36 protein-coding genes and 1 tRNA gene (1 of these 37 running past the window's edge) are annotated in these 57,671 nt (G+C 46.0%); 20 read left to right on the top strand and 17 right to left on the bottom strand.

Features of this window, described 5'->3' with window-relative positions; translation table 11 throughout:
• Window positions 1–1,615, top strand: part of the annotated coding region (locus RJ60_RS00855) for an Ig-like domain-containing protein (protein WP_180979881.1) (this coding region is incomplete at its 5' end). Its footprint begins 652 nt before the window's first position; 1,615 of its 2,267 annotated nt are in view.
• Between the two features lie 76 nt (window positions 1,616–1,691).
• On the opposite strand, the gene RJ60_RS00850 is transcribed toward RJ60_RS00855, so the two are convergent.
• The 3 genes from RJ60_RS00850 to RJ60_RS00840 form a co-directional block, all read right to left on the bottom strand.
• Window positions 1,692–5,333 carry a hypothetical protein gene (locus tag RJ60_RS00850; RefSeq protein WP_103133823.1) on the bottom strand — a complete coding sequence of 1,214 codons (3,642 nt, stop codon included), beginning with the start codon at window positions 5,331–5,333 and terminating at the stop codon, window positions 1,692–1,694.
• A 179-nt stretch (window positions 5,334–5,512) separates the two neighbouring features.
• Window positions 5,513–6,367: a hypothetical protein gene (locus RJ60_RS00845; RefSeq protein WP_103133822.1), complete on the bottom strand. Its 855-nt coding sequence runs from the start codon at window positions 6,365–6,367 to the stop codon at window positions 5,513–5,515.
• 532 nt (window positions 6,368–6,899) lie between these two features.
• Window positions 6,900–8,390: a nitrous oxide reductase family maturation protein NosD gene (locus RJ60_RS00840; RefSeq protein ID WP_180979880.1), complete on the bottom strand. Its 1,491-nt coding sequence runs from the start codon at window positions 8,388–8,390 to the stop codon at window positions 6,900–6,902.
• A gap of 251 nt (window positions 8,391–8,641) precedes the next feature.
• Between RJ60_RS00840 and RJ60_RS15760 the strand changes: the two genes are divergently transcribed.
• On the top strand, window positions 8,642–13,402 hold the full coding sequence (locus tag RJ60_RS15760; RefSeq protein WP_219725860.1) for a C1 family peptidase: 4,761 nt from the start codon (window positions 8,642–8,644) through the stop codon (window positions 13,400–13,402).
• A gap of 252 nt (window positions 13,403–13,654) precedes the next feature.
• On the opposite strand, the gene RJ60_RS00830 is transcribed toward RJ60_RS15760, so the two are convergent.
• From RJ60_RS00830 to RJ60_RS00820, 3 genes are all read right to left on the bottom strand, one after another.
• Entirely contained in the window at window positions 13,655–15,292 is a 1,638-nt protein-coding gene (locus RJ60_RS00830; RefSeq protein WP_180979879.1) for an Ig-like domain-containing protein, read from the bottom strand.
• Between the two features lie 236 nt (window positions 15,293–15,528).
• A complete protein-coding gene (locus tag RJ60_RS00825) occupies window positions 15,529–20,439 on the bottom strand; it encodes a hypothetical protein (RefSeq protein ID WP_103133819.1) in 4,911 nt (1,636 codons plus the stop codon).
• Window positions 20,440–20,551: 112 nt separating this feature from the next.
• Window positions 20,552–22,582: an InlB B-repeat-containing protein gene (locus RJ60_RS00820; RefSeq protein ID WP_103133818.1), complete on the bottom strand. Its 2,031-nt coding sequence runs from the start codon at window positions 22,580–22,582 to the stop codon at window positions 20,552–20,554.
• Between the two features lie 392 nt (window positions 22,583–22,974).
• Here RJ60_RS00820 and RJ60_RS00815 point away from each other — a divergent pair, with 392 nt between their 5' ends.
• Window positions 22,975–24,132, top strand: a complete 1,158-nt coding sequence (locus RJ60_RS00815) for a cytochrome c biogenesis CcdA family protein (protein WP_103133817.1) — start codon at window positions 22,975–22,977, stop codon at window positions 24,130–24,132.
• 404 nt (window positions 24,133–24,536) lie between these two features.
• On the top strand, window positions 24,537–24,734 hold the full coding sequence (locus RJ60_RS00810) for a hypothetical protein (RefSeq protein ID WP_180979878.1): 198 nt from the start codon (window positions 24,537–24,539) through the stop codon (window positions 24,732–24,734).
• A 170-nt stretch (window positions 24,735–24,904) separates the two neighbouring features.
• Here the strand turns inward: RJ60_RS00810 and RJ60_RS00805 are convergent, their stop codons facing one another.
• The 5 genes from RJ60_RS00805 to RJ60_RS00785 form a co-directional block, all read right to left on the bottom strand.
• Window positions 24,905–25,369, bottom strand: coding sequence for a hypothetical protein (locus RJ60_RS00805; RefSeq protein ID WP_103133816.1), 465 nt, complete (start codon window positions 25,367–25,369; stop codon window positions 24,905–24,907).
• A 22-nt stretch (window positions 25,370–25,391) separates the two neighbouring features.
• Entirely contained in the window at window positions 25,392–26,459 is a 1,068-nt protein-coding gene (locus RJ60_RS00800; protein ID WP_103133815.1) for a hypothetical protein, read from the bottom strand.
• A gap of 11 nt (window positions 26,460–26,470) precedes the next feature.
• On the bottom strand, window positions 26,471–27,253 hold the full coding sequence (locus tag RJ60_RS00795) for a hypothetical protein (RefSeq protein WP_103133814.1): 783 nt from the start codon (window positions 27,251–27,253) through the stop codon (window positions 26,471–26,473).
• A 14-nt stretch (window positions 27,254–27,267) separates the two neighbouring features.
• Entirely contained in the window at window positions 27,268–31,137 is a 3,870-nt protein-coding gene (locus RJ60_RS00790) for an Ig-like domain-containing protein (protein ID WP_103133813.1), read from the bottom strand.
• 110 nt (window positions 31,138–31,247) lie between these two features.
• Window positions 31,248–32,027 carry a trypsin-like peptidase domain-containing protein gene (locus RJ60_RS00785; RefSeq protein WP_103133812.1) on the bottom strand — a complete coding sequence of 260 codons (780 nt, stop codon included), beginning with the start codon at window positions 32,025–32,027 and terminating at the stop codon, window positions 31,248–31,250.
• A gap of 186 nt (window positions 32,028–32,213) precedes the next feature.
• Here RJ60_RS00785 and miaB point away from each other — a divergent pair, with 186 nt between their 5' ends.
• The 3 genes from miaB (at window position 32,214) to priA (ending at window position 38,328) form a co-directional block, all read left to right on the top strand.
• Window positions 32,214–33,524, top strand: a complete 1,311-nt coding sequence (gene miaB, locus RJ60_RS00780; protein WP_103133811.1) for a tRNA (N6-isopentenyl adenosine(37)-C2)-methylthiotransferase MiaB — start codon at window positions 32,214–32,216, stop codon at window positions 33,522–33,524.
• Window positions 33,525–34,764: 1,240 nt separating this feature from the next.
• Window positions 34,765–36,048: a nucleotidyltransferase gene (locus tag RJ60_RS00770; protein WP_103133809.1), complete on the top strand. Its 1,284-nt coding sequence runs from the start codon at window positions 34,765–34,767 to the stop codon at window positions 36,046–36,048.
• 3 nt (window positions 36,049–36,051) lie between these two features.
• Window positions 36,052–38,328 (top strand): primosomal protein N', encoded by a 2,277-nt coding sequence (gene priA, locus RJ60_RS00765; RefSeq protein ID WP_103133808.1) that lies wholly within the window; start codon window positions 36,052–36,054, stop codon window positions 38,326–38,328.
• 1 nt (window position 38,329) lies between these two features.
• On the opposite strand, the gene RJ60_RS00760 is transcribed toward priA, so the two are convergent.
• From RJ60_RS00760 to RJ60_RS00740, 5 genes are all read right to left on the bottom strand, one after another.
• Window positions 38,330–39,529 (bottom strand): ABC transporter ATP-binding protein, encoded by a 1,200-nt coding sequence (locus RJ60_RS00760; RefSeq protein ID WP_103133807.1) that lies wholly within the window; start codon window positions 39,527–39,529, stop codon window positions 38,330–38,332.
• Entirely contained in the window at window positions 39,526–40,542 is a 1,017-nt protein-coding gene (locus tag RJ60_RS00755) for an ABC transporter ATP-binding protein (RefSeq protein WP_103133806.1), read from the bottom strand. The genes RJ60_RS00760 and RJ60_RS00755 overlap by 4 nt, the downstream gene beginning before the upstream one ends.
• Before the next feature lie 13 nt (window positions 40,543–40,555).
• Window positions 40,556–41,437: an ABC transporter permease gene (locus tag RJ60_RS00750; protein WP_099829035.1), complete on the bottom strand. Its 882-nt coding sequence runs from the start codon at window positions 41,435–41,437 to the stop codon at window positions 40,556–40,558.
• Window positions 41,438–41,451: 14 nt separating this feature from the next.
• On the bottom strand, window positions 41,452–42,486 hold the full coding sequence (locus RJ60_RS00745; protein WP_103133805.1) for an ABC transporter permease: 1,035 nt from the start codon (window positions 42,484–42,486) through the stop codon (window positions 41,452–41,454).
• Window positions 42,487–42,599: 113 nt separating this feature from the next.
• Window positions 42,600–44,441: an ABC transporter substrate-binding protein gene (locus tag RJ60_RS00740; protein WP_103133804.1), complete on the bottom strand. Its 1,842-nt coding sequence runs from the start codon at window positions 44,439–44,441 to the stop codon at window positions 42,600–42,602.
• A gap of 172 nt (window positions 44,442–44,613) precedes the next feature.
• Here RJ60_RS00740 and RJ60_RS00735 point away from each other — a divergent pair.
• A tRNA-Val gene (locus tag RJ60_RS00735) sits at window positions 44,614–44,688 on the top strand.
• A gap of 21 nt (window positions 44,689–44,709) precedes the next feature.
• On the opposite strand, the gene RJ60_RS00730 is transcribed toward RJ60_RS00735, so the two are convergent.
• Window positions 44,710–45,558, bottom strand: a complete 849-nt coding sequence (locus RJ60_RS00730) for a purine-nucleoside phosphorylase (RefSeq protein WP_103133803.1) — start codon at window positions 45,556–45,558, stop codon at window positions 44,710–44,712.
• 120 nt (window positions 45,559–45,678) lie between these two features.
• On the opposite strand from RJ60_RS00730, the gene RJ60_RS00725 reads away from it, so the two are divergent.
• The 12 genes from RJ60_RS00725 to RJ60_RS00670 all read left to right on the top strand — a co-directional run bounded on the left by RJ60_RS00725 (window position 45,679) and on the right by RJ60_RS00670 (window position 57,587).
• Complete coding sequence (locus tag RJ60_RS00725) at window positions 45,679–47,421, top strand: proline--tRNA ligase (protein WP_103133802.1); 1,743 nt, start codon at window positions 45,679–45,681, stop codon at window positions 47,419–47,421.
• The gene (ftsY, locus tag RJ60_RS00720) at window positions 47,421–48,332 is read left to right on the top strand and encodes a signal recognition particle-docking protein FtsY (protein ID WP_103133801.1); all 912 of its coding nucleotides are present in this window, start codon (window positions 47,421–47,423) and stop codon (window positions 48,330–48,332) included. Before RJ60_RS00725 ends, ftsY begins: the two co-directional genes overlap by 1 nt.
• A 1-nt stretch (window position 48,333) precedes the next feature.
• Complete coding sequence (locus RJ60_RS00715) at window positions 48,334–48,798, top strand: Rrf2 family transcriptional regulator (RefSeq protein ID WP_103133800.1); 465 nt, start codon at window positions 48,334–48,336, stop codon at window positions 48,796–48,798.
• Window positions 48,799–48,860: 62 nt separating this feature from the next.
• Window positions 48,861–49,337: a pantetheine-phosphate adenylyltransferase gene (gene coaD, locus RJ60_RS00710; RefSeq protein ID WP_099829134.1), complete on the top strand. Its 477-nt coding sequence runs from the start codon at window positions 48,861–48,863 to the stop codon at window positions 49,335–49,337.
• A gap of 78 nt (window positions 49,338–49,415) precedes the next feature.
• Window positions 49,416–50,021: a translation elongation factor Ts gene (tsf, locus tag RJ60_RS00705; protein WP_103133799.1), complete on the top strand. Its 606-nt coding sequence runs from the start codon at window positions 49,416–49,418 to the stop codon at window positions 50,019–50,021.
• 46 nt (window positions 50,022–50,067) lie between these two features.
• Window positions 50,068–50,769 (top strand): uridine monophosphate kinase, encoded by a 702-nt coding sequence (locus RJ60_RS00700; RefSeq protein WP_103133798.1) that lies wholly within the window; start codon window positions 50,068–50,070, stop codon window positions 50,767–50,769.
• 12 nt (window positions 50,770–50,781) lie between these two features.
• Window positions 50,782–52,065: a phosphopyruvate hydratase gene (gene eno, locus RJ60_RS00695; RefSeq protein ID WP_103133797.1), complete on the top strand. Its 1,284-nt coding sequence runs from the start codon at window positions 50,782–50,784 to the stop codon at window positions 52,063–52,065.
• Between the two features lie 59 nt (window positions 52,066–52,124).
• Window positions 52,125–52,793: a serine dehydratase beta chain gene (locus tag RJ60_RS00690; RefSeq protein WP_103133796.1), complete on the top strand. Its 669-nt coding sequence runs from the start codon at window positions 52,125–52,127 to the stop codon at window positions 52,791–52,793.
• Entirely contained in the window at window positions 52,790–53,677 is an 888-nt protein-coding gene (locus RJ60_RS00685) for an L-serine ammonia-lyase, iron-sulfur-dependent, subunit beta (RefSeq protein ID WP_103133795.1), read from the top strand. The genes RJ60_RS00690 and RJ60_RS00685 overlap by 4 nt, the downstream gene beginning before the upstream one ends.
• Window positions 53,678–53,760: 83 nt before the next feature.
• On the top strand, window positions 53,761–54,021 hold the full coding sequence (gene rpsO, locus RJ60_RS00680; protein ID WP_099829023.1) for a 30S ribosomal protein S15: 261 nt from the start codon (window positions 53,761–53,763) through the stop codon (window positions 54,019–54,021).
• A 103-nt stretch (window positions 54,022–54,124) separates the two neighbouring features.
• The gene (locus tag RJ60_RS00675) at window positions 54,125–56,308 is read left to right on the top strand and encodes a polyribonucleotide nucleotidyltransferase (RefSeq protein ID WP_103133794.1); all 2,184 of its coding nucleotides are present in this window, start codon (window positions 54,125–54,127) and stop codon (window positions 56,306–56,308) included.
• A gap of 7 nt (window positions 56,309–56,315) precedes the next feature.
• Window positions 56,316–57,587 carry a pitrilysin family protein gene (locus RJ60_RS00670; protein ID WP_103133793.1) on the top strand — a complete coding sequence of 424 codons (1,272 nt, stop codon included), beginning with the start codon at window positions 56,316–56,318 and terminating at the stop codon, window positions 57,585–57,587.
• The last annotated feature ends 84 nt before the right edge of the window (window positions 57,588–57,671 follow it).

Below are 57,671 nucleotides of genomic sequence, written 5' to 3'. Positions count from 1 at the left end.
TGAAACGGCAGGAGATCTCTGGAACTTCACCACGAAGAGTAATCAGCCGCCCGCGAAGCCTTCAAGTCCAAATCCTGCAAATAACGCCAGCGATGTCGCTGTTTCAATAAATCTCTCATGGAATTGCAGCGACCCGGACGGAGACTCTCTGAAATACGATGTCTACTTCGGCGAGAGCTCGAATCCATCGAAGGTAGCCACTGGAATAACAACGAAATCTTACAACCCCGGCAATCTTCAGAATGGAAAGGATTACTACTGGAAGATAGTAGCGACAGACGCTAAGGGAGCAACTACCCAGGGAGATGTCTGGAAGTTCAGAACAGTAGCCGCCGAAATACCACCCGAAGACGGTATAGACATGAACGGGCCGGTTTACACGGGGAATGTCCTTCTCGTAAGCAATGAATCAGAGAGCGCGAATACCTCAGAGTACACTGGAACGCTCAGTTCTGATTATCTTCCATCAGGGGATATTCTTCCCAAAAATTTGCCGATTGAAGCGTATGCTATAAATCCAGAGATACCTCTCCCAGATGACGTCGATCTATCGATGAAGATGCGACCGGATCTAGTTGAAGCTGGCTTCGAACTCGCAGCCGTAGGCAACACGAGATCCTTCCATGTCCAGAACTTCAAAACGAATTCAAAGTACCAGATAACCGCGACTCTCCAGTATATTGGGGAGACATGCGAAATATGGGTCGAGAATCCTTCGGAAATAACTGTTTTCAAGGCAACGCAGCTGGGTCAGGAGTTCGATAACGTCATCTATCCTCTGGTTAATGAATACTTCTACACTCCATCAGATGTGAACGGAGACGGAAGAGTCGCGATCCTCTGTTTCGATATTCAGGACGATTTCGACAACACTGGAGCTTACGTGGGCGGTTATTTCAGCTCTGGAGATCTCTTCAATACCAGTACTTCAAACAAGATGGAGATCTTCTATATAGACAGCTATCCGACGATGCGCTACCCGGCATCGAACCCGGTAGATGTTTCAAGAGCCTACAGCACTCTGGTTCACGAGTTCCAGCACATGGTCAACTTCAACAGAAACTACTTTGTGGAGAAGGGCAGTTCAATGCCGACGTGGTTAAATGAAGGTTTGTCGATGGCTGCCGAACATATCTACAAGGGGACTCTGACAAGCAGGATAAGTTATTACAATTACGCCACCAGCATAAAAAACGGACAGTCTCTGCTTTACTGGAATGACAACGGCGATGTTCTAGCCAACTACTCGCTCTCCTACCTTTTCTTGCAGTATATCAGAACACAGGGTGGGGGAGATCCGGCTATCTTCAAAGATATACTTCTGGATAGCTGCAACGATCAGAGAGCGGTGACGGCGGCGCTGGCAAAGAGAGGGGTCAATATAGGGTTTGGAGATCTCATGACTGCGTTTAGGATCGCACTCCTTCTCAAGAAACCGACGGGATTGTATGGTTTCAGAGGCGACAGCAGTTTCGACGGCATAACTGTCTCATACTACACAGGCGGTGCAAAAAATCTGAGGGGTGGAAGCGCAGTGTTCAAGACAATAAACCCGAGTTTTACAGATCCGGGCAATTCGGGAAGTTCTATACAGTATGTCGGAATATGCAAGTGATCGAATAACCAATTCTTTCTGGAAATGAAAAGCCCTCCATCAGGAGGGCTTTTGAGTTATAAAGATTAGCGTGCAGCTATTTTAGTACTTCTACATCCAGATGAATCGCAAAGTATCTTGCCGGGCTGACATCAACGACCAGATTAGAACCTTTGTAGGAGAAGTGACCTCCTTCCGGCCTTGTTGACGGTAGCCCGCCTTCGGCATATCCCTGAATCTTCACAGACTCATCAGTATTCTTCAGACGCATGTTAGGTCCGAGAACTATTATCAACTTTCCGTCCTTGTAAGTTACAGAGGCTCCGGCGACTTTTTTATTCTTGCCCGCGTAAATATCCTGAGTGGCGGGACCGTTTGTATCGAAGTAGTACCACCATGCAGATCCACTGCCTTCATAGTTTCCACCCCAGGCGGTCTCTTCCTTCCAGACTTGGGGATCTGTGGGAGTAAGCCTTATCTCAACTACCGCATCGTCCCAGAGTTCATCAGTCTCGGTTACAAGAGTTGCCGTGTTCTCAAGTGTGAACTCCTGCACTTCGCAAGACAATACTGCTTCCAGTATCAGGTTCTGCTTGTTTGAACTCAATGCACTTATGAGAATCACATCACCACAGCCTGGAAGGAAGTCGTCTTCAGCAGTGTCAATAATTGCTTGAACTATTGGTCTGTCTCCATCAGGTACATCAGGACTGAACATAGTCCTCCATGAGCTCCATTTGAGAGAACCTTCCATTATCGCCCAGATAGCAAGCTGAATGTGCCTGTAGTCAACTCCAGGATAATCGCCGTCTCTGAACCTGTTGAGAATGTAGTTGATCTTGGCCATCTGTGTACTTGGCGCGCCACCCTCATAAATGTCCAGTATTGTGTATGGACCACTAATTCCAGAAACATTTACTTGGGTACACCAGCCAGGATATGTTCCTTCCATGTAACCTGAGACTGTTGCACTTATGTAGGCATCCGCGCCCATTTCATAAGTGATTCCGCCTACTCCGTCGAATGAGAACTTTCTCAACGTGATTGAGAATTGAACGATCGCTGAATCAGTTAGCTCCTTACGGAAGGGAAGTGGGTCGGGATCTGTCCCGACTATCTGGAATCCGTCAGGAATATACGTGAATTCATCGTCCAGAGTTGCTGTGGCATTTGTTGTCTCACTCGATGTGATCTGGAGCATCGAACTGTAGAAATCATCGGCGGTGTTTGCCGGTGCATCGGCCGAAGCTACCACTGTTATCTTGTGTTCCGCGGAAACATCAACCGGAGTGAAGACTGAAGGTCCGAAGTTGTGAACGGTAGACGATCCAGATGCCAGATTCCCGAGAGAGACTTGTGGAAGCGTCTCAATAGTGATCCAGTTAGTGCCATTGTAGTATTGGAGTTCTATAAGCAGTTTCACATTCTGAGCTTCACTCAGGCCGCTATTAGTAACCGTTACGGCCCCTTGATAAGAGTGCTCACTAACATCTGATTCAAGTGTCCTCGTTGCCGTTATTGTGTAGTCGATTTCCTTTTCGAATTCATTCACCTGGAAGATTATCAGGGTCGGATTCGCTTTCTTATCGATTTCCCACTCGTAGATATTCTCCCTTATCCAGAAGAACTCGGCTTCAACTTCTGCTTTGAGTTTAACTGTTTCGGTGACTATTATCTTTATCTCTTCATCGTCACTGTCGTATTCTTCATCCGTACCGCTCTTGTATATGGTGACGGTGTTGTACAGATAATAGCCTTCGAGATCCTCTTCGGCTTCCTCGTTTTTCACAGTTATTGTATAACTGGTCTTCCAGGTATTGGAATCTGCCTGTACCCAATCAGTGTGGTTTATTATGTCGTCCCAGCTTCTGTCTGGATCATCTGGATCAACTGAGAATCCATAAGCCTTGAAATCTGAGAAGTTAGTGAACACATCTTCCACATCTGCACTCGGGTTTATATTTTTCTCTTCTGGAGTACCGGGTACGAACTCCTTAGCATTATCGGCAGAGTATGAACCGCTGGTCGCTGTGGCCAGGACCCTGAACTTGCTCTTGCCTGTCGGATCGAAGTTGAATTCGTAATCTTTTTCTTCGCTGTCTCCAACTTCCATATCTCCAAGAGCGAACGGTCCCTTGCTCTCGAGGTCTTTCCATTCTCCGTCATAGTACTGGAGAGTTATGACAAGCGATACACCTTCCGCTTTGAGAGAGCCCGTATTCTCGACTGTCGCCTTGCCGGTGATTGTGGCCAGGGCCGTTGTCTCTTCAACTGATCTGGTGGCGGTCAATGTGTATTCGAAGTCTTCCTCTTCACCTATTGAAAGCTCTGCTGAGGAAGGATCGACACTCTTGTCTATCTCCCAGCCGTATCTCACAGTCTCTTCCCAGCCGAATTCTCCACTTACTTCTACCGTAAGTTCGAGAATATCTTCTGATTCTTGCGGAACGGTTATTATCACCCGTGCATCGTCTGAGTGCTCGGTCTTGCTGTCATATTCGGTCAGTGTTGCCGTGTTATCGAGTATGTAGAAATCCTGTTGTGGATCTTCTATCTTTTCGTTAGTAAGGAGAACCTCATAGACTAGCGAGAAGGTCTGAACTCCATCTCCTGGTTGCTCCAAAACCCAGCTCCCCGTTGTCGGTGGTACATATGCTGCACTAAACCCACCGGGTATTACGCTTTCTATGTCCTTCAACTGGTCAGCTATCGTTGCGGTGGCGTCCGTTGATTCTGCAAGTCCACTCAATGTAAAGGTCGCATCCAGAGTGAAGGGGAAGATATCGTCCGCTGTAATCGAAGCCAGAATTCTATACTCATCAACGCCTTCCTTTGGATCGAAGCCGAAATCATACTTATATGAGCTGGATTCTCCCGGATTCAAAGTGGGAGTTGCCGAAGTATCGAGATTTATCGCGGTGAATCCTTCCAGATCTGTATATTCATCTCCAAGAAGATACTGAAGCATTACGCTGATCTCAATGCTTGAAGCTGGCAATTCGCCGGTGCTGTTGAGGTTAACTGCCCCGAAAAGCGAAAAAGATCCATCTACTGGAGTTCTGGTCGCATTGATAGTATAGGTTATAGTCGCCGATTCTCCGAGTTTCAACTCCACAGATTCGGGATCGACACTCTTCTCGATTTCCCAATCGTAGGTAAAACCTCTGACAAGCGGATCATCTATATCGCCCTCGAGCTTTGGTTTCTTATCTATCACTGGAGTATCGTCGTGATATACGAATGAATTGATACAAACACCATATTTAACTCTGGTTCTCGTGCCAACTTTTCGAAACTCGCTGTAAGTACCGAAATATACTTTTTGACCATCTGATAGCTTTCCAAGAGGAAGAGACAGTGTGTATTCTTTAAGAGGAGTAATATGAACTTCTCCAGAGAACAATGAAGGGTCTGTCTTGCCATCTTTGTTTTTAGGCATTCCAGTTAGTGTTGTTGAGGTTGCTGCACGGCTTTCAAGAAGAAGCCAACCATCAAAAGCTTCAAATCTCAAGAACAAAGTCGAATCATCCTCAATCCAGGCATGCACAGTTGCTAATAACTCACCTTTTACTACTATTTTGTAAGAAGACTTAAGCCCGCTTACCGAAACAAGTTCGAACTGTATCTCGTTTTCTGAAAACTCTTCAATTAACAACTCTTCCTGTTCCTGAGGTCTTAAACAACCTGCCAGAACTAAGAGTATAAGAATCGCTACTACAATAATTAAGCTTCTTTTCATAACACCACCTCCACCTCAATGGGTGCAAAAAATCCTTATCCAGTCGATTGATATGCAACTATGTGCCAAGCCACCCTGAAATATCTCAAGAAGAAATAAAAAGTGCCGAAGTAATCATTATAAGAAGAACAATGGAATTTCAGTATTTATAATACCATAAATCAAACACAAACGTATGCTCAGAAATCACCTTCAAATATACAAACCAGTCGAATGCTATCACTGTTTATCGAGTGAATATCAGCTGTGACTCTTGTTCTACCTTTTATAGGTATCTCATCACTTATATTCAGCGAAGTCCCCGGTGCAATATTCAGTTCGTCTTCAAAGGAAACCAATTTCACTTTCTCAAACTCAAGCCAGGTTCCCTCTTCTTCGATCTCAAAGAGAAGCTCTACAGTAACAAGTGAAGCTACAGTGTTGCCTTCATTTACAAGAAGCAGATCACAATAGACAAAACCATTCCGGTGTTCGACATGGAGCTCGCCGGTAATTATTGCATTCAAATCAATCTGACCTGAGTCTCTGAATATGGTACCGAGATACACAGTCGGAATAGTTGATACCTCAATACCGTCAGCATTTCTCATTTCCAGATAAATTGCGGCGAAGAAACTCGTTGTAAAATCACCGAGAAAATCTAGAGCAACCTCATAAGAAGCGGAATCAACAACATTCTCGAAAGACACATTTGTAGAAAAGGATGCTACATCTAGCTTGCCGCTATCGTCAAGCTTAAACTCACCAAGCGCTTCTTCAGTATCGAAAGCTATTCTACTGAACATCCATCCATCAAGACCCTCAAAATTGAGGCAAAGTGAATCGTTTTTAATCCAAAAAGAGAAGACTCCCACCTTCGTTCCTTCAACCACTATCTCTGCTCTTCTCACTCCAAATGCGTCAAGCGGTAGAATCTGGGGTTCCAGAGAGAGCACGTTTCCCGCAGGTTCGCCGCTTAATTGCGGTGAAAAAAGGCAACTGCTTGTCGCTAAGACCAATATTGCTATTGCAAAACCTATTCCAATTTTCGACATTCTTCTCTCCCCACTTCCCAGTTCAATAACGAATAACCTTTAAACTTATTCTACTCCAAATAAACCTAAAATCATACGAATGATACAGAGAAAACAGTGAACTATAGATTGCATATAACTTGCTTTTGTTTAACCATGGCTATCTATCTCTGGATTTGCGAAGTGATACGGCTTACTGCAGGATGGTGGTATAGATACTGTTAGCATTGGAAAATCGAAATCCTATCTATGTTAAAATAGCGAAAAAGACCTATATGGTTATGACTGCCAAAAGCAGTCATAAAAAATCGTTATATTTAATCGATTGATACATTCGTTTGCTGTAATCCAATTGTTTTTATTGCACTGTCGTTTGCAATGACGGGCTTTTCGTGAGGAAGAGTGCTCCGTGGGCAAACTAACGATTCGGTATCCAAAAGCACAGAACAGGTCTCTTTTCAATCTCCTTCTTTGTAGGAATGCTTAGAAATATAGAAAAACCGGCCCATAAATCCGGCCGGTTCTGAGTGTTTATTATAGTGTTCCGCTTGTTTTAGTGCTTCTTGGATATCTGATCGTCCAGTGTATAGAAGTCTTCGGGCCAACTGAAGTCTCTGGGACAGATGGCGTTCACATCGTCAAAAACGTTTCCGGACCCCAGAACAGTCCCGTTGAAGACAGTACCGCCACAGCCGCAATCGGTACAGCTCCTGAGATAAAGATCGAAACCATGACGAATATTGTCCAAGAATCGGTTGTTTTCGAACTCTACGGTAGAGGTGCTTCTCAGAAGTATCCCATTGTCCATGTTTCTCATAATTAGATTGTCTCGAATTAGTCCGTTAGCCGTTCCTGTTATTGAAATACCTATCGTATTCTGATCGAAGGTTGAATTCAAAACTTTGAAGGTGATCTCATTTGAAAGATATAGGCCAGTGCCGTTTCGTACAAAAACCGAGTCGGCGACTTCAACTTTTCCAGTACCATAAGCGTAAAGCCCTGTCAAACGCTCACCGAGTTTCTCAGGATTGTACTCGCTTTCTAGAGCGGAGAAAGTACAATTGGTAACAGTTATATAAGTACCAGAAGAACCGCTAAAAGACACTCCGAATCTACCACCTTTGATAATGCAGTCATTGATTTCACCGGATGACCTCGAAAACTGGATTGCCGGTCCCAGAGTTTTCAATGTCAGTCCAGAGATCTTGACACCATTACCATTACGAACGTAAATAATAGCCGACGACTCATTACTCGCGCTAATAACAACTTCGTCTCTAGAAGATCCTACAATATGTATGCTTTTTGAAATACTTATATTCTCAGTATAATTGCCAGGAAGGACAAATACCGTATCACCGGTCTTTGCAGCGCTAACTGCTTGCTGTATGGTTTCGTAATCTCCTCCTAGTCCGGCATACAGTGTATTCCCAGAATCCACTACAGATGGTAAAGGAACGACGATTGAAAAATTCGCAAGTGCTGTTGCGCCTTTTGTATCAATAACTTGTACAGAAAACTTGTTCTCTCCATAATCGAGATCTTTTCCGATAACATTGAGCTTATAACCTTCTACAGTTCCTTTTCCCGAACTTAGGATGAATGAAAGTGAATCACCATCTAAATCGCTTGCAATCTTTTTCAAGTCCAGAGTGAGTTCGCCTTCACGTGATAATTCAAGATTATCAATTGAGATTATCGGACTACGGTTCTTGTCTTCTATGATAAGATTAAAAGCCGCCTCCGTTTCCTTGCCTTTGTCAGTCTTTGCAATTATAATTACCTTGCTTGTACCTGCATCTTCGAATGAAGCTGAATACAGGTAATTGTTTCCCTCTATTTTTCCTTTTCCCTCTTTCAGCTCGAAAGAAAGTTTTTCGTTAGTTGAGGCCTCGGCAAAATCCGTTAACAAAAGCCGTAGAACGGAGCCTTCTTCAATTCTTTGATCGGGAATCTTGAATTTTGGTGGTTTGGGTGAACTGCATGCACTAATGAACAACACTAAAAAGACAACGAATATAAAAAACGCATGCTTCTTGCGCATTATAATACCTCCAATCATGAATGAGAGATCGAACAATTATAACACGCAGTGTTGACTTGAAAGGCTCTATTTCAACTGGAAACAACTCTCGCTATCATGTGTTTTATGAAAGTATCTTAGTACATTCGTTTTTGTTAGAAGGGTATTGGAGCGGTCTCTTCTAAAATCATGAAAGACTTTGATATAATGAATTATCAACTATTTTAATCGGTTCAATCTTTGGACTAAATACCTACTGGGGGCTTGATTATATGCGAAATGGAAGAGGAGACTCAACACTTCGGATTCTGTTTAATGGAGTACTGGCAATAGTCATACTAACGCTTTTCTTGCCTGCATGTTTCAAACTTGGCGGAGAACCCTCGATTGATGCCAAATTCACTCTGACCCGCGAGATTTCGCTCATGGGAATCAGCGAATTTGCTTTCAGTGTCGATGTAAAGGGAGTAAAGGATGCGGCGGCTGTCGAGTTCGACAACGGTATGCCTTCCGTAACGCTTAGCGGAGGCAAGGCCGAATCAAGATTCTTCGCGAACACTGGGACAGGCGAAGTGACACTCTCAGTTAGAGACTCTAGGGGTGTGGAGCTTCTAAAGAAGACAGTTGCACTTGAAGAAACAAAGTCAACATTCGACATGGCAGCAGTGGAAGACAGGACGGGTATCTATGTACTCATAGACGACCTTATCTTCTACTCTCTCGAATGCCTCGAGAACATGACATTCGCAGAGAAGGTCGAGCTGCTAGTTGGAGTGCTCTCCGTAAATGATTCTTATGTGATCATAGATACACCCCCATTCGGGGCATGGATCTGGGACTTTGAAACATATCCCGCAAATCCTAAGTACGACCTTACACAGGACACGCTGAACACACTCGGACTTCCGAACTACGCGCTTGCTATCTGTGAAGCTAGTCTCTTCAACGTACTTAATGGTAGGTTCCTTTACGAGCTCGTAGTTTCAATTGAAGGAAATGGTTCGGTAGTTGTTGCTCCTGAAGAGACTATATATGAAGAAGGAACGGAAGTCTCCCTTAGGGCGGAACCGACTGAGGGCTGGTTGTTTGAGAAGTGGACCGGCGATGCCACCGGATCGGACACAGAGATCGTAATCACTATGGATAGCGATAAGTCAATTACGGTCAGTTTCAAGCTCGAGAGATATACGGTTACTTTCTTTGTGAGCGATTTCGAAGGAGCAGTAGAGGGAGCACTAGTTAGTTTTGCCGGAGAGGAAAGAGAGACTGATGCTCAAGGGAAGGTGGAATTCTACGAAATAATTCCAGGAAACAAGGATTACACGATAACCAAGTTGGGATACGAAGAACTAGCAGGAAACGTGATCGTAGATTCCGACAAAACCGTTGACATATTATTGGCTGAGAAAACCTATGAGTTGACGACTCTGGTTTCCGGAGATGGCTCGATCTCGAGGTCGATTGAAAAGGAAAGGTACAGCCATGGGGAGATTATCGAGTTGACGGCTATACCGGCCAGTGGATGGAACTTCAATGGTTGGACCGGAGATCTGGAAGGCTCTCTGAATCCAACGCAAATAACTATGGACACCGACAAGACTGTAACTGCACACTTTTTGGAACACGGGTATTCTGTTGAGGTATATGCCAGTCCAGAAGATGGAGGTGCTGTCTCCGGTGGTGGTGCCTATGGCTACGGTGAAGAGGCCGTGCTTATCGCTGAGTCAAGTGAATGCTATATGTTCTCCGGCTGGTACGAAAATGGCCAGCTTGTCAGTGAAGACCGGGAATACAGATTCACAGTCATTAATGATAGATTGATTGAGGCCAGATTCGTGGCATCTGTATTGTCTAAGGATTTTAAGTTCATTCTGGAGAGCGCATTTTTCGGTTGTAAGTATGAAGTTAGGCTTGAGCTAGACCCGGCGATCACAAAAGTGAGATTCATATATCCGGATATCGATCCCGCGATACAGACCCCGATTCCTGAAGAGGCAATTCCTGACGGAAATGGAGTTGTGGATCTTTCGTCCTTCTGGACTAACAGAGATGAACAGGCCGTGATTATCGTCTGTTATGTAGGGGATGAGATTGTCTCGCAATGCGAAGCGGTTCTTTCGAAGGAAAACCTCGCCGAATTTGAGATTGTATTCAGCGTCAGCAATGACTCTGTTCCGCTTCAGGGAGCAAATGTGAGTTTCAATGGAGAATCTCAACAGACCGATTCCCAGGGTCTGGCCGTCTTTTCGGAAGTTCCGGTCGGGAACAGGGCATACACGGTAAGCAAGACCGGATACGAGAACTCTACCGGAAGTGTTAATGTAGATTCAGACAAGAGCGTGAATATCTCTCTACCAAAAAAGACTTACACGCTTTCGACTAACACGGTCGGGCAGGGTTCGGTCTCGAAAAATCCTGACAAATCGACTTACACTCACGGCGAGATAGTTCAGCTGACGGCGATTCCATCAACGGGCTGGAACTTCACCGGCTGGAGCGAAGACCTTAGTGGTAGTGTAAATCCGGCAAACATAACAATGGATTCAAATAAGGCAGTAACGGCGACCTTCACAATAAAGAAGTACACGATAGCCGCATCGGCCAATCCTCCTGCCGGTGGAAGCGTGAGCGGCGGAGGAAACTACACTCAAGGAGATACTGTAAACCTTGTGGCCACTCCAAGCGAAGGCTATGAATTCATAAACTGGACAGAGAATGGGGTGCAGGCGAGCGCGAATACCACTTACTCGTTCACGGCTACCGCGAACAGGGCACTCGTAGCCAACTTCAGACTTAAGACCTACACGATCACCGCAACGGCTGGAGCGGGGGGTAGTATAAATCCCGCGGGGAATGTGAACGTTACCCACGACTCGAATCAGTCATTCACGATAACTCCGGACACCGGATATGACATAGAAGATGTGAAGGTAGACGGAGTTTCCGTTGGAGCCGTATCCAGCTACACGTTCAACAATGTGACTGCCAATCATACTATCTCCGTCACATTCAAACTCAAGACCTATACACTGACGACAAACGTAGTTGGTCAGGGGACGGTAACCAGAAACCCGGACAAATCCAAGTACAATCACGGTGAGGTTGTTCAATTAACTGGTAATCCTTCTGCCGGCTGGGCTTTCGACACCTGGAGCGGAGATTTGAGCGGCTCTGCAAATCCGGCCAATCTGACTATGAACGGAAACAAAACGGTGACTGCCGATTTCGTCAGAGTATATACGGTAACTTTCAATGTGAGTGATAATCAAGCAGTTCAAGGAGCCAACGTTGCTTTCAACGGAGAGAACAAGAGCACCGACGCGCAGGGAAAGGCAGTCTTCACAAACGTTCAGTCAGGAACAAGATCATACACGATAAGCAAGACGGGATATAACAACGCTACGGGAAGCGTCAATGTCGATGGAGACAAGACGGTAAATGTTACCCTGACAAAAAAGACCTATACAATAAACGTTTCGGCCAATCCTGCGGCCGGTGGAAGTGTGAGCGGCGGAGGGAATTACACTCATGGAGACACTGTAAACCTCTTGGCTACTCCAAACGAAGGCTACGAGTTTGTCAACTGGACGGAGAACGGAGCGCAGGTAAGTGCCAGTTCTACATACTCATTCACGGTGACAGGCAACAGAACGCTAGTTGCGAACTTCTCAATTCAGCAAGAGGTGGGAGGGTTTAAAGTTGCTAACTCCTGGGGTATAGGTGGCTGGGAGAAAGTGCCTGACGGCTTTCTTTTCATTACGTATGAGGCAATGAAGAAGAACGGTGTTTTTTGTTTCATAACAGACCCCAGAGATAACTACGAGCCAAGGGCTATCGCTGTCTTCAAAATTTCTCATGCTGTAAGGGACGATTGCGATATCTATGTTGGTGTTGGGAATCCCTCTTCACCATCCAGAGAGAAGAAATTCGATGATTACTACTACAGAGGCGGTCCGTTCCCATTTCCTGATAACAGAATAGTACTGGATATAACTGAGTTTCTTCCATTTAACAATGAGAATATTTATCTTAAAGTGTATGATAGATCCAAGACATCCATTACAGGCATTATTGAGTTCTTTTCGGTGGAGATATACAATTATATCTCAGAGATTCCATCAGCGGTGTACACATCGTCTCAGACTCCCAGGAACACAGTGAATGGATCGATCGTGAACGTTCAAATACCCAATATCACGGTTTTGAGTAGACCAACTTTCCAGCTCGAGACATTTGGTACCGGTATCTCTTCAGATCTTCTTGAGAGAATGAAAGAGCAAATGGGAGTATATGAAGAAGGAAGGGACTACAATGAAGTGATCAATGGTTATGGAACAGGCTTGCGTCCACCAAGTCTGGAAGAATGGGAGGAAATACAAGAATCCTGGTATGAGATTATTCCTTTCTCACCGCAAGATACGCTTCCTGCGTTTGTAGATCACTCCAGCTCGATCTACTTTCCTCCAATCGGGAATCAGGGCAACAAAGGTTCGTGTGTGGCTTTCTCAATAGGTTATTATATATCCACCTTCTATGAAGCCAGGGATCGCCAATGGGATCTAAGTTCAGCTGATTGGGTTGGAGGATACTACGGAGCTCCAAGTACGAACTTTCAGGATAGGATATTCAGTCCCGATTTCATATATCATCAGATAAACAGAGGGATAGATGGCGGTTCAGCTTATCAGGATGCCCTCAAGGTGATATCTAACGTCGGCGTCAGCACCTGGAAAGAAATGCCATACAACACCAGCAATTGTACTGAGTGGCCCTCAGAGGTTGCCTGGAGGGAGGCTTCGCGATACAGAAGCTACTCGAACGTGATGGCTGTAATGCAAGTGACCAGCGATCAGCATATTCAGACCCTGAAATCTTACGTTGACAGCGGCTATCTTGTAGCAATCTCAATAGACGCCAACAAGTATTCAAAGTTGACACAAAACGATGTATGGAACAGCACCAATTACACCAATCCTAACACGAACCATGCGAACACAATCGTTGGCTACGATGACAATATGAGCAGTCAGTAATAGCTTTTCTTTCAAACTCTTCTCAGATGAAAAATAACGGGGATTTCTCCCCGCTATAAGTTGCAACCTTAGAGTGTTGTAGATCGCCGTTACTATCAAGATTCTCGTCCATATCGCATTTGCAGTACACCCAATGGAAAATATATGCCTACTGATCACCGTACAAATTTAGACGATTAGAGCGAAACGACTCACGGAGTTCAACATGTTCTTTGGCCACAAAAGGGCACATCTCTGATCATTTCAAGTCTTCTAATAAAGAGATGCCACACATTGCGAAACAAGCTTATCACCTGCATAGCAAAGAATCAGTATGGATTCGGCCTCTGTATTGGTCCAGAAAGAATTGATGTAGACATCTCCATTTCCGTCAGGTATCACTTCATCGGGTATAGGAGTCTGAATATCCGGATCAATATTAGGATATATAAACCTGACTTTTGTTATTCTCAAATCCAGTTTCATAGTGACCTCATATTTACGACCCAGAAATAGATTCTCGAGAATGAATTTGAACTCTTTCGATTTAACTGCATTCGCAAATCTGGCTTCGAGTTCTATATCTCTCTCCACAATGAAGCAATATTCGTTTTCTTCGCTCACAAGAAGCCCATCTTCATACCATCCGATAAACATATAACAGTCATTGGCCAGCGCTGTGACAACTATCTCTTCTCCGAATGTGAAAGAGCCACCGCCAGTCACTAATCCGCCTTCTTCAGGACTCGAAAAAACATTTACTGCGTACTGATTGACCCTGAACGTGGCTGTCACTTCTTTGTTATCATTCATTGTAATGCTTGCGGGATTCTGCGACCCTTCAAGATCTCCACTCCAACTATCGAAGCTCCATCCTTGTGCAGGCTCAGCTGTTAATTCCACTATTTCTCCATGAAGATACTTGTCAAGATCTGGGCTCTTTTGTACGCTTCCGTTACCCAGAACATTTACTCCCAACTCATGGGTTTTCACCGCAAAGTTAGCCACAAGGGATCGATCAGTCGTCAAGATGAAAGAGTATTCTGGATCCAGACTAACCTGAGCTCCATCCTCCGTCCAGTTGACAAATTCATAACCCTCATTGGGTGTAGCAATAAGGGTTACAACTTCTCCATAGTCGAACACTCCTGTTCCTATAACTGATCCACCAACTGCGGGATTAGAAGAAGCCGTGACTGTAAGCTTCATGATTGAGAAAATGGCAGTTACTGAACGATCTGTATTCATCGTAATATTTACGGGATTTGCATTACCAACAATCGCTCCGTTCCAGCCGGTGAAGCTCCAGCCATCATCGGGAACAGCGGCTAGCTGAACAATTTCACCGTGCAGATAAGACGTTTTGTCCGGGCTTTTCACGATAGTGCCTTGACCGATTGTGTTCGTAGTGAGCAAGTAACTTTTCCTGGAAAGAGAGACATCTACCTGTTTGTTGCCATCCACGTTGATATCTCCGGTGATGTCATGGTATCCTGCTTTGCTTACGGTATATGCCATGTTTCCCGGTGGAACATCCGAAAATACTGCCTTACCGTCAGCATCTGTCATCTTTGCTTGGGAGTTAAAGGTTATTGAGGCTCCCTGAACCGCACCCTGAATATCATGAACATTAAAGGTTATGACATACAACGGAGCTGGAAGCACGGTAACATTTACTGTTCCCCGAGCCTTCTTGAACCCGTCTCTGGTAGCCTCAACAGTGATAGAGGTCGTGCCCTGTGCAACAGCGGTGACCAATCCTTCCGAAGAGACAGTCGCGATAGAATCGTTATTAGTTGAAAAAGAAACTTTTGAATCTGCAGGATTGACTGTATAAGCAATAAGAATAGAATCTGCGACAGCTATCTGAAGAGAGTCTGTTTGGATATTCAGTTTTACTACTTTGAGCACACAACCCTGAATCAGCATCATGAGAAGGGAAAATGCCAGGAAAATTCGGATAGCTCTTTTTATATGAATCTGCCCCTTTCTAGCAAAGGATACTTTCGCAGCTCTCTATACAGTATTCTACCATGGCAGTAAAAAGGTTGTTCATATGGAGTTTCAGAGTTTGGTAGTAGAAGAAACAGCGGGGATTTCTCCCCGCTGTGAATTACAGTAAATAAAGCAACTGGTTTACTTGAGAGTTATTGCGGCGCCGCGAAAGTCGCAGTTATTGTGGCATCCCCAGTGAGCTCGATGCTTATAGTTTTGCTCGTCAGAGAATCTGAAGTGGACACACCGCCTTCAAGAGTCCAGGTAACGAATATTCTATCTGGCGTCTGCCAAACGTTGGTTCGCTCAACGGCCTCAAGTGTATGGCTAACACAATAAACCACATCACTTGTTGTTGTTGAGTAACGTATGGCATCAAAAACTCCTCCATCAAAAACCCTTACTCCGTCAAGGAGTATATCTGGGTTCTGAGAACCTGCCGTACCCGAATCACTACGCACGAAAACTACATTATAACTCTTGATCGTAAATCGGGCTTCGATATCGACATCCTCGGTGACTGTGAACGTATACTCTGTGTTTGTGCTTACAAGAGTGTCGTCAACGAACCAGCCGCCGAAGTCGTAGCAGCTGTCCGGTGTGGCGGTAACAGTCAACTCTGTTCCGCAGGCATAATTTCCACTGAGGTCGGTCACAGAACCTCCAGCCGTAGGATCGCTGGATACCGTTACGTCGAAGTACAGAAGTTCAAAAACAGCTTCAATAGAGGCATTTCCGATTATTTCGTATAATAGGGTTTCCGCGGAGCTTGTCGAATAACCGCTGGGATCATTGATCTGCCATTCCACGAATTCCCAGCATGGTGACGCTTCGGCTGTCAGTTCGACTATTGTACCTTTCTCAATATCGGCTCCGCCATTACCAGCCCAACCTTCACCTTCCCAGGTAACATCCAGATTGAAGAATCCTTCGAAAGACACCGTGGCCGTAGCCTCGTTGCAGCATACATCCTGAACTGCAAGCCAGGCTGTTCCAGGAGCTTCGGGATCATCCAGGAACCAGTAAATCGTGCTCTTCCACTTTTTACTTATGTACTGGTCTGTGAAGTCGTCCGGCACGAAGAAGTCTCCGGCCTGAAGGTCAAAGCCGAGCGGTTCAACGACTGTGGCTTCCAGACTTCCCTGGCTTACCCAGAAAGATGCTATGTTGAAGCAATTATCCGTCGCTTCCCAGCTTAATTCCAGGTAAGGATCTTCGTTTATATCGTATTTCACATCTCCAAACGAGAAGTCGATTATCTCCGGTGGTTTCGTGTCTATGTCATCTATTACAACTATTGCTTCAACCTCGTTGCCGGCTGCGTCCCAGGCCGTGAACGTGGCCACCAGTGTTGTTCCGCAATCGATTTCTCCAAAGCACCATGTTACCGTACCGCTTATAGGCAGCGAACAATTGCAAGGTACGGAGATTTGCTTCTTCGCTTGTCCGTCGATAGTTCCGATATTCGCTTCTATCGTTCCTACCCACCATTCAATGCAGTTATCGTTGCATACCAAACAGTCTTCGCTTATGATCTCCCAGGTGAGCGTTACACATTCGGCTTCACATGGCTCGTATGGTTCAACTTCAAGCGAAATGTCCGGGGCCAGTGTGTCTATCTTTATCTCTGTCCCGTCGGATGTCTCTCCACAAGCATCCCATGCCGTGAAGGTTATTTCCGCCATCTGGCAGTCAAGTCCGGATATGTTCCATCTCCAGTTAGAATTACCCTGGCCATCCACATCGTTCTTCCATGGAGCATTGGTCTCCTGTCCGTAAGATACCCACTGCATGTTGGTTACATTCGGATCGGGGTCTACGTCTTCCCAGTGTTCTATAGATCCGGCTGTCACTTCTATCACGAAGTCTTCTGGACAGTTGTCGGTTGCTTCCCACGTGAGAAGTGTGGTCGGCGTGTTGTACACGACGTCGCACAATTCCTCCGGATCCGGCACCGGTTCCATGTCAAATTCCCAGGATAGGATCTCGGGCCTTACGTTGTCTATGTTGTAGGTCGCCGTCGCTACCGTCTCGTTTCCACAGCTGTCGATAGCGGTTATTGTGAGCGTTATATCCACACAATCGAGATCCTCGAATGTCCATGTCGCATTTCCAGTAGGCCCAACGACTGCCATGTCACCTATTCCATTTAGTTTTCCATTCAATGCCACCGTGTAAGCCATAGGCGTCGCATCTAGTGTTCCATAGCTAACCTCGAGCATTACTTCTTCAATGCAGTTGTCCGTTACGTCCCAGTTGAATGTCGTGAATGTAGCGCGGTGATCCGGTTCGAGTATGTCCAGCTCTATCGAAGGCGCCATGTTGTCAACAAGAACCGTAGCTTCTTTCGTCGTTGTGTGTCCGCAATAGTCAACTGCGGTTATCGTGTAGGTGAGTACTTCACAGTCTATCTCCGGCAGTTTCCACAGTACTTCACCTGACTCGCAGTCGCTTTCACATATCCATGTGAAGCAATCAATTCCACGGTCGAGACAGCCCTTGGATACGTTTATCATCACGTAATCGAGGCAGTTCTCTTCAACTTCGTAGTTGATATAGACTGATCCGTCAGTTACGCACTCTTCTTCGTCCACTCCAAAGTATTCTATTACCGGCGCCAGGTTGTCCACTGATATGGAATCGGTGTAGTATCCTACGTTCCCGCAAGCGTCGGTCGCGGTAACTGTTACTTCAAGTTCGCAGCAGTCAACGGGGTCCCATGTCAGTGTCGCCGTGCCGCTCAGTCCGTCTTCACTGAGTTCGTAATCAACCTTCGGACCACAATAGCCGGTCTCGGTGAAGGCGTCATCAAAGCCGCAGTTGAAGTTGGCTTCAATTCCGGTGAAGGTCGCTTCCTGGCAATCGGATATCGTCCAGCTGAACACCAGCGAGGTCGCTGTCAGGCTGCAGATATCTCCTCCAAGATCGAATGCAACGACAGGGGCTACGTTGTCCACAAAGAAGGTCTCTGTCCAGGTCGTTGTGTTCCCGCAGTCATCTTCTCCGGTTATCGTTATTGAGATGTCTTCACATTCGGTATTTGGGAATCTCCATTCCCAGTCACTATTATCTAAGTCACCCAGTCCCTCGACAAACTGTCCCTTGTTAACCAAGACATAACCATTGTTGTAGAAGAGGTTTCCGTGGGTTACGGTTATTGTGGTTCCATAGAAGCAGTTGTCGTAAAAGTTCCAGGTCACTTCAGTAGACGCTGTGTTGCATTCAACATCTACGTGTTTCTCGACACGGTCTTCCGGAGGAACATTGTCAATGTCGAACGTGTAGCACAATTCGTAGAACAGTTCGCATTCTCCACAATCTTCCGCCCAAACTCTGACCGTTACGCACATTTCCTCACAGTCCTGACCCGGGAAGTTGTATGTTACCGTTGCCTCACCTGTGGTGAGTAGTTCGGCTTCTTTCGCAAATCTCTCTTCAACAGTCCCCCAGCACGCGTACAGCTCTACCTTCGTTACGTTCAGTATGTCGAAGTAATTGATCTTCACCGGGAAGGTCAGTGTCGTAGCATCGCACGGCACTTCTTCTGGATCGAATCCTATGAAGATTACGTCTTCGTCTGTGAGTCCGTTTATGTCTTCTATCACGAGTGACCATTCGTCAGTGTTTCCACAGTAGTCTTCTACTACTGCCGTCAATGTCGCGTCGGCGCAGGCTACTGTTCCGAACTCCCACCAGAAGGTAATAAGATACTCGCATTCTCCCGGTATAAGTTCCTTGCTTAAGAACTCCGGTACTGTCTCGAATGGACCTTCTACAAGTATGTCGAAATATACAGGATCCGGATTGCAGCAAGTCTTTATGTACAGGTATGTGCCAGTGTCGTAGCATTCGAATTCTTTGTACCAGAAGTTGAGAATTTCGATTACTCCTTCACTGTTGAGTATATATATACCTTCTGCGTAGTTCTTTGTGACAGATTTTGTCACGTTTGTTGCTTTTATCGTCAGTGGCTTGAAGGTGTCCAGTGATACCATCGGCGCTGTGAATGATGCAGTGTAGATGTCGCCATTCTTTTCGGCTACCACTGTTTCATCTTCAAATGTTATCTCCACTACTTCTCCGTTCTGCACTTCTACCGTTATTACAAAGTCCGTGCCTTCACACACTGGATCCGGTTCGTAGCTGTAACCCACAATGTATGGAGAGAATTCCTCGACAAAGTTTGCCGTAATCACTTTGTCTTCATCCATCACGATCGTCTCTTCTGAGTCGGAGCTTTCCAGGTCTCCAGTCCAGCCACCAAAGTACCATCCGGCACCCGCAAGCGCCGTCAGCGAGACTTCCGTTCCCTCTTCATACAGCAGCTCTTCTGGATCGACTGTTACTTCCCCGTCTCCAACTACCATCAGGTCAAGGGTATACAGCGACTTCCCGTTGAGTATGTTGAAGAATCCGCCTTCACCTTCACAGATTGAAAGCGCGTAGTTCGGGAGTCCTAGCGCTTCAAGAGTGTCCTGTGTAAGGTCATACTTCGGATTGTTTGGATATGTTGCAAAGTCCCAAATCCATGCATCTCCCGATTGAATTACAACATAAGAATCGTTCACAAGTATTTCATCAGTGAGCAGCTCGACCTTCTCTGTGAATGTCATGTTTTCGAGGCATTCGAGAGAGTAGAAGATAAGGTCGTCTTCTATGAGTACATAGATTCCCGTCTTGTCTTCCACTGCTGCCATGTCGAATGTTAACTTTGTTTCCTCAAGCGTAACTGTCTTCTTTAGAAGCTCCACACCCCTGGAGTCTCTAACTGAGAGTGTCACTTCGCCTGTCCCAATGCTCGCGAAGAATCTTGATTCGGCCTTGCCTCCACTCAATGCTACTGAAGGCATACCGTTGTCGAACTCGACAACCGCCGCATCCTTTACTCCCTTCACATCGACGCTGAAAGCAAATTCACTGATGCCCATGAGCGAAATCTCACGGGTCAAAGTGAATTCAGCATCAATCGAGGGTTCTCCGCCAAGTTTGAAACATGCAGGCAAGAAAAGCGTTAGTACGACTATTGCCAGTATGAGACCGTAGAAACCCTTGCGTTTAAGCATGCAAACTCAACCTCCTTTTTAGGTTCAACTCAATCATAACAAAGACTAACTTGCAAAACCTGTATTCCATAAACACCACTCAGTACTCTCTGGAACCAACAATAAACTATTACTAAGGAAGATCAATGTTTCTCTCAGCTATTTTATCGTCCGCACCGTCTTTAGCCATGACGTCAACTCTGTTCAATGCGGAATCCACAAATACGCGGAACTCGTAAGCTCCAAGATCAGGCACTGCAAAAGGATTTTCTTCAATCACCTGTATATCTCCATCCGCGGCGAACTCAACAGAAGCACAGAAGGGTGAATTCACAACCACAGTGAACTTGAACTCGGATATACGCAGGATCGGATAGTCGTCGACAAACTCACAGGTCACTTCTATAGCTTTCAGGAGATCGAAGTTCTTGGAAACCAGCAGCTCAGCACCGCTGTATGCCATGACGGTTATTTCTTCTGCATCGAAATCTACAGAGTTCATCTCTATGTCTATTACTCCACCGACGGGAGAGGCCATTGCAGGTATCGGTTCGGCCTCTGGATTACCGGGATACGCGAATTCGACCTTATCCACATTGTCAGAGACTTCGATATGAACGTCATAGATAACTGCGGATGGCAAAGACCACTCTTTCTTTGGAGTGAATGTTGCAAACTTCAGGAAGGCTTCGCTGTAATCCAGTTCCACCACTATCTCTGCCAGAAGATTGCCATCGGCCGTGAAGGCTTTTATCAAAAGGAAATCTGCATCATCAAGCGTGAAGAAATTAAAGATATTCGCTACTCCACCGACCACTGCAGCTTCTGCAACAGGAAGTTCAGTATCATCGCCAGGATAAGAGAATTTCAGTAGAGTGACTTCCGGATCGACTTCGATATGTACGTCATATCTATTTCCCAAAGGACTCTGACCCTGGAAATCAAACTCGGTTACAAAGAAGACCTGCTTGAAAGTAGCGTCTATAGCGTGATTGTCACGTATATCTTCAAGATTGTAGGTCTTATCGGTTGTATCTGGAGAACCGACTACATCGACCAGAGCATTATCGACCGTTACCTGGTCAACGCCATAACCCTCTTCGGGAGTGAAAGTGAATAGAAGATCATCTCCACAATCAACTACTGTTTCGCCTTCGGGATCGACTGCTCCGTTTTCTCCAGCCGTGGAAGTAACCACATAGGTCTTAATGGTAAACACTGCCACCAGGTCGACGTCTTTGGAGACTATGAAGGTGTACTCTACAGCTTCACTGACAAGTTCTTCACCAACAAACCAGCCGTCGAAGTCGTAGCATTCTGCCGGAGTGGCTACTACAGTAGCCTCTTCTCCACAGTCGTAAGTATCCGCACCCATAACCTCTCCGCCCTCTTTGGGCTCGGCGGTAACGGTGACTTCGAACGTCTTCAGGGTGAACTTCGCCACCAGGTCGACGTCTTTGGAGACTGTGAAGGTGTACTCTGCAGCTTCACTGACAAGTTCTTCACCAACAAACCAGCCGTCGAAGTCGTAGCATTCTGCCGGAGTGGCTACTACCGTTATTTCAGATCCGAATACGTACTTACCGCCACCAGAAGCCATTCCGCCTTCTTCAGGGATGACATCCACAGTGACCATGTACTCGTTGTCAAAATGCGCAACAAACGCTCTGTTAGCATTTACGACAAACTCGAGCGGATTGTCTGAACTGATGAATAACTCGTTCTCAGTCCACTCAACGAACTTGAATCCCTCAGCAGCCACAGCTGTTAGTGAAGCTGTGTCGCCAAAAACATAAGAGCGGGCACCTGTTACCGTGCCACCATTTTCGGGGTCAACCGAAGCTTCTATATCGAAAGATTTCTTTACAAAAACTGCTGTTGCCGATATGGAATCTTTCAACACGATTTCTTTAACGTTTTCGCTAAAGCTTCCCAGACCCTCAATTTCCCATTCCTTGAAATCATAGTTTTCTGCCGGTGTCGCTGTAAGTGTCACACTGGCTCCATACTTGTAAGTGTGCATACCAACGGCAGGATCGGTCTCTCCAAGACCCTGGATAGCTATAGTAAGATTGAGATCAATCTTCTTTAGACACCCGGTCAGGAGAAAAGCAAGACCAACAAACAGAACAAGAATCAACAGAACACGAGACCGCTTTGCCACCTTGAACACCCCCTAAGAAGCGTTTGCTTGTAACAGTTTATATTTCTAGAACAACATCAACAACATCGTTAGAGCATTCCGGACTATGAACCACAAACCCACAAAAGCGCCACTCTGATTTTATCACGTTTACAGAATCCATGTCAAATAAATAACCTCTCTCAAAAAACAACTGAGATTCCTTATCAAATTGATGCAGCAAGGATCTTGAGAAATATTATAAACCATGGACTGCCAAATACCAAATGAGTTGGCATACACCTTTTATTTTCTTCGCTAATGATAAGGAAATCTCTTTGATTTCTTGTGAGTACAGCAAGCTTTATTACCCGGGTGGTATAATCTTAGAAATCCAAAAGCGACAAACTTTGTGTGGTTAACGGGGTGAATGTATGAAACGTACTCTACTTCTTGTTTTCTTTAGCCTTATTTGTCTTTCGGCAACCGCTTCGGTAATTATTGATTTTTTCGGAGTTCCCACATGTCAGGAGTGCTTCGAGGCCGAGATGATGATAGACAGTCTCAAATATGAAGTGGAAGAAGAAGTGATTCTGAACAAGTATTTACTTACCGAATCGAAGAATCAGGAGCTCAAGCTGAAATACACGAGGGTTTACAACGTCAATGACAGCGAGGCAGATCTAGTCCCGCTTATTTTTATAGGCAAAGACGCCTTCACCCCATCAAACCTCGATCCGACGGCAGTTCTTGATAGCATGCTGAATTACTCCTCGGAAGAACGGGAGAAAAAGCAACGGGAGATAGATGAACTCGAGGAAGACGTGAGTCAAGTGTTGACGGAAAGATACAGCCAGTTCAGTCTATTCGTCGTTCTAGGAGCAGGTCTTATCGACGGGATAAACCCATGTGCCTTTGCCGTCCTTATATTTCTGGTTTCGTACCTTTATTATGTTGGAAGGGGTAGAAACGAGATACTTGTGGCCGGCCTGTTCTTCGCTATTGGAATCTTTGCCGCTTATCTGGCCATGGGGACGGGTCTTCTCGGCGCCGCAGGGTACATCGACAGCGTTTCCCGTCTCTTTCAGATTGTATTCTATCCGGCGATGACGGTCTTCACCGCAGTTCTGGCAATACTCTCCGTCGTTGACTTCTACAGAATGCGGTACAAAGGTAAGAAGGCTGTGCTTGAACTCTCTAAAGGCCTGAAGCGCAAGACTCACGAGATAATCCGAAAGAACGCGAAGGTCAAGACGATCTGGATCGCATCGCTAATAACCGGAATACTGGTTTCATTTGTGGAGTTCATGTGCACGGGCCAGATATATCTCCCGACGATAGTGTATGTCATAAGCAGCGCCGGAATGTCAGCTCGGGCACTGGGCTTCCTGATAGTATATAATCTCGGTTTCACTGTTCCAATAATCGCGATTACTCTCATTGCTTATTTCAGCTCATCAACAAAGAAGATACAGGAGTTTATGACTTCCACTCAGGCAGCAGCAAAGATCAAGCTGCTCATGGGAGCTTTGTTTGTAGTCTTCTTTGTAATAATGCTTAATATTACGCTTAAGACATTCAATTTGATTTAGGCAGGGAGGCCCCCAGAACTTAGAATAGTACCGATGAAACATGCCCGATGGAAAACATGATTATTCATTTATGACGCCATCTGGCTTCCTGTTCTTGACAAGCTTTATCTTGACAGTACGTCTTTGCCATATCTCATGCAAGAGAAACCTCATCTTTACCCACAAGTCAGGGAATCAAATGCCAATCATATACTGGTGCTTGTGCAAATGCTTTAGTTTTTTCCTGATGTTCCTGATCTTAATTCCTCCCTCGAAGGAGCTCATCATTTCCCATAAGTTAGGGAGCTAAATAGAAATCATATTGTGCTTCTTCTCCCTTGACAATATGTGCTGTGATTGGCTCCTGATGATCCTGATCTTAAGTCCTCCCTTGAGGGAGGAGGGCTCTTGAGAGGAAGAGGAAGATGCTGAGTGACGGAACACCGGTACACAGCTTTCAGACTCTTCTATCTGAAATGAGTACGATTGTCTGTAACGATGCTATCGTACCTGCAGTACCGGAGATGCCTTCATTCAAGATAATTACAACTCCTAACGAAGTACAGAGGAAAGCGCTTGAATTCGCCGGACTGAAACAACTCAGAAAACATAGACAGAAATAACCACTTCATTTCTCTGAAATCATTTCAGATAGCTATTTCTTGCTTGTTCAGTTTGGGGACTTCAGTATAAAGGTATTCTTTTTCACAATAACATGGAAACACTATGTGTTCTTCAAGAATTATCGTGTGAAAGAAAGGAGAAATTGTCCTGTTATTCTAGAGGAGAGCCGCTATTTCTTCAAAGTCCCGGTCCATTCGCCAATTTCTCTTGCAAGGCTATCGAGGTAGATTTTTCCGTCGTTGATAAGAGTGCCGGTTGCCGTGACTGTGACCGTACCGTTCAGTATAACATCTCTCATCTCCCCAAACACGGGCGGATATCGTACCTGCATGGTGACGGTGAGAAAATTATCGGGTTTGTCTGTTACTGTGCCTTCGACATCGACTTTTATCAGTTCATCAAGTCCAGGAGGCATCGTGCTTCCCCAGCCTTTTATGGTGTTTCCGTCCTGATAAGTGATCTTCATTGTGCCGGTACCCTTGATTGTGGTGTTGTCATGTTTCACTTTGCCTTCAAGTTGCCAGGTACCAAAAACGGCAGGAGCGTTTTTCGGGTCGAAGTGTCTATTCCAGAAGCATCCTCCGAGTGTTAGTGCCAAGAGAACAATGAAAAGAACTATGATTCGAGTCTTCATCTTCCCCCTCCTGTTTTTCGTTTTATTTGTGGGCCGTCCATTCGCCTATCTTTCTTACCGGTTTGAGAAGGAATATGCCGTAGCCTTCACCTGTACCAGATGATTCAGCGAAGATAGCGCCGCCTTCTACGCGGAGTTTGCCTTTCATCAGTATATCGTACTTAGCACCATTTACAGGATTTGCCATAGTCCCGGTGATTGTCATCTCAGTGGAGGTAAACTCGATATCCACCGAATCAATCTCAATACTGAATTCCTCGGATTTAACGTTCCCGTGTTCGTCGGTGTAGGTTGAGCTGGCCGTTATCTCTACCGGACCGGACATCTCCCAGTTCTGCTGGCTAATACCCAGCGTACCGGTTCCGGTCGCCTTCACATATCCATATGTTGAGCTTTCGTAGTCTATGGTTCCCGTGAAATTCCAGGTCCCGAGATAAGGATTTGCGAAGCCGTAGTTGTTGGCAAAGACCGCAAAATCCGCAAGGGTTATCGAGCCGTCAGGAGCTCCGGGAACTGAAAAGATTTTCTGCCAGATTCCCGAGTATTGTTTCTCAGATGCACCAACATCGAATTTCTCATCGTACTCTTGCGAACCTTCCGAGAAGCCATACGCGGGAGCGAACGAAGCAAAATCGGACAGTGTGATGTAGCCGTCTCCGTTATAATCGCCTATTAGTTCTGGATCCACGCTATTCTGCTTCCAATAAGAATTGGAGATACGATTCAAAACGATTGTGTCACACTTCGAGATAGCTATGCCGGCCGCGTGTTCCGAAGAGATCAGAAGTACTGGCCTGGAGAAATCAACATTCCTGAAGCCGGAAATGGCTACGGTCAGATCCGAATGGTTGCTGCGTGTTATTATCAAGACTCCCTGAAGAGGAGATAGATCTTCAATTTTGAGACCTTCCCCAACCAGAGTTATCTCTATTGCATCTATTCCTTCTCTTACATAAAGCTCGGCTCCGTCTGGAAGTCTCTGGAGTATATACCGGCCGCTTTGATCGAACCTCGGAAAGTGTCCGACACATGAAGCCATAAGCATTGTGACAACAATAGATATAAACACGATGTATGTCATTATTTTCATCTCAGACCCCCCTACTGGATTGTGATTATCCCGGTATCAGACAGATCGAGTCCACTAATCTCGGGAATCACACCGGTACTGAATTTAACATTTCCTTCGCTAACATATTCGGAGAAGAGTATCTCCGTATTGCCGGCTTTGTCAAGTACATTGACAAATACTCTCAGCAGCTCCGTATTCTGAACATCGAGATCTTTCAGTCCGGCCACGGCCACGTGAATAACACTTTCGGAAGGCTGCTTGATTATTATAAGTCCCCCGACAAGGGACTGGACTATACCGGGACATGTAAGATACTCCGTATCGAACTCAAATACAACTTCAAAGGCGTTTATCTCACCTAAGTTATTGGCTTTAACAACAAAGCTTCCAAGACTGTTCCTGTTTAAAGTGGTATCGATTATTTCGAAGGAGGGCCCTGCAACAACTATGGTGGAAGCCGCGCTCTTCACTGGGTCCCCAGCCTTTCCCTTTATATCTACCGGTATGACTTCGAAATACATGAATTTACCAGCGTCTTGCGAAGTGAGCAAATACTCACGTTTAGTGGCTAAGGGAATCGACTCAAGACCAGTGCCGTCGGCTTTGTCTGAACGATACCATTTGTACTCGGATGCTCCTTCAGGCTCTTGTTCGGGATCCAGAAAAGTGTATTCTCCCTTTACTTTCTGCCCGCTAACGGTATCTCCTGTGATCCTTACATCTGAAGCACTGGGCTTCTTGTTTATCGGTGGACAGGCCGTAAGTGCAATCAGCAAGATCAACATAACGGTGATATAGGCTAATTTTCTCAATCAGATCACCCCATTCAGTTTATGGTTATCGTGCCTGGAATCAGAGTAATATTCGGACTCTTGAATACCTGAGGCGGCTGGCTGTCATCGGCTACCGCAGTTTCGACTGGAGAATCATTATATACATAGCCAGTAAAACCGATGGTTGTACTTCCAGATGAGATCTCAAGTACTGCAATAGTTGCTATCTTAGTCCTTGCCGCGAGGTTCACGGGTTGACCTCCTGCGATGAAATGGATTATTCCACCGGTGTTTCTTATCATGTTCGCAAGCGACCATCCAAGACCGGCATCGTTAGACATGGCTATTACATTCAGCTTTGCTGGATCAAAACTCAAAACGTATTCGATCGCCGCAACACCGAATTCGAAACCTTCGGCGTATATGTCTATATACTCAAAACCATCCATCGTGGTGTTGTTTATCTGGATCGTTCCTTTACTTATAGTCGTGAAGTTCGCAACTAGCGTTCTGTTCTTTGTAGCCGTAAATGAATAACTGGCGTTAGTACTTACCTGCGCTCCATTCTCTGTCCAGTTGACGAACCTGTATCCCTCTTTGGGGGTAGCTGAAAGATTGACAGTATCTCCATGGGTGTAGATCCCTCCACCGGCAGCAGTTCCGCCAGCCGCAGGATTGGCCGAAACGTTTATTGTATAGGTCTTTTTTGTGAGTATCACGTCTACTGTCTCATCGCCATCGACATTGACGTTCCCCGTATCGTTGTTATATCCCGTCTTGCTTATCGTGTATGATCTTGATCCGGACTGAACGTTTGTGAAGACGGCCTTTCCCTGCGCGTCGGTGCTCTTGTTCTCTCCGTTGAAGGCGACGTTAGCACCCTGAACTGCTCCCTGGTTATCGCTCACATTGAAAGTTACCGTATATACTCTGACGAAATTGGCAGTCACCGTTTTGTTTCCGTTCATAGTCAGATTGGCCGGATTTGCAGAGCCGCTCAGATCTCCGCTCCAGCTGTCGAAAGCCCAGCCGGCAGAAGGATTAGCAGTTAATTGAACAACCTCACCGTGATTGTACTTGGATTTGTCCGGGTTTCTGGTTACCGTCCCCTGACCAACTACGTTTGTCGTCAATGTATAGGTCTTGAGATTGAAAGTGGCAGCTATAGTATGATTGGCCGTCACGTTTGTGAAGTTGTATGTGGAGACGGCTCCAACGGAAACTCCATCTACCTTTACGTCTTCTATCTCGTATCCGGTATTCGGGGTTATGTTGAACAATCTATTCGATCCATGTTCTACCTGCACATTCCCTGCGGGGTTTATATTGCCTCCAGCTCCCGCCGTCGCGGTGATCGTGTAGGTCTTCAGTCTGAAGTTGGCTACGAGTGTCCTGTTCGCAGTCGCTGTGAACGAGTAAGCGGCATTCGCGCTCACCTGCACCCCGTTCTCTGTCCAGTTGACAAATTCGTAGCCTTCGTTTGGAGTGGCCAAAAGGTTTACAGTATCTCCGTGAGTGTAGTTTCCTCCGCCGCTCACATTTCCACCGGCCGGAGGATTTGCCGAAACGGTTATTGTGTAACTCTTAAGTCGGAATGTAGCGTGAATGGTGTGGTTAGTCGTGACGTTTTTGAAGTTGTATGTGGAAACGGCCCCAATAGAGACTCCATCTACCTTTACGTCTTCTATCTCGTATCCAGTATTCGGGGTTATGTTGAACAATCTGTTCGATCCATGTTCTACCTGCACATTCCCTGCGGGATTTATACTACCTCCAGCCCCCGCTGTCGCGGTGATCGTGTAGGTCTTCTTTGTGAGTATCACACCGACTGTCTCATCGCCATCGACATTGACGTTGCCAGTCGCGTTGTTGTATCCTATCTTGCTCACCGTATATGCTCTGTTGCCAGCCAGCACTCCAGTAAACACCGCCTTTCCCTGCGCGTCCGTGGCCTTTGTCTCACCGTAGAATGTTACGCTCGCGCCCTGAACTGCTCCCTGGTTATCGCTCACGTTGAAGGTCACTGTATATGTTGGAGGAGGCAGAAGTGAGAAGCTGGCGTGGATCGTGTGGTCAGCAGCGACTTCAGTGAAAGTATACGATGTCCTCGGTCCAACAGACTCCCCATCGATCAGTACGTCTTCAACGTTGTAGCCCTCATCGGGAGTTATAGCAAACTCCTGATCATCTCCATGATTTACTGAGACATCACCAGAGGGATCTATGTTTCCTCCCGCTCCATCCGTCGCGGTGATTGTGTAGGTCTTCAGTCTGAAGTTGGCCACGAGCGTTCTGTTCGCGGTAGCCACGAATGAGTAAGCGGCATTCGTGCTTACCTGCTCTCCATTCTCTGTCCAGTTGACGAACTCATAGCCTTCGTTTGGAGTGGCCACAAGGTCCACAGTGTCTCCGTGGTTGTAGCTCACGGCTCCAGTTACCGTTCCACCGGCAGGAGGATTGGCCGATACAGCTATTGTGTAAGTCTTAAGTCGGAATGTAGCGTGAATAGTATGATTGGCGGTCACGTTGTTGAATGTGTAGCTGGATACAGCTCCAACGGAAACTCCGTCTACTTCGACATCTCCTATGTCATAACTGGCATTGGGAATTATTGCGAATGATTGACTCGAACCGTGGGTAACATTCACATTCCCTGCGGGGTTTATATTGCCTCCCGCTCCAGCCGTCGCGGTGATCGTGTAGGTCTTCAATCTGAAGTTGGCTACGAGTGTCCTGTTCGCGGTCGCCGTGAACGAGTAAGCGGCGTTCGCGCTTACCTGCACTCCATTCTCTGTCCAGTTTATGAATTCATAGCCTTCGTTTGCAGTGGCCACAAGGTTAACAGCATCTCCGTGATTGTAGCTCCCGGCTCCAGTTATTGCTCCACCGGCCGGAGGATTGGCCGATGCGGCTATCGTGTACTTCTTTATTGTGAAGGTCGCTGTTACTGTCTTATTTGAATCCATTGCTATGTTTGCGGGATTTGCAGAACCACTAAGGTCTCCGCTCCAGCCGGCGAAGTTCCAGCCCTCATCCGGGGTAGCGGTAAGCTGTACTTCCTCTCCATAATCGTATGCAGTTTTGTTCGGATTCTTCGTTACAGTTCCCTGGCCTACTACGTTTGTCGTCAGTGTATAGGTCTTGAGCTTGAAAGTTGCGTGGATTGTGTGATCTGATGTAACTTTGGTGTAAGTGTAATTGTCGACTTGCCCGATTGATACTCCGTCAGAAACTACATCTTCTATAGCATAACCATCATCGGCAATTACACTGAAATTAATACTGTCTCCATGATCGACTTCCACCTCTCCGGAAGGATCTATGCTTCCTCCCGGTCCTGCTGTCGCAGTGATAATGTAAGCCTTCCTTTCAAGAGTTACTTCTACAGTTTTGTCCTCATCCACGTTAACGCTTCCAATAGCTTCGTTGTAGCCTGCCTTGTTCACAATGTAATCCTTGTTCCCCGCCAACACACCAGCAAACACTGCTTTGCCACTCGCGTCTGTGGTCTTTGTCTCACTATTGAAAGTGACGTTTGCTCCTTGAAGGGCTCCAGATGAATCACTCACTGAAAACGTTACGGAAAATGATTCTTCTCCCACAACTTGAACGCTGACTTTCTTCAAAGCGCTCTTGTATTTGTCTTTGGTCGCCTCAATTGTAATCTCTGCCTCTCCGGCAGAGACACCGATTACCATACCAGAAGTTGTGACTGTCGCTACCGATTCGTTGTTGGAAGAAAACTTCAAGGTAGCATCCTCTGGTTTTACTTTGATTCGTATCTGCTCCGACTCACCGATTCCAATTGACAGCTCTGAATTCTCTATTGACAGAGTTACGTTTCGAAAAAGAAAGCAACCTTGAGTTGAAAGAACCGCAAAAACAAGCACAATAGCCAATACAACTGATGAAGTCTTCTTCACAGAAATCTACTCCTTGAAGGAAATATGTAATTTCAGAATACCTGCTATTAAGATATTTTACCATGTTGTCATCTTATTCAACAAAGCGGGGTACCTTAGAATATCAACGGTTATTTCAGTTTATTAGTGTAGCGCAGGGCTTCAATGATTTCTTCTATGTGAACTCCCCAACCAGCGTTGAGAAACTGGTTCTCTTCAATTTCCTTTCCGCCTCTTCTGAGTTTCGGGCTGAAGCCCAGCGGCAAATGAACCGTCCTGCTCTGGATTGCCCAGACCTTCCCTTTCATGTCCACTATCGGCCCGCCGCTCTGGCCAAGAAGACCTGGCGAAGAGGTCTCAACGAATTTCGCAATCTTCTTTGCCTCTTTGAGTGCAGGAGCCACTACAGTTCTTGTGTATATTCCCTCAATTGGATAGAGCGAAGGCAAGCTCTTGCTGTCCATCAAAAATCTGGAGTTCTTTTTGTCGAAGGAGGCTCTTATTCTCGAAAAGGGATAACCGACCCTGCACAAGCTAGTTCCAATACTCATTTCCTCAGGTGTCACGAAAACGGGATACTCCATGATCTCAGAGGGGTCGAATGGGTCAAGTCTACCAACAACTAGATCGGACTCTGGGAATGGCTTTATATCCTTCAGGCTCTTTCCATCTCCACCCCACCAAAACGAATGATTTTCAATCTTCTTCTCCGGATCGTTTTCCTTTTTCGTCTGCTGCTGTTTGTATAAGAAATACGATTGCCACAGGTGAGCAACTGTAATTATCCAGCCTTCTCGATTAAGTATCATGAAGGTCCCGCAAGTTGCGGACACCTTGCCCGCACCGCTTCTCGTAAGAACTACGACCGGTCTTGTGAACTGACTTGCTATCCTAAAAGCTTCCGAAAACACTTCGCACCTCCAGTAGCGTTGCCTGAATTCAGATGTTGCTCTTAGCCGATAGTCTCTATCCAGAGACTTTTCGCTTGCATTTTCGTACAAAGAGACACATTAGAATGGTAACATACCGGGGTTTCTCGTCCTAACTTAATGCGGTACAATTTAGCTGATCAATGATATCGGATTAGGAGTGATCACTTGAAAGTAGCATTCAGGACATTCGGTTGCCAGATGAATATGAACGATACAGAAGCTATGATGGGTATTCTCTCTGCCGCCGGTCACAAGATTGCAGGCAATGAGGAAGAAGCAGACGCAATCATCGTAAACACATGCGCCGTAAGAGGCAAATCTGAGGACAAGCTGTACGGCAAACTAGGCCAACTGAAGGCGCTTAAGAAGAAGAACGGGAGACTTCTGGTAGGTGTCTGCGGATGTGTAGCCGAGAAGAACGCCACCGAACTGCTTACTCACAAAGAGGTCGACTTCGTGTTTGGGACACGCTCGATTACGAAAGTAGATGAATTGCTCGGAAGAGCGGAGTCGGGCGAGAGATTCATAGAGATGGGCGACTTCATTGATGAACTCGATTCGGATACTCCTAGAATTAGGACTAGCTCGCACCACGCCTGGATCACAATTATCTTTGGCTGCGACAAATTCTGTTCTTACTGTATTGTGCCATATACAAGAGGTAGAGAGAAGAGCAGGGAAATGGAAGACATCCTATCCGAGGCAAGAGAACTTGCTGGAAGGGGTTATAGAGAGATTACCTATTTGGGACAGAATGTCGACTCTTATGGCAAGGATCTGGATGATGGATCGTCCCTTGCAAATCTTATTAGAAAGACTTCAAGAATAGAAGGGATTGAGAGAATCTGGTTCCTAACCTCCTATCCGAGGGACTTCAGTGACGAACTGATAGATGTTATAGCTTCATCCGAAAAGATATCTCGCTCCATCCACTTGCCCGTTCAGTCGGGAAGTGATCGAATCTTGAAAGCAATGAACAGGGGCTATTCGAGAGAGTACTATCTAGATCTCATCGAGCGTGTCAAAACAAGAATTCCTGATGCAACCTTGAGCACTGATATTATCATCGGCTTTCCCGGGGAGACAGAAGAGGAGTACGTAGAAACGGTTTCGCTTGTAAAGGAAATCAGATTTGAACGAATCAACCTGGCAATGTATTCACCCAGAGAAGGCACGTTATCTGCAAGAAAGATGGCCGATGATGTTCCACAAGAAGTGAAGACTAGAAGGCTCAATGATCTTCTCGCTTTGCAAAAACACATCAACAGGGAAGAAAATGAGAAGTATCTTGACAAAGTTATAGATGTAATCGGCGAAGGCAAGATCAAAGGAAACGGCAAGATCTACGGAAGAACAATGAACAATAAAATCGTCATCTACGAAGCACAACCCGAACTGATCGGCAAATCTGTTAAGATCAAAGTAGATAGAGTATCCGCGGGACCGTTGTATGGAGAGATCGTGGGAGTGGGGTGAGGTTAGAGGTTAGAGAGTCAAGATCTTATCGCTCTTCCAACCTCTCATCTCTGTCCTCTGACCTCAGTTTTACGAAGAACCTGGACGCTTGGTGTCGGAACGAAGAACCGTTCTTCGAAGGACGTTTCATGGTCTTGACGAAGGACCAAGGACTGATCTCTTGAGCATGACGACATGTGAGGTTCTCAGAACGACCTTGCTTTTGAGTTCTCTTTCGAGAGACTCATTATTATCTTTAGTTAGGGAGTTAGTGAGGAATAATATGATACTCCTTCTCCCTTAACAAGGTATGCTGTGTATGGCTCTTGATGATCCTGATCTTAAGTCCTCCCTTGAGGGAGGAGGGCCACGCAGTGGCGGAGGGTGTTGGTCTATGAAGATAGATAGCGAAAAACGGGACAGACGTCAGGACCCCGCCGGTCCCTGCTTTTGCTTCTTGGCTTTTCACAGCGCTCAGCGTGCAGCGTATTTTGATAAGCGGATCTTCAGGTTGCAAACACCCGCCCCGCTCAAATTGGGATTGTGGATCAAGAGCATATAGCCAGGTTCATTTGCTAATGATGACAATTCTGGAAGTAAGAAGCGAAATGATCGAACTCCAAAGAAGATGATGTGTTGAATGATAAGCCCCTCAAGCGGGGGGCTAAAGAACAAGAGTGTAGATATTCGCATAGTCAGGTCTATTTGATAGTGATGACTGATTCTGGAACTAGGGAACAAAATGATTTGGCATCAAAGAGATGATGCGGGTAATGATGAGCTCTCGAGAGGGGCGCCGATGGCTTCATCGCCGACGGGATATTTCTAACCGGTCTTCTCAGAGAACGGCGACCTGTGACGGACAGCGTGGTCTTCAGCGAGCAGCTTGTTCTCTCAAGCGTTGAGCGACTCTTATCGAAGGACGGTTAAATACAGCGTGTAGCGGCTCTTTCGAAGGGCGGTTGACCGGCCTTTTGACATGACTGAATCAATAGCAGAATAGGTAGTGAATATACACTCGAGAGGAAAAAAGCAGGGGCAAGATGTTTGATCAAGTTCAGCCTGACCTGGCGTTACGTTTAATCTTGATCTTCGGACCTCTACCTTTTCACCTCTAAATTGATTATGATCTGATCCAAAGACGCCCTTTTCCACCGAAGATACCTGGCTTGAGCTTGTGATGATGGCTCCAAAGTAGCGGGTTGTGTTATCGATAATAAGAATAGCAACGCGATATGTTCTTCAAATTGGAGGTCCGTAAATGAAGGTGCTTGGTCTCGTTGTGGAATACAATCCCTTTCATAATGGCCATTTTTATCATCTTTCACATTCGAAAGAGATTGTGAAGCCGGATGTCACCGTTGCGGTGATGAGCGGCAATTTTGTTCAGCGAGGAGAGCCTGCAATTGTCGAGAAGTTTGCAAGGGCAAAAGCAGCTCTAGAGCAAGGTGTCGACCTGGTTCTCGAATTGCCGGTAGTGTACTCCTTGCAGGACGCCGGAGGGTTCGCAACGGGATCAATATGGACGCTTGACCATGTGGGAGTAACAGATGTCGTTTTCGGGAGTGAGACAGACGATATAGACCTCATGAAGGCCGTGTCCAAAGTTCTGATCAAAGAACCGGAACACTATCAGGATCTTTTGAAGAAACATCTTAAGACAGGTCATTCATTTCCTAATGCCAGAAAGTATGCTCTGAGAGACTTCATACATACTGAAAATGCGGCTCTTTCACACCGAATTGAAGAGATAGGTTCATCCAACAACATCCTGGGTGTGGAATACTTGAGAGCGATTCAAGAGATAAAGAGCAAGATGATTCCCCACTCAATGAGAAGAGTCGGCGCTTCTTATACTGATGAAGAGCATCGTGGAGAATTTTCTTCCGCAACGGCAATCAGAAGGCTGATTCAAAATGGCAATATCGAGAGCGCTTCTCAAACAATGCCAAAGGAATCCCTTGATATAATCCTTCGGGAAATCAGGTGCGGAAGAGGTCCCGTCTTCAAAGAAGATGTTGAGTCCTTTCTCATTTCCTTCTTCAGGCTCTTATCAAGAGAGGATTATTGCCGATATTATGGGTTCGTCGAAGGTCTAGACGCGAGATTTCAAGAATGTTCCATAGAAGGTAGTCTTGAAGGGTTTCTGCACTGCGTCAAATCGAAGCGGTTCACCTTATCTAGAATCAGACGGCTTATGTACTATCCCATCTTCAAGTTCACCGATGACCTAATAAGAAGAAGCAACGAACTCGGCCCTCAATACATTCGGATACTGGGCTTCAATGAAAAGGGAAGAACTCATCTTTCGAACATCAAGCACTCAACGAATATCCCATTCATAACCACGGCTTCTTTATGGAGAAAAGTAGTAGACAAATCTCTCAAAGATGAAATGAAGATAGATGTTGACTTGCTTGAGGCACAGCTGAAGAGGGATTTCACAGCCGTAAGATTTTACTCAAGTCTCTACAAGTATCCCGAAAGCAGAGCAAGAGGCTCTGATCTATTATCACAAATTATTTACTACAGACAGGAGCGGTAGCCAATGCTAATCCGGGTCGCGATCTCAAATTCGCCTCTATACGATACATACACTTACGAAACTGATGAACCTGTAAAGCCTGGTGAGAGGGTCGAAGTGAATTTCGCCGGGCGAAATGCCATAGGTTATGTAGTATCGCTGGAAGAAAAAAGAGGACCCTTCAAGATCAAGAGTGTGAACAAGAAAGTCGATGATCGTTCCTTTCTTTCACAAGTGGATCTCGAACTCGCAAAGTTTGTTATGAGAGAGTATTTGGCACCCCCAGGCAAAGTATTCGATTTGTTCTTTCCGCCGGGCAAGCTGCTTTCAATCGATGATTACGTTGTTGCCTTTTCAGACGAGCTTGGATTTCCACCTACTCAAAAGGATAAATTCATCACGAAGTTTGGCGAAGACTATCTCAAAAAACTTCTCGCCTCCAGAAAAGTGAAGATCATGCATAGCTTTGACCGGAAGACTCCGAAGAAGCGAAAGACAAAGCGAGTGTCGCTTGCAAAGAAGGCAGGGATTCTAGAAGAGGAGCTCACGCCGCTATGGCAGATCATAGTTGATTATCTGCTTTCAGTTGAATCGGAAGAGATAACCGAGCTGGAAAAGAAACTCAAGCTCAGAAGTCGAAGTCCGATCGATACGTTGATCTCAAAAGGAATTCTTTTGGTAGAGGAAATTGAGGAAGACGACTCCCACTGGGTAATTCCTGCCGTCGATGAGCTAAGTGTCAGCCAGAAAGAGGTATACAGAGAGATAATGGAAAGCGACTCAAAGTCCTTTCTTCTCCACGGGTTGACAGGCACCGGAAAGACAGAGGTTTACTTCAAGGTTATGGAATACTGGCTAAATAGAGGCCGGCAAATACTGTATCTTGTCCCCGAAGTGTCGTTGACTCCGCAACTCCTCGCAAGGATCAGGGGAGCCTTTCCGGGAAGAGATGTTAGACAGTACCACAGTTACATGACCCGAGTACAGCGCCAGATGATCTGGCTCGATTCAGTTGAAGGGAATGTAGACATCCTGGTTGGTACGAGGAGCTCGCTTTGGGTACCAATGAAGAATACAGGTCTAATAATCGTAGACGAGGAGCATGACTCGAGTTTCTATCAGCAGAGTGTGCCTTTCTACGACGGGGTTCAGGTTGCAATCCGCAAAGCAGAACTGGGGAACATACCTGTGATTCTAGGATCTGCGACTCCAAGAGTTGATCACTATCATCTTACCGAATCAGGCAAGATTTCCTTATTATCTCTTACCGAAAGACCTGTCGGCTCATTCCCAACGATTAGAGTAATCGACATGAGAGATGAGAAAAATCCCATAATAAGCAAACAAGCACTTGAAGAGATAAAGCGGACTGTCTCGGAAGGAAAACAGGTATTCGTTTTTGTGCATAGGAAAGGTTATTCGAATTACGTCGTTTGCTACACATGTGGAAAGACTATCACCTGTCCTCACTGCTCGGTATCCATGACTTTTCACAGAAACGATAATTTGCTTAAGTGCCATTACTGCGGTCACAGGAGCGCGATCCCAAAAGTCTGCCCAGAATGCGGATCTATGACTCTCTCTGCAAGGGGCTTTGGAACGGAGAGAGTGGAACACGATCTTCAAAAGTTCTTTCCGTCCACGAAAATCATGAGGATGGATAGAGAGACGATCGACAACCCGATTGCGTATGAAAAGGCCTTGCTTGAGATCTCCAGAAAAAACTGCCAGGTAATTGTTGGAACGAAGATGATTACGAAGGGTCTTGACTTTCCGGATGTTGAGATGGTTCTTATCGTCGATGCGGACAGGCTGATGAGCTTCCCCAGTTATGACAGTTCAGAGACCGCCTTTCAGCATATCGCGCAGGTTAGTGGGCGCTCAGGCCGGGCAAGTGTAGGAAAAGCGTTCATTCAAACTTTCAATCCAAACAACAGAATTATGAGAGCAGCCTGTGAAAGAGACTTCGAGTCCTTCTATGAAGGCGAAATCACACTTCGAAAGAAACTGAACAACCCGCCATTCAGTAGAATCGCCGAGATTGTCTGTTATGGAAATTCAGAGGATGAAAGCGGAGAACTGGCAGAATGGGTTTTAAAAGAGATACAAGAGTCAGGAGTCAGTTCTCTAGAAGTCTTCGGACCCCTCGCTCCTCTTCTCTCCAAGCTGAAGAATTCTTATAGAATGAAATTAGTGGTGAAGATGCCTATAGATGGAAGCTATGGGTTCCTAGAAAAGATTCAGAAGAAACATCCCGCCGATATCCAGATAATCATCAACGGCATCGGCGGAATGGTATAGATCATAAACCTCTCTTCAGTTCTCCAGGGAAGAAACAGGACACGAAATGCCCTCCACCTACGTCCTGAAGCTTGGGTTCTTCCTTTGAGCAAACGTCCTTCGCTATCGGACATCTCGGATGAAATCTACAGCCAGAGGGTGGATTTATTGGGCTGGGAACGTCCCCTTCGAGAAGTATTCTTTGTTTCTTCTTTTCAGGGTTAGCCTCGGGAATTGCAGACATCAAAGAGACCGTGTACGGATGGAGAGGGTTATCGAATAATTTCTTCTTGTCTGATAGCTCGCCTATCTTTCCGAGGTACATAACGGCAACGCGCTTGCTTACATGCTTCACGACTCCAAGATCGTGTGCAATAAACAGGTATGTAAGTCCGAACTCCTTTTGAAGATCACTTAGAAGATTTAGAATCTGGGCTTGAATCGAAACGTCAAGCGCGGAGACGGCCTCGTCGCATACAATAAGCCTTGGATTCAGAATTAGCGCCCTGGCAACTCCTATCCTCTGTCGCTGCCCGCCGCTGAACTCATGAGGGAACCTCGACATATGATCCTTTGACAGACCGACTTTTGTCATAATATCGGCGACTTTGTCCAGAACGTCACGGCCGGTTGCAAGACCATGAATTCTTGCTCCCTCGCCGATTATGTTCTTAACCCTCATTCTTGGATTAAGCGAAGAAAAGGGATCCTGGAAGATAATCTGAGCATCTCTTCTAAAAGCCTTCCTCTTCTCTTCTCTATTTCCCAGAAGACTCTTGATGAACTCACTCCTGTCTTCATTGAACTCTTTGAAATACTTCTCAGCCATACTCTTATCGAACTCATCTTCAATAGAGCTAAGGGCACCCTCAACCGTCCCTGCCTTTGCTTTCAAATCGACGAATTTATCAATATACGTACTTTTCAGGTACTTTCTTGCCTTCAAAGCCGGCATGAAGAAATGCGTCGTATCTTCGTCTCCAACGATTATTCTTCCCGAGGTCGGCTCATATAATCTTAGAACAGTCATCCCGGCAGTTGTCTTTCCACAACCTGACTCTCCGACTAGCCCAAGTGTCTCCTTCTCATATACATTGAAACTGACGTCATCCACGGCCTTCACCTGATCAACAACTCTTCTGAAGACTCCTGCTTTTACTGGAAAATATTTTATTAGTCTGTCTGATCTGAGAAGCAGTTTGCTTTCGCTGGATTTACTCATGCAGTCTCACCTGCCCTAGATACCTTGATAGTTTCAATGAGCTTATCGATATGCCAGCAGGCAGCAGTGTGTTCGTTTTCTACCTCTACCAGTGGCGGCTCTTCCTTTCGGCACTTATCGGTAGCGAGAGGGCATCTCGTATTGAACCTGCATCCGTCCGGGAAATCAAGAGGGTCAGGAACGACACCGGGAATGTTATAGAGAACCTCTTTATCTTCATCCAGCTTGGGAATCGCATTCATTAGCCCCCAGGTGTATGGATGCCTTGGATTTTTGAATAGGGTATGAACGTCGGCATATTCAACAACCTTTCCGGCGTACATCACTACGACTCTCTGGGCCATCTCGGCAATGACTCCCAGGTCATGAGTAATCATTACTAGAGCCATACCATACTGATCCTGAAGAGACTTCATGAGCTCAAGTATCTGCGCCTGAATAGTCACGTCAAGAGCAGTCGTGGGCTCATCTGCGAAAAGCAGTTTGGGATTACAGGATAGAGACATCGCTATCATAGCTCTTTGGCGCATCCCTCCAGAGAGTTCGTGGGGATATTCATCGATCCGCTTTTCAGGTTCGGGAATTCCAACCTTCTTAAGCATATCTATTGCCATTTTCCGGGCCTTCTTTTCGTCAACATCCTGATGAAGCAAGATAGCTTCCATTATCTGGAATCCTATCGTGAAAACCGGATTCAGAGCCGTCATGGGTTCCTGAAAAATCATAGCCATATCGTTTCCCCTGATCTTCATCATCTTGGATTCCGGAATCGCCATTACATCTTGGTCGTCGAAGATTATCTTACCGCCTGCAATTTCCCCCTTCTCGTCAAGAAGTCTCATTATCGAAAGAGAGGTGACACTCTTTCCGCAGCCAGATTCACCGACGATTCCAAGCGTCTCTCCGGGAAAGACCTCGAACGTCACTCCATCGACGGCTTTCACGATTCCATCCTCTGTGTGAAAATAGGTTCTCAAATCTTCAACCTGCAACAGTGCTTTCTTCTCATCCATGACTCAAACCTCCTTAGCTTCTCATTCTCGGGTCGAAGATATCCCTAAGCGCATCTCCGACAAGGTTCCATGCAAGAACGAAGAGCACCATGGCAGTACCGGGGAAGACAATTGCAAACCATGACTGGTCAAGCATCGTCATCCAGTTCCTTGAATAGGAAAGTATCGTTCCCCAGTCGGCATAACCCGGTTCTGCCCCAACCCCTAGGAAGCTCAATCCTGCTGCAGTAATAACATAAGAACCTATTCTCATTGACATCTGAACGACAACCGGAAAGATCGTGTTTGGAAGGATATGCTTGATAATAATCTTCCAATCCTTCTGTCCAAGAGCTTTTGCTGCGAGCACATATTGCTCTTCTCTCGCTTGAAGGATATTTCCCCTAATAAGACGCGCTGTGCTCATCCAACCGAAGATTATCAAAGCAATTATAACTTTGTCTAGACCCTTGCCCAGAATCGTTGTCATAACCATTGCAGCAACCAGGAAGGGAATCGACAAGAATATATCCGTTATCCTCATGAGGATTTCATCGACCCAACCACCAAAGTATGCGGCTATAGATCCCACAATGACTCCAATCAAAGATGCAAAGCCTGTTATGATTAGACCCAGTCTAAATGCAGTTCTAGTTCCCCAGACAACACCATAGAAAACATCTCTTCCACCGATAACCCCAAACGGGTGTTCGGCTGAAGGAGCTATCGGTTTCGACGACCACGAAACTCTTGGAATCTGGTAATTGTCACCCATTTCATTAACACCAGCAATCTGAGGGGCAAAGATCGCTATGATTATGAAGAAGATCAGCAGACAAGTACCAAGAACTGCCGTTCCGTTTGTCCAATATTTCTTCATTATCTTTCTGAATTCACTCTTTCTCTTTGCAGGCATCAATAGCTTCCCCCTCACTCTAGCCTTATTCTCGGGTCAACAAGGGCGTAAGAGATATCAACAACCAGATTGCCAACAACCATAATAAATGAGAAGAACAGAGCTCCGCCAATTATTGACCAGTAATCCAAAAGGCTTGCAGCATCGGCAAGGAACCTACCCATTCCGACTCGTGAGAAGATTGTTTCAACGAATACAGTACCGCCAAGAAGCCCTATTATCGACGCCCCGGAAACTGTTATGACAGGAATTAACGCATTCTTCCTTGCGTGCTTCTTGATTACCACTTTTTCAGATACTCCCTTTGCTCTTGCGGTCCTTATGTAGTCTTTTCTGAGAACTTCGAGCATACTTGATCTCGTAATTCTTAGAAGATACGCCCACCACAAATACGCTAGAGTCAGCACAGGGAGAAAGATGTGACGCAACGCATCAACAAATATATCGAATCTTCCATTCAACAACGCGTCAAACGTAGTCATTGAAGTAATTGTCTTCCAATCCGCGCCTCGCATCACAAGATCAAACTGAGTGCTGGCCATTCCTGGCGGGAACCACCCCAGAACTGAGTAAAAAAGCATAAGCAACAAGAGTCCAAAGACAAAATCGGGAAGTGACCAACCTATTAGAGCAACTACCCTAATGAACTGGTCAATGAACTTGTTTTGATGAACCGCAGAGATCACTCCCAACCATATTGCCACCAATATTACTGGAATAATCGCATAAATAGTCAACTCCAAAGTATGCGGGAAACGCTCAAGCATGGCTGGAAGTACGCCCTTCTTACCCACCATTGAATAACCGAAATCGCCCTGCAGAATGTTACCAAGCCATTTGATATACTGGACAGGCATCGGTTCATCCAAACCATACTTTCTGATGAGTCTCTCCGCTGCATCCGGAGTCTTAAGTGCTTCAGGACTCTTTATGTACGAAGCTAGAAGTCTGTCAGGTCCCAGCGCCCAGATCATTGAGAAAATTAACAAAGTCACGCCTATCAGTATAAGCGGCATAAGTAGGAGCCGTCTGATTATGTAAGCAGTCACCTGAGTATCACCCCTCTTACCAAAAGAGATTGCATTTCCAATTATAGTCCAAATTTCTTCTCAAAAAAAGAGCCGGGCGACAAACTCCCGGCTCTCAAAAGCTAACTGTTCATTTAGTTGCTCTTGGAAAGATGATAGTAGTAGTAATTGGATCTGACGGGCATCGGATACCAACCCTCAACCCATGGTGCTCTTACGTTGATACCTGTAGGCTGATAAATAGGCAATCCAACAACTGCGTCAATGACTCTTCTCTGGATTTCTTTGTAGAGTTCCTCTCGTTCATTAAGGTCAGTTGACTTGATTGCAGCACTGATCATCTCATCAACATTTTCTCTTGCCCATTCCTGATAAAGCTCTCCCTGAGGTTTGCCATAAACGCCATTGCTTGCGTAGTAGGTAGCAATGAAGTTATGGGGATCGGGATAATCCGCCTGCCAACCTATTACAAATGCAGGAAGCAATCCATTCTGATAAGTGCTGAGGTACGTCGGCCACTGAACGCCTAGTGTCGTTATTTTGAACTTCGGATTCAGCGAGTTTACGAAGTAGGCAAGCATTTCACAAGCAGTCTGCCTGGCTTCATTACCAGTGTTGTACATCAGCTGCATCGTGAAGCCTTTTTCCCAGACTTCTCCGCCCCAGGCAAGCTTGAATTCTGCAGCTGCCTTCGCTAGATTGAATTCGGTAAGGGGTAGGGTCTCATCGAAACCGAGGAATCCTTCGGGGAGGTCTGTGGGAACAAGTCTTCCCTGACCCATTGCTACTTCTTCGATAAATGTAACCGCATCGAAGGCATGTGTGAAGGCCCTTCTCACATGAATATCGGAGAAGAAATCTCTCGGAATGCCTTTCCCATCAAGCTTCCCACTGCCAACATATTCGCTGCCTTCAACCACAAGCCAGTTGAAGTGGAGCGAAGTAATGGTTGCCTGAGGATAACCTAGAGTGACTATCGCTTTGCCCTGAGCCTCAAGTGCTCTGGCTTGATCAAGATACTGTGCAGGAAAATACACAATGTCTGCGTCACCGGCTTCAAAGATTGCCTTCCTTGTGGAGAATTCATCAACACCCCAAATAACGACTGTCTTCAGCTTTGCGGGGCCTGCCCAGTAATCGTCAAATCTTTCAAGTATTACCTTCTGCTGTGCCCTGTCCCATTCAACAAGCTTGAATGGACCTGATCCCGCATCGAAGTTATGCAATACACATTCCTCAACCTCAAGATCATGCCATTTCCACCAGCCATCTGCATTTCCGTCCCAGCCACCGAGTTCCTTGACTGTTTTCGAATCTACAATAGCGGACCAAGAGCCGAAGTGCGAGATGATGTTCATGAATGGAGCAAATGCGCTTTCAAGAGTGAAGACCACAGTATTGTCTACAACCTCCACTAGAGGATCTACGACTTCCTCATAGAAAGAGATCAGCTTTGCCCTAGCTTCTTCAGACGTCGGGTTCCTGTCAACATCCACAGCCTCCGAATAGGGCATCCCAGCGTAATCTTCGAACAAGTCTTCAATGCTTGCGAAATTGGCGCCGGTAAAAGCTTCGATAATCATCCAGTGAGGCCCACCCGATGGATCTCCAAGGATGTATCTTTCGAAGGAGTACTCAACATCTTCCGGAGTAAGTGTGTTTCCGGTATGGAACTTGACACCTTCCCTTATCGGAAAAGTATAGACTCTTCCATCCGCAGAGAGAAGTCCATTTTCCACCGATGGTACTTCTGTGGAGATCATAGGGAGGAACTCGCTCATGGACTGTCCATCGTACTGAATCAAGTTGTCATAGAGGTTCTGAATTGCCTCACCACTTGCAGTATCGTAAGACTGCAGGGGATCTAGTGTCTCTGGCTCGCTGATGGTTAGGGTAACAAATGTTTCTGGGTCGCTTGCAAACGCAGTAAACGCTAAGAAAAGCATAGTAAGTGTTACCAGCAAAATCTTTTTCACTAATGTTGCCCCCTTTCAAAATAGAGATGAGTGTGATAGCACAATTATAATCTATGGAGCCTATAAATTCAAAATGTCGTTAACCTGTACGTATTATTTCGTAATCCAAATCAACTTCACGACTTATTGTATTGACAACGCTCTTAAGACGATGGTAGAATCAATCTTGTTCGGGTGCGTAGCTCAGTGGAAGAGCGCTTCCTTGACGAGGAAGAGGCCGTAGGTTCAATCCCTACCGCACCCACCAGGGGAGAGAGATTGTCTCTCCCTATATTTTTTCCAAAGTCTTAAGTATCAGCTTACTTATATCGCTTTCTGCTCTCTTAGCCATTTCAAGGACTTCCTCGGCTGTAAGAGGCTTCAAATCGTCCGGAACGGCTCTGTCCGATATCGCAGAAAGGCCGAGCACCCTGATACCTGCGTGACGTGCTACTATAACTTCCGGTACGGTCGACATGCCGACAGAATCCGCACCGAATCGTCTCAGCATTCTGAGTTCCGCAGGAGTCTCAAAATTCGGACCTGCCACACCTACATAAACTCCTTCATAGACACCTATACCAAGCTCTTTGGCAGAAATTAGCGCCTTGTCCAACAGATCTTTGTCTATCGGCTCACTCATGTCCGGGAAGCGTGGACCCCATTCATCGACATTTTGACCTATAAGAGGATTGTCGCCCATGAAGTTGATGATGTCTTTTATCAGCATGACTCTCCCCACCTCGAAATCAGGGTTCAGACCGCCCGAAGCATTGGTGATCAGAAGTACTTCTACACCCAGTTCTTGCATTATCCTTATTGGAAAAGTCACAGTTTTCATGGAGTAACCTTCGTAAAAATGAAAACGTCCATTCATAAGCATCACATTGTGGTGGAGGGCATTCCCGAAAGTTAGCTCGCCCTTATGACCGGGAGCAGTTGACAACGGGAAGCCGGGAATCTCATCGTAAGGAATTGATACTGCGTTCTCAAGACTATTAGAAACATCTCCAAGCCCACTGCCAAGAATCACTGCAACTTTTGGCTTCAGCTCAACTTCCTTTTCAATGAAACGAGCAGCTCTCTTTACGTTTTCAACATATTCCCTGAGCTCTTCTTGAAGTACAGAAATACTCATGCTCGTCCTCCTTATAAGTCATATACTTTATTATATCAAAACGTCAAACAGCTTGCAGGAACTATGCTATAATCTCACTGAATTAGTCCTGATTAGCTGAATTTCGAGAGGAGAGATCTGATGAGGTTTTCACGGCTTTATGCTCCAACATTAAGAGATGCTCCGGCCGATGCCGACCTAGTAAGTATTAAACTTCTTGTCAGAGGTGGATTTGTCAGAAAAGTTGCTGCCGGTATCTATTCATTCCTTCCGCTTGGTCTCCTGGTTCTTAAGAAGATTGAAGAGATCGTTCGTCAAGAGATGAACGCAATCGGTTCTCAAGAGATTCTGATGCCAATCATACAGCCGGCAGAATTATGGCACGAGACGGGCAGATGGGACGACTATGGCCCCGAAATGATGAGAATGCAGGACAGGCACGAGAGGTTCTTCACGCTAGGGCCAACTCACGAAGAAATCATCACTCATTTGCTTAGAAATGAACTCAAGTCGTACAAGCAGCTCCCTGTTTCACTCTATCAAATCGCGATGAAGTATAGAGATGAAATTCGCCCGAGATTCGGCCTCATGAGATCAAGAGAGTTCCTGATGAAGGATGCCTACAGTTTTCACGATTCATGGACTTCTCTTGACGAAACATATAGACAGTTTTATGGAGCGTATAGCAAGATCTTGGAGAGAATAGGACTCGAATTTCTGGTTGTTGAAGCCGATTCAGGCGCAATTGGAGGTAACGAGTCTCACGAGTTCAACGTTCTCGCGGACTACGGAGAATCGACACTGCTATATTGCGACTGCGGTTATGCGGCCTCCGACGAAAAGGCCGAATACCTTTTCGAAGAGGAATCTCAGGAGAGAATGATCTCAGAGCTGCAGCTGGTGCCAACTCCAAACTCGAGAACCGTCGATGAAGTGGCGGAGTGTCTTAGTGTAACTCCAAAGGAAATCGTCAAATCCCTTATATATAAAGGTAGAAAGGGCTATTATATGGCTTTGATTCGCGGAAACGAAGAGTTCAACGAGTCGAAACTTAGGGCTTCTCTTGAGGATCAAACGCTAGTAATGGCAACGCCACAGGAAGTGATGGACCTGCTGGGTGTACCGATAGGATTTGTAGGCCCAATAGGGCTTAACAAGAACATTACAATAATCGCGGACAAAACAATTAAAGGACTGAAGAATGCCGTTTGTGGGGCTCTGAAGGAAGGGTACCATTACCATGGAGTTCTTCCCGGCCGCGATTTCGAGATAGACTCCTGGCATGATTTGAAAATGGTGACAGAGGGAGATCCGTGTCCTAAGTGCGGAATCCCTATGAAGTCCGTGAAAGGCATAGAGGTGGGACACATCTTCAAGCTTGGAACCAAGTATTCGGAGAAAATGAACGGATATGTTACCGATGATCAGGGTAATAGTATTCATTATATCATGGGCTGTTATGGGTGGGGAGTCTCGCGAACAATAAGTGCTGTAGTTGAACAGTTGCACGATGAAAACGGAATAATCTGGCCTCTGTCTGTCACTCCATTTGAAATCATAATAACTGCCGTAAATGCTAAGGATCCTGATGTCTTGAAGAAATCTGAGGAAATATATGGGCTTCTAATTAAGGAGGGCTACGATGTTCTCCTTGACGACAGAGAGATCTCTCCTGGAATGAAGTTCAAGGATGCCGATCTTATTGGGATTCCCATTAGAGTGACTCTGGGAAAGAAACTTCAACAGGGCATTGTTGAGGTCAAAGCCAGAACTGAAAAGAAACCGCTAGAAGTCAGTATCCAAGAAGGATTCGACCTTCTTCTCGAGGAAATAAGGAAAGAGTTGTCAGTGTATAAACCAGTTAGCATATTGGGGAACGAATGATGGGTATCTTTTCTGAATTAAAGGATAGCCTAAAGAAAACAAGAGAAAGTTTCTTCAAGAGAGTGAAGAAGCTCCTCTCTCTCGAAACGCTTGATGCAGATGCTATTGAAGAAATAGAGGAGCTTCTTATACTATCAGATATGGGCTCCGAAACTGTCGAAGAGGTAATTGAAGCTCTGAGAGAGAGAACCGAGAAAGGTAGAGAGCCCGTAGAGGTACTGAAGGAAGTGCTGATAGAAATTCTTGACATACCATTTGAAGTTCCACAGGCAAAACCGTACGTGGTCTCTGTGGTAGGTGTAAACGGAACAGGAAAGACCACGACAATAGGAAAGCTTTCGAAGCTTTACTCCGGAAAAGGAAACAAAGTTGTACTTGCAGCTTGTGATACGTTCAGAGCAGCTGCGGTTGAACAGCTGAGAATCTGGAGTGAGAGGGCGAATGTTGATTTCATCAGCCAGGGTCAAGGAGCAGACTCAGCTGCGGTTGCTTTCGATGCGATAAGTCATGCGGTGAGCAAAGGGAAAGATATCGTCATAATCGACACTGCGGGGAGATTGCATACTCGAAGCAATCTGATGGAAGAACTGAGGAAAGTGCATAGAGTGATCGGAAAGGCATCACCCGGAGCTCCGAGTGAAGTTTTGCTTGTTCTGGATGCTACTACTGGACAGAATGGCCTGGTGCAAGCAAAGAAGTTCAAAGAGGCAGTCGACGTTACCGGAATTGTGCTAACTAAACTCGATGGCACGGCAAAGGGAGGAATAATCTTTGCAATCGTCAAGGAACTCGGAATACCGGTGAGATACATAGGCGTCGGAGAGAGAGAAGACGACTTGAAGCCTTTCGACAGCAGGGAATTTGTGAACGCTCTTCTATCTTCCGGGGAAGAGAGTTTAGAGGAGGTTTGAAATGGGTTTTACGCTGAAGAGCAGTTATGCACTGAGAGCGCTTTATAAGATGGCGAAGTCGGCGCGCGAAGGAAAGGAAAAGCTCTCGCTTGTGGAGATCGTTCAGGGTAATGAGATCCCAAGAGACTTCTTGGAGAAGATCTTCGGAGAGTTGAGACAGGCGGGAATAATAAAGGCAGTAAGAGGCAGATACGGAGGATACTGTTTGGCAAGACCGGCCAATGAGATTCTTCTGAGAGACGTGATACTCAAACTCGACCGACCAATGAACTCGTATGCCTGTCTTCAGCAGAACGGCAAGTGCCTTGAAGATCCCGACTGCACCGTAAAGTATGTATGGTTTAAATTATATAACGCAATGATGAGGGAATTGGGTTCCATGACGCTTGAAAATCTTCTTATTTACGGCGACAAGATTAGCGAGACTCCCCCGGGGCCCTATAAAATATCTGAGAACCCTGAGTAGCAGACTATGAAAGGAGGGGCGCCTGTCTCCAAATGACCGGAGTGACTTGGCGCTATTTGAAGATGAAAGCCGTTTATCCCGGTTCTTTCGATCCCATAACGTATGGACACATAGATCTAGTCGAAAGGTGTAGCGAAATCTTCGACGAAGTTGTTGTACTGGTTATGGAAAACGTTAACAAGAGACACTTCTTCAATCATGAAGAAAGAATTGGGATGGTTAGAAGGGGAGTGTCTCATCTAAGAAACGTTACGATAACAACTCACAGCGGTCTACTCGTTGATTTTGCCAGAGAAAATGATGTTAAGGTAGTCATTCGTGGTCTTAGGGCTGTGTCTGACTTTGAGTTAGAACTTCAGATGGCCCACGCGAACAAAGCAATGCTTCCTGAACTTGAAACCCTCTTTCTCATGACTGAGACCACAAACTCCTTCATATCTTCGTCCATGGTGAGGGAGATTGCGGCGTTCGGGGGAGATATTTCAAAATGGGTTCCGCCCTGCGTACGAGAAGAGTTCAGAAAGAAACTCGGAAGATGACTTAACATCGCGGAAATTAATGTCGGCTCAACTGAGTTATAATTTTCCTTGGAGTTTTAGTGGAGGAGGACTTAAAAGATGGCAAATATTACCAGTGATATGGTAAAAAAGCTCCGTGATGCCACTCAAGCAGGCATGATGGATTGCAAGAGAGCATTAGTCGAAACAGATGGTGATTTCGACCAGGCAAAGGACTATCTGAGAAAGAAGGGTATACTCAAGGCAGATAAGGTTTCGGGAAGAGAGACGGCCGAGGGACTCGTTTACTCTTATATTCATCACAATGGCAAGCTCGGCGTGCTACTTGAGCTAAACTGCGTAACAGACTTTGTGGCAAGAATGGAAGAATTCAAAGAACTCGCGCATAAGATTTCTCTTCAGCTTGCAGCAATGGGAGCCAGATTCATCTCCCGAGAACACGTGCCTCAAGAAGTCATTGATAAAGAAAAGGAAATATATGCAGAGCAGATGAAAGAAAGCGGAAAGCCCGCCAATATTGTTGAAAGAATTGTTGAGAGCAAGCTCGAGAGTTTCTACAAAGACAACTGTCTTCTCGAACAGGAGTACGTATTTGAAAGCGGGAAAACGATAAATGATCTTCTTATTGAGCTTATTGCGAAGACCGGAGAGAACATCAAGGTCAGCAGATTCGTCCGCTGGCAAGTCGGAGAGTCAGAAAACTGAGTTAGGAAGGTGAGCCCGGTGCTCACCTTTTTTATTGGAGGTGCTTATGTATAGGAGAGTACTCTTGAAACTCAGCGGCGAGGTCTTGAGCGGAGAAGGTGCGAGAGGATTTGATTCAGACAGAACTGCATTTCTTATCGAAGAGCTCCGACCTGTAGTTGAAAAGGGGATTCAGCTCGCGATAGTTATCGGAGCAGGCAATATTATAAGGGGTCGCGAGCTTTCCAAAATGAGAAGCTCGAGAGCCGACGAACTGGGGATTCTTGGCACAATAATGAATTCACTCTACCTGAAGGAATCTCTCTGCATGAATGGGTTTGAAGCGATTGCGATTTCTTCGGTTGCAGGAATTCCGTCTCTTATCGAGCACAGGTACGATACAATAGAAGATGCCCTTAGCACGGGAAAGATTGTTGTATTTGGCGGGGGCACATACCTTCCGTTCTTCACAACTGACACGGCCGCGGCAGTAAGGGCGGTGGAAATTGGAGCAGACGTTCTCATTAAAGGCACAAAGGTTGACGGAGTGTATGATAAGGACCCCAAAACCAATGAAGAAGCCAGAAGAATTGAGAGAACAACATTTTCCGAGGCGATCAAGAGCAGATTTGAAATCATGGATATAGAAGCCTTTTCGATTTGTCAAAGGTACGGCCTGCCAGTCAGAGTAATCGATTTCTTTACCAAGGGCAATCTATTCGATGCTATAATTGGCGGGAAAACAGGTACTGTAGTTTTACCTGATTAGTGGAGGTGGAAAATGTATGCTCAGATTGTAGATCTAATAGCGAGAGAGGTTCTGGACTCACGAGGAACACCTACGGTTGAAGCCGAAGTCTGGTTGGATGACGGCGGTCATGGAAGAGCAATCGTCCCTTCGGGAGCGTCAACAGGCAAGTTTGAGGCCCTTGAGCTCAGAGATGGGGATAAGAAAAGATTCCTCGGGAAGGGAACCCTCAAGGCAGTTGAGAATATTAACGAAGTGATAGCTCCAGAGATTGTCGGTATGAATGCACTTGACCAGATCACCGTGGATGCTGCTCTTCTTGAGCTTGACGGAACAGAAAACAAGGACAAGCTGGGGGCCAATGCGATACTTGCAGTATCAATGGCCGTTGCCAGAGCCGCTGCCGACAGCATAGATACTCCGCTTTATAAGTATCTTGGCGGCGTCAATGCCAAAGCGCTTCCTATTCCTTTCATGAATATTGTGAATGGCGGCAAACACGCCGACAACAACCTTGATATACAGGAGTTCATGATAGTTCCTGCAGGATTCAGTCGTTTCAAGGATGCCCTCAGAGCGGGAGTAGAGATTTTCCATAATCTAAAGAAGCTCTTAAAGGATGGCGGGCACTCAACTGCAGTAGGTGATGAAGGCGGTTTTGCTCCGAGTTTTGAGAACAACGAAGCTGCGCTGAAGTACATCATCAATGCAATAGACGCGGCGGGATACAAGGCTGGGGAAGAAGTGATGATCGCTCTCGACAGTGCAGCCAACGAATTCTACAATGAAGATAAGGGCCTATACAATATCGATGGAAAGGAGTTCACTCCTGACCAGCTAATAGAATACTATTCAGATCTGACAAAGAGATATCCAATAATCTCTTTGGAAGATCCATTTGCAGAAGAAGACTGGCAGAGCTTTGCCAAATTGACTGAAATGATTGGTGATAAAGTCCAAATAATCGGAGACGATCTCTTCGTGACCAATATCAAGAGGCTCGAAAGAGGCGTGAAGGAGAAATCCTCCAATTCGATCCTCATTAAGTTGAATCAGATCGGATCCGTTACTGAGACTCTAAACACAATAGAGTATGCGCAAAAGCACGGGATGACTTGCGTGATCTCTCATCGCTCAGGCGAGACCGAAGACACTTTCATCTCTCATCTCGCCGTCGCAGCTAATACAGGTATGATAAAGACCGGTTCTGCTTCAAGAACGGATAGGATAGCAAAGTACAACGAACTTCTGAGGATTGAAGAAGAACTTGGTGAGCAGGCCGAGTATAGAGGAAAGAGCTCCTTTTATAATCTTTGACCTATTTATACGGTGACGCGGAACCGTTTCGGTTCCGCGTTTTCATTGGAGGCAGAAAGATGTTGCTAGACATAATTGGGCCGGCAATTGTCGGTCCGTCGAGTTCTCATACGGCAGGTATGGCTAGGCTAGGCAGAGCCTTCAGATCCCTCTTTGCTAGAACGCCTACGGAAGTTGGTTTTGTCCTCAATTCTCCCCTGTATGCAACCTTCAGGGGACACGGAACCGATAGGGCCCTCATAGGCGGCATAATGGGAATAAAGGAGTCCGACCCGCAGCTAAGAGATTCCTTCCGGATTGCCAAAGAAAAGGGAATTTACTTCACATTTGAGGAAGAAGATATGGGCGATCTTCATCCAAACACAGTTAGGATAAACGGAAGTGCAGGAGGTATGTTTCTGAGCGTAACCGGCGCGTCTGTTGGTGGGGGTTCAATTAAGATTACTGCAATCGATGATTTTGACACCGATGTCACGGGAAAGTACCCCTCACTGGTGATTCTGAATGCAGATGTTCCCGGGGCTCTGTCACAAATAGTTGGGGAGATTTCATCAAGCGACATGAATATCAGCAATCTCTTCCTCTCACGAGTCGATCCATTTAGGCGCGAGGCATTGTGCGTTGTTGAACTGGATAATGAACCTGATGCCCGTCTGCTCAGCGTAATTAAGAGGTTGAAGGTAGTCATGAAAGTATCCTATCTTGAAAGGCTGGATTCAATGATATGATAATGAAATTCGAAGACCTGGTGAAGGCCGCAAAAGATTCGAGGACTCCGCTACATAAAGTGGTTTCCGATTGGTATATGATGAATACGGGGAACGATCCGAAAGCTGCTGAAGAGACTGCGAAAAAGTTAGTAAGAGAAATGCTGGGTTCCTATCATAGCAGACTCGACAGGCCTGAGAAGTCTCTTACCGGCTGGGTTGGAGATAATGATGCAAAGGCAAGAAGTCATGTGCCCGAATTTCTCAGTCCGCTGGTTTTCTCGGGAGTAAGCATTGCTCTTTCGATGTCAGAACACAACGCAAGCATGGGAAAGATAGTTGCTTGTCCAACCGCGGGAGCATGCGGAGTGGTCCCCGGAGCTCTCCTTTCTCTTCATCTGAATCGAAGCATTGATCTTGACATCCTTGGAAACGCACTGCTTGTTTCTGGAGCTGTGGGGGAGAGAATCAGGAGAAGAGCATCGATTTCTGGCGCTATGTCTGGCTGCCAGGCAGAAGTTGGAACTGCCACTGCGATGGCTTCCGTCGCTATTGTCTATGCGACCCACCCTGAGGATTATTCCGCGCTAGAAAACGCCCCCGCTCTCGCTCTGAAGTCATTGCTAGGACTAGTCTGCGATCCTGTTGGTGGCTTCGTAGAGATTCCATGTGTAAAGAGAAATGCTTTTGGTGTATCGATAGCCTTCACCGCGGCGGAGCTTGCATTAGCCGGAATAAAGTCTGCCATCCCCTTTGAAGAAGTTGCAGACTCTCTCGGAAGAGTAGGAAGAAGATTGCCTGAAGAGCTTAAGGAGACTGCCAGAGGAGGAATTGCAATTACTCCGACGGCAAAGAAGATGGTAGCGGATTTCCTGGGCGGAGAGAGAGTTGACAATAATGCCTGATAGGTTTAGAATTGCCTTGCCCTATTCTCGGTTTGAGGCGCAGCCCATTCCTGGATATGAGGATTATATTAGGAGGCAGATACATGGAAGTCAACAGACAAGAATTGGTAAAGGAATTCCAGATCCACGAAAACGACTCCGGTTCAACCGAAGTACAGATTGCAATATTGACTGCAAGAATCAGGCATCTTACCGAGCATCTTAAGAAGCATCCAAAGGATTTTCATACCAGAAGAGGACTTCTAAAGCTTGTCGGAAGACGAAGAAAGATGTTGAGATACATAAAGACCAAGAAGCCTGAAGTATATCTTGAACTGATAAGCAAACTCGGGCTGAGAGGTTGATAGAGTAGAAATCGCCGGGAGCGGGATACCGCTCCTTTTTTGCGTGGATTTCACACAGCTGATATAATTGGTTATTTGATGAATTGAAAAAAGAGGTGTTATTGTGAGTTACAAGAGATGGGAAAGGGAATTCTTCGGCCAGAAACTCGTTATAGAAAACGGGAAGATGGCTAAGCAGGCGGACGGTGCCTTTGTTTTGAGATATGCCGATTCAGTCTTGCTTACTACAGTAAATGGAAATGAGAAGGCAATGCCCGGAACTGACTTTCTACCGCTAACTGTTGAATATCAGGAGAAGTTCTATGCCGCCGGAAAAATTCCGGGGGGGTTTCTAAAAAGAGAGAGTAGACCTAGCGACAACGCGGTTCTCTCTGCGCGGATAATTGACAGACCTATCAGGCCTCTCTTCCCCGATGGAATGAGAAACGAGATCCAAGTTATCATAACCGTTCTCTCGGCCGATCCTGATAATCCTCCCGACATTTGGGGAATAACGGCCTCTTCACTGGCACTGAATATTTCGCCTATTCCCTTCGAAGGAATCGTTGCGGGAGTTCAGGTAGGCTACATTGATGGAAAATACGTTATCTTCCCCTCCGCGGAAGAGCTTGACAGATCAGAACTCGATATAGTAGTTGCGGGAACCGAGAACGCAGTCGCGATGGTTGAAGGAGAGGCAAAAGAGGTCTCCGAAGAAGTTATGGTTGGAGCTTTGGAAGCTGCTCATGAAGCGATTAAGTCTCTTGTGGCCTTTCAGAAGGAAATCATAAGCGAGTTCGAGATAGAGAAGTGGGTAGCTGAAATTCCAGTAGCTCCCGAGGGCTTCCTCGAACCATTCAATGCAATGGTGGACAGAGAAAAGCTTGCCGAGATCATGCTAACCTCCGGCAAGAAAAACAAGGATAGAGCTCTGAAGACATACAGAGACGAGCTGATCGAGCTCTTCACTGAGAAGGCAAAGGAAACTTGGTCAGAAGAAGAGATCGAAGCGAATACTGGTTTTGTAAAAGATCTCTTTCACGACATAGAGAAAGAAGTTATGAGAAAGAGAGTTATAGAAGACGATGTCAGGATGGACGGCAGAAAACACAACGAAATCCGTCCAATCACCATTGAACTCGATCTTCTTCCAAGGGCTCATGGTTCCGCTCTTTTTACTAGAGGCGAAACTCAGAGTCTTGGTATTGTCACTCTCGGAGCCACGATGGATGAACAGATCGTCGATACTATGTTTGAAGAGGGTTCTAAGTCGTTTATGCTTCACTACAATTTTCCTCCCTTCAGCACAGGAGAAGTCAAGAGGCTTCGCGGCCCCGGCCGGAGAGAAATAGGACATGGTCATCTGGCGGAGAGATCCCTCAAGAACATCGTTCCCAAAGGTGAATCTTTCCCCTACACAATTAGGGTTGTCTCTGAAGTTCTTGAATCGAATGGCTCCTCTTCGATGGCCACGGTATGTTCTGGATCACTGGCATTGATGGCTGCAGGAGTTCCAATGGAAAAGCATGTTGCGGGAGTGGCAATGGGTATGATTCAGGAACCGGAGAAAACCGTCGTTCTCACCGATATTCTTGGAAATGAAGATCACATGGGTGACATGGATTTCAAGGTGACAGGCACACGCGACGGAATCACAGCCTTCCAGATGGACGTCAAGGTCTCGGGAGTATCCAGCGAAATAATGACAAAGGCACTAGACCAGGCGAGACTTGCGAGGTTGAAGATTCTTGACCTTATGAATGAAGCTATCTCAGAACCGAGGAAATTCGTCTCTGACTATGCTCCGATTATCAGAACAATCAACCTCCCATATGAGAAGATCGGAGAGATAATCGGACCTGGAGGAAAGGTAATAAAGAAACTCTCTAGCGAGTATGACTCGACTATCTTCATAGATGACGAAAAGTCCCAGGCGAAAATCGTCGGAAGCAATAGAGAGAAGCTTGACCAGCTTGAGAAGGTCATTGACGCGATAATATCTGAAGTCAAACCCGGACAACTCTTTACGGGAAAGATTACCAGAGCAGAAGCCTACGGGTTCTTTGTAGAGCTTGCACCGGGAAAGACCGGTCTTCTTCATATTTCGAAGATGGGCGCTAACGGAAAGGACTTCTTGAAAGAGCACAAAGTTGGAGACACTATTCCGGTTGAGATTGCAGGGACTGATCAAATGGGCAAGATAAGTCTGAAACTCGAAGGTGTAGAGGTTACCGAAGATAAGCGTAGAGACAACAGAAGACCTAGTCCCAGAAACGACCGAAATCGAGGAGATCGAAACAGAAAGTAGGAAGTTGATGAATAATCACTATCTTGAACTGCCAAATGGTGCAGTTATTATTGGAGAGCGAAAGGAAGAGACGAGAACCGTCTCAATGGCTTTCGCAATGAAGGTAGGCTCCGCTGATGAAGAAGACTCCATCAGCGGTGTTTCTCATTTTATTGAACACGCTCTCTTCAAGGGAACTCATAGAAGAAACGCTTTTGAGATAAAGGAGCCAATCGAAAGAATCGGAGGCAGTCTCAACGCATACACCGGAAGAGTCTCTACAGTATATTATGCGAAAGTCCCAGATACATGCGCTTCTGAAGCGTTGGAAATTCTCTTTGATTTGATCACTTCGCCTCGCTTCGATGAAGCGGCTCTTGATCTTGAGAGAGGAGTTATTCTCGAGGAGATCGCCTCGGCAGAAGATGATCCCTACGACAGGATATACGACATGACTATAGAAAAAGTCTGGGATAGGGATTTTGGCAGGCCGATCCTTGGTTATCAAGAAACGATAGAAGGGCTGGAGAGGAGCAAAGTCTCCAACTTCTACGGCCAAAACTATGTGGCTAACAACGCGATCTTTGCAGTCTCAGGTAATTACGGCGATGAGTTGCTGCGAAATGCGGAAGATAAACTTCTCTCTATGAAGAGCAACGGACATACATCTCCAGCGAAATCTCCGGTGATTGCCGACGAGCCTCTCTGGATTGTCGAAAGAAGGAAGGACCTTCAGCAGGTTCACATTTTGCTGACGAGGGATGCCCCCGGCAGGAAAAACAGAGCGGATTTTGATGCGTTCAAGGTTTTCAACACTCTCTTTGGCAGTGGCATGAGTTCCATACTCTTTCACAACATTAGAGAAGAACTGGGAATGGTGTACAATATTAGTTCGGAGTTTGTTTCTTACTCTGATTCTGGAGCCATTATGATAAATGCCACCACAAGTCCGAAGAACCTCGATAATCTTGTAAGCTCATTGAAAAAGGAAATGGATAGGCTGATCGTCCATGGAGCAACGGAAGCACAGTTCAACTACGGAAAAGAAAGGGCGAGGGGCAAACTCCTGATGTCCACGGAAGGAACACTCCTGACTCTCAGCAGATTCCTGGATGATGTAGTGATTTGCGGAAAGCCTGATTCTCTAGAAGACTTGATTGCGCGGATAGACCGTCTCACGATCGATGACGTAAATGCTTCGATCAAGAAGCACATTTCCGGCAGATGGAATGTGTCCCTCCTTCTCCCCGAAAAAAAGCTGCAGTCGACATTTCTTTCAGAAGAAAGCTTTGAAATCTGAGCCAATCCGCATGTATTCACGCAAAGAAGTGACTAAGGAAACGAACCTGTAACTTGACAGTAGGTAGGGGTACTGGTAATATAG

The sequence above is a fragment of the Mesotoga sp. B105.6.4 genome (assembly GCF_002896535.1).
GTDB lineage: Bacteria > Thermotogota > Thermotogae > Petrotogales > Kosmotogaceae > Mesotoga.
Note: the sequence above shows the minus strand (reverse complement) of the source record. Positions and strands in the feature narration are given on the sequence as shown.

Coding starts and splice junctions, on each gene's coding strand:
- RJ60_RS00850 (WP_103133823.1), bottom strand. CDS start 5,333: ATGAAAAGAAGCTTAATTATTGTAGTAGCGATTCTTATACTCTTAGTT.
- RJ60_RS00845 (WP_103133822.1), bottom strand. CDS start 6,367: ATGTCGAAAATTGGAATAGGTTTTGCAATAGCAATATTGGTCTTAGCG.
- RJ60_RS00840 (WP_180979880.1), bottom strand. CDS start 8,390: ATGCGCAAGAAGCATGCGTTTTTTATATTCGTTGTCTTTTTAGTGTTG.
- RJ60_RS15760 (WP_219725860.1), top strand. CDS start 8,642: ATGCGAAATGGAAGAGGAGACTCAACACTTCGGATTCTGTTTAATGGA.
- RJ60_RS00825 (WP_103133819.1), bottom strand. CDS start 20,439: ATGCTTAAACGCAAGGGTTTCTACGGTCTCATACTGGCAATAGTCGTA.
- RJ60_RS00815 (WP_103133817.1), top strand. CDS start 22,975: ATGAAACGTACTCTACTTCTTGTTTTCTTTAGCCTTATTTGTCTTTCG.
- RJ60_RS00810 (WP_180979878.1), top strand. CDS start 24,537: ATGCTGAGTGACGGAACACCGGTACACAGCTTTCAGACTCTTCTATCT.
- RJ60_RS00805 (WP_103133816.1), bottom strand. CDS start 25,369: ATGAAGACTCGAATCATAGTTCTTTTCATTGTTCTCTTGGCACTAACA.
- RJ60_RS00800 (WP_103133815.1), bottom strand. CDS start 26,459: ATGAAAATAATGACATACATCGTGTTTATATCTATTGTTGTCACAATG.
- RJ60_RS00770 (WP_103133809.1), top strand. CDS start 34,765: ATGAAGGTGCTTGGTCTCGTTGTGGAATACAATCCCTTTCATAATGGC.
- priA (WP_103133808.1), top strand. CDS start 36,052: ATGCTAATCCGGGTCGCGATCTCAAATTCGCCTCTATACGATACATAC.
- RJ60_RS00760 (WP_103133807.1), bottom strand. CDS start 39,529: ATGAGTAAATCCAGCGAAAGCAAACTGCTTCTCAGATCAGACAGACTA.
- RJ60_RS00755 (WP_103133806.1), bottom strand. CDS start 40,542: ATGGATGAGAAGAAAGCACTGTTGCAGGTTGAAGATTTGAGAACCTAT.
- RJ60_RS00750 (WP_099829035.1), bottom strand. CDS start 41,437: ATGCCTGCAAAGAGAAAGAGTGAATTCAGAAAGATAATGAAGAAATAT.
- RJ60_RS00730 (WP_103133803.1), bottom strand. CDS start 45,558: ATGAGTATTTCTGTACTTCAAGAAGAGCTCAGGGAATATGTTGAAAAC.
- RJ60_RS00725 (WP_103133802.1), top strand. CDS start 45,679: ATGAGGTTTTCACGGCTTTATGCTCCAACATTAAGAGATGCTCCGGCC.
- ftsY (WP_103133801.1), top strand. CDS start 47,421: ATGGGTATCTTTTCTGAATTAAAGGATAGCCTAAAGAAAACAAGAGAA.
- RJ60_RS00715 (WP_103133800.1), top strand. CDS start 48,334: ATGGGTTTTACGCTGAAGAGCAGTTATGCACTGAGAGCGCTTTATAAG.
- coaD (WP_099829134.1), top strand. CDS start 48,861: ATGAAAGCCGTTTATCCCGGTTCTTTCGATCCCATAACGTATGGACAC.
- tsf (WP_103133799.1), top strand. CDS start 49,416: ATGGCAAATATTACCAGTGATATGGTAAAAAAGCTCCGTGATGCCACT.
- RJ60_RS00700 (WP_103133798.1), top strand. CDS start 50,068: ATGTATAGGAGAGTACTCTTGAAACTCAGCGGCGAGGTCTTGAGCGGA.
- eno (WP_103133797.1), top strand. CDS start 50,782: ATGTATGCTCAGATTGTAGATCTAATAGCGAGAGAGGTTCTGGACTCA.
- RJ60_RS00690 (WP_103133796.1), top strand. CDS start 52,125: ATGTTGCTAGACATAATTGGGCCGGCAATTGTCGGTCCGTCGAGTTCT.
- RJ60_RS00685 (WP_103133795.1), top strand. CDS start 52,790: ATGATAATGAAATTCGAAGACCTGGTGAAGGCCGCAAAAGATTCGAGG.
- rpsO (WP_099829023.1), top strand. CDS start 53,761: ATGGAAGTCAACAGACAAGAATTGGTAAAGGAATTCCAGATCCACGAA.
- RJ60_RS00670 (WP_103133793.1), top strand. CDS start 56,316: ATGAATAATCACTATCTTGAACTGCCAAATGGTGCAGTTATTATTGGA.